General features: G+C 71.8%; 45 protein-coding genes, 1 tRNA gene and 2 pseudogenes (1 of these 48 running past the window's edge). 14 read left to right on the forward strand and 34 right to left on the reverse strand.

From position 1 onward, the window contains the following. Window positions 1–86: 86 nt before the first annotated feature. The 3 genes from AC07F0_RS23020 to AC07F0_RS23030 all read left to right on the forward strand — a co-directional run bounded on the left by AC07F0_RS23020 (window position 87) and on the right by AC07F0_RS23030 (window position 3798). Entirely contained in the window at window positions 87–560 is a 474-nt protein-coding gene (locus AC07F0_RS23020; RefSeq protein ID WP_478981435.1) for a hypothetical protein, read from the forward strand. Window positions 561–682: 122 nt separating this feature from the next. Continuing rightward, window positions 683–991 carry a hypothetical protein gene (locus tag AC07F0_RS23025; RefSeq protein WP_478981437.1) on the forward strand — a complete coding sequence of 103 codons (309 nt, stop codon included), beginning with the start codon at window positions 683–685 and terminating at the stop codon, window positions 989–991. Between the two features lie 1574 nt (window positions 992–2565). Then, on the forward strand, window positions 2566–3798 hold the full coding sequence (locus AC07F0_RS23030; RefSeq protein WP_478981439.1) for a serine hydrolase domain-containing protein: 1233 nt from the start codon (window positions 2566–2568) through the stop codon (window positions 3796–3798). A gap of 6 nt (window positions 3799–3804) precedes the next feature. Here the strand turns inward: AC07F0_RS23030 and AC07F0_RS23035 are convergent, their stop codons facing one another. From AC07F0_RS23035 to ribA, 3 genes are all read right to left on the reverse strand, one after another. Then, window positions 3805–4962, reverse strand: a complete 1158-nt coding sequence (locus AC07F0_RS23035) for a saccharopine dehydrogenase family protein (protein ID WP_478981441.1) — start codon at window positions 4960–4962, stop codon at window positions 3805–3807. Then, window positions 4952–6013, reverse strand: coding sequence for a saccharopine dehydrogenase (locus AC07F0_RS23040; RefSeq protein ID WP_478981443.1), 1062 nt, complete (start codon window positions 6011–6013; stop codon window positions 4952–4954). The genes AC07F0_RS23035 and AC07F0_RS23040 overlap by 11 nt, the downstream gene beginning before the upstream one ends. 143 nt (window positions 6014–6156) lie before the next feature. Further along, entirely contained in the window at window positions 6157–6816 is a 660-nt protein-coding gene (ribA, locus tag AC07F0_RS23045) for a GTP cyclohydrolase II (protein ID WP_059421618.1), read from the reverse strand. Window positions 6817–6857: 41 nt separating this feature from the next. Here ribA and AC07F0_RS23050 point away from each other — a divergent pair, with 41 nt between their 5' ends. Then, window positions 6858–7586: a creatininase family protein gene (locus AC07F0_RS23050; protein ID WP_436729022.1), complete on the forward strand. Its 729-nt coding sequence runs from the start codon at window positions 6858–6860 to the stop codon at window positions 7584–7586. A 158-nt stretch (window positions 7587–7744) separates the two neighbouring features. On the opposite strand, the pseudogene AC07F0_RS23055 reads toward AC07F0_RS23050, so the two are convergent. The 5 genes and pseudogenes from AC07F0_RS23055 to AC07F0_RS23075 form a co-directional block, all read right to left on the reverse strand. Next, window positions 7745–8767: pseudogene (locus AC07F0_RS23055) on the reverse strand (lysylphosphatidylglycerol synthase transmembrane domain-containing protein); the annotation flags it as partial. Continuing rightward, on the reverse strand, window positions 8764–9675 hold the full coding sequence (locus tag AC07F0_RS23060; RefSeq protein ID WP_478981854.1) for a class I SAM-dependent methyltransferase: 912 nt from the start codon (window positions 9673–9675) through the stop codon (window positions 8764–8766). The pseudogene AC07F0_RS23055 and the gene AC07F0_RS23060, both read right to left, overlap by 4 nt. A 302-nt stretch (window positions 9676–9977) precedes the next feature. After that, window positions 9978–11183, reverse strand: a complete 1206-nt coding sequence (locus AC07F0_RS23065; RefSeq protein ID WP_478981444.1) for a glycosyltransferase family 4 protein — start codon at window positions 11181–11183, stop codon at window positions 9978–9980. Beyond that, the gene (locus tag AC07F0_RS23070; protein ID WP_243378660.1) at window positions 11180–11578 is read right to left on the reverse strand and encodes a 6-pyruvoyl trahydropterin synthase family protein; all 399 of its coding nucleotides are present in this window, start codon (window positions 11576–11578) and stop codon (window positions 11180–11182) included. Before AC07F0_RS23070 ends, AC07F0_RS23065 begins: the two co-directional genes overlap by 4 nt. A gap of 138 nt (window positions 11579–11716) precedes the next feature. Continuing rightward, on the reverse strand, window positions 11717–12697 hold the full coding sequence (locus tag AC07F0_RS23075) for a zinc-dependent alcohol dehydrogenase (protein ID WP_478981446.1): 981 nt from the start codon (window positions 12695–12697) through the stop codon (window positions 11717–11719). Window positions 12698–12805: 108 nt separating this feature from the next. On the opposite strand from AC07F0_RS23075, the gene AC07F0_RS23080 reads away from it, so the two are divergent. After that, window positions 12806–13567 carry a CDP-alcohol phosphatidyltransferase family protein gene (locus AC07F0_RS23080; protein WP_478981448.1) on the forward strand — a complete coding sequence of 254 codons (762 nt, stop codon included), beginning with the start codon at window positions 12806–12808 and terminating at the stop codon, window positions 13565–13567. Window positions 13568–13579: 12 nt separating this feature from the next. Here the strand turns inward: AC07F0_RS23080 and AC07F0_RS23085 are convergent, their stop codons facing one another. Next, a complete protein-coding gene (locus AC07F0_RS23085; protein WP_478981449.1) occupies window positions 13580–13960 on the reverse strand; it encodes a winged helix-turn-helix transcriptional regulator in 381 nt (126 codons plus the stop codon). Between the two features lie 122 nt (window positions 13961–14082). On the opposite strand from AC07F0_RS23085, the gene AC07F0_RS23090 reads away from it, so the two are divergent. Continuing rightward, the gene (locus AC07F0_RS23090) at window positions 14083–14484 is read left to right on the forward strand and encodes a RidA family protein (protein ID WP_478981451.1); all 402 of its coding nucleotides are present in this window, start codon (window positions 14083–14085) and stop codon (window positions 14482–14484) included. 65 nt (window positions 14485–14549) lie between these two features. Here AC07F0_RS23090 and AC07F0_RS23095 read toward each other — a convergent pair whose 3' ends face one another. Then, a complete protein-coding gene (locus AC07F0_RS23095; RefSeq protein ID WP_478981856.1) occupies window positions 14550–16049 on the reverse strand; it encodes an ABC transporter substrate-binding protein in 1500 nt (499 codons plus the stop codon). 166 nt (window positions 16050–16215) lie between these two features. Here AC07F0_RS23095 and AC07F0_RS23100 point away from each other — a divergent pair, with 166 nt between their 5' ends. Beyond that, on the forward strand, window positions 16216–17175 hold the full coding sequence (locus tag AC07F0_RS23100; RefSeq protein ID WP_478981453.1) for an ATP-binding protein: 960 nt from the start codon (window positions 16216–16218) through the stop codon (window positions 17173–17175). Between the two features lie 44 nt (window positions 17176–17219). Next, complete coding sequence (locus AC07F0_RS23105; protein ID WP_478981455.1) at window positions 17220–17612, forward strand: SCO5389 family protein; 393 nt, start codon at window positions 17220–17222, stop codon at window positions 17610–17612. Here the strand turns inward: AC07F0_RS23105 and AC07F0_RS23110 are convergent. From AC07F0_RS23110 to AC07F0_RS23140, 7 genes are all read right to left on the reverse strand, one after another. Continuing rightward, complete coding sequence (locus AC07F0_RS23110; protein ID WP_478981457.1) at window positions 17599–18474, reverse strand: alpha/beta fold hydrolase; 876 nt, start codon at window positions 18472–18474, stop codon at window positions 17599–17601. The two genes, AC07F0_RS23105 and AC07F0_RS23110, sit on opposite strands and share 14 nt — an antisense overlap. A 144-nt stretch (window positions 18475–18618) precedes the next feature. Beyond that, the gene (gene fusA / locus AC07F0_RS23115) at window positions 18619–20661 is read right to left on the reverse strand and encodes an elongation factor G (RefSeq protein WP_478981459.1); all 2043 of its coding nucleotides are present in this window, start codon (window positions 20659–20661) and stop codon (window positions 18619–18621) included. A 341-nt stretch (window positions 20662–21002) separates the two neighbouring features. After that, on the reverse strand, window positions 21003–21917 hold the full coding sequence (locus AC07F0_RS23120; RefSeq protein ID WP_478981461.1) for a YceI family protein: 915 nt from the start codon (window positions 21915–21917) through the stop codon (window positions 21003–21005). Window positions 21918–22056: 139 nt separating this feature from the next. Next, complete coding sequence (locus AC07F0_RS23125) at window positions 22057–22899, reverse strand: SDR family oxidoreductase (protein ID WP_478981463.1); 843 nt, start codon at window positions 22897–22899, stop codon at window positions 22057–22059. A gap of 25 nt (window positions 22900–22924) precedes the next feature. Further along, window positions 22925–24043, reverse strand: a complete 1119-nt coding sequence (locus AC07F0_RS23130) for a maleylacetate reductase (RefSeq protein WP_478981465.1) — start codon at window positions 24041–24043, stop codon at window positions 22925–22927. Beyond that, window positions 24040–24909 carry an intradiol ring-cleavage dioxygenase gene (locus tag AC07F0_RS23135; protein WP_478981467.1) on the reverse strand — a complete coding sequence of 290 codons (870 nt, stop codon included), beginning with the start codon at window positions 24907–24909 and terminating at the stop codon, window positions 24040–24042. Before AC07F0_RS23135 ends, AC07F0_RS23130 begins: the two co-directional genes overlap by 4 nt. 78 nt (window positions 24910–24987) lie before the next feature. Next, on the reverse strand, window positions 24988–26727 hold the full coding sequence (locus tag AC07F0_RS23140; protein ID WP_478981469.1) for an FAD-dependent oxidoreductase: 1740 nt from the start codon (window positions 26725–26727) through the stop codon (window positions 24988–24990). 191 nt (window positions 26728–26918) lie between these two features. Between AC07F0_RS23140 and AC07F0_RS23145 the strand changes: the two genes are divergently transcribed. Next, entirely contained in the window at window positions 26919–28715 is a 1797-nt protein-coding gene (locus tag AC07F0_RS23145; RefSeq protein ID WP_478981471.1) for a helix-turn-helix domain-containing protein, read from the forward strand. A 114-nt stretch (window positions 28716–28829) separates the two neighbouring features. On the opposite strand, the gene AC07F0_RS23150 is transcribed toward AC07F0_RS23145, so the two are convergent. Further along, window positions 28830–28914: transfer RNA gene (locus tag AC07F0_RS23150), tRNA-Leu, on the reverse strand. A gap of 319 nt (window positions 28915–29233) precedes the next feature. Here AC07F0_RS23150 and AC07F0_RS23155 point away from each other — a divergent pair. Continuing rightward, window positions 29234–30033 (forward strand): annotated as a pseudogene (locus AC07F0_RS23155) (DUF2254 family protein); the annotation flags it as partial. A gap of 396 nt (window positions 30034–30429) precedes the next feature. Here the strand turns inward: AC07F0_RS23155 and AC07F0_RS23160 are convergent. The 3 genes from AC07F0_RS23160 to sucC are packed head-to-tail and all read right to left on the reverse strand — an operon-like array spanning window position 30430 to window position 34055. After that, window positions 30430–31971, reverse strand: coding sequence for an aldehyde dehydrogenase family protein (locus AC07F0_RS23160; protein WP_478981472.1), 1542 nt, complete (start codon window positions 31969–31971; stop codon window positions 30430–30432). A gap of 44 nt (window positions 31972–32015) precedes the next feature. Next, window positions 32016–32915, reverse strand: a complete 900-nt coding sequence (gene sucD / locus AC07F0_RS23165; protein ID WP_478981474.1) for a succinate--CoA ligase subunit alpha — start codon at window positions 32913–32915, stop codon at window positions 32016–32018. A gap of 9 nt (window positions 32916–32924) precedes the next feature. Further along, entirely contained in the window at window positions 32925–34055 is a 1131-nt protein-coding gene (gene sucC, locus AC07F0_RS23170) for an ADP-forming succinate--CoA ligase subunit beta (RefSeq protein ID WP_478981476.1), read from the reverse strand. A 142-nt stretch (window positions 34056–34197) separates the two neighbouring features. Here sucC and AC07F0_RS23175 point away from each other — a divergent pair, with 142 nt between their 5' ends. From AC07F0_RS23175 to AC07F0_RS23190, 4 genes are all read left to right on the forward strand, one after another. Beyond that, complete coding sequence (locus tag AC07F0_RS23175; protein ID WP_478981478.1) at window positions 34198–35880, forward strand: thiamine pyrophosphate-binding protein; 1683 nt, start codon at window positions 34198–34200, stop codon at window positions 35878–35880. Window positions 35881–35890: 10 nt separating this feature from the next. Further along, window positions 35891–37132 carry a formyl-CoA transferase gene (gene frc / locus AC07F0_RS23180; protein WP_478981480.1) on the forward strand — a complete coding sequence of 414 codons (1242 nt, stop codon included), beginning with the start codon at window positions 35891–35893 and terminating at the stop codon, window positions 37130–37132. Between the two features lie 4 nt (window positions 37133–37136). Beyond that, the gene (locus tag AC07F0_RS23185; protein WP_478981481.1) at window positions 37137–39281 is read left to right on the forward strand and encodes an acetate--CoA ligase family protein; all 2145 of its coding nucleotides are present in this window, start codon (window positions 37137–37139) and stop codon (window positions 39279–39281) included. A 122-nt stretch (window positions 39282–39403) separates the two neighbouring features. Continuing rightward, the gene (locus tag AC07F0_RS23190; protein ID WP_478981482.1) at window positions 39404–40792 is read left to right on the forward strand and encodes an OFA family MFS transporter; all 1389 of its coding nucleotides are present in this window, start codon (window positions 39404–39406) and stop codon (window positions 40790–40792) included. Window positions 40793–40934: 142 nt separating this feature from the next. Here the strand turns inward: AC07F0_RS23190 and AC07F0_RS23195 are convergent, their stop codons facing one another. The 13 genes from AC07F0_RS23195 to AC07F0_RS23255 all read right to left on the reverse strand — a co-directional run. Continuing rightward, window positions 40935–41993 carry a sugar phosphate isomerase/epimerase family protein gene (locus tag AC07F0_RS23195; protein WP_478981484.1) on the reverse strand — a complete coding sequence of 353 codons (1059 nt, stop codon included), beginning with the start codon at window positions 41991–41993 and terminating at the stop codon, window positions 40935–40937. Window positions 41994–42074: 81 nt separating this feature from the next. Continuing rightward, window positions 42075–43487, reverse strand: coding sequence for an alkaline phosphatase family protein (locus tag AC07F0_RS23200; RefSeq protein ID WP_478981486.1), 1413 nt, complete (start codon window positions 43485–43487; stop codon window positions 42075–42077). Next, entirely contained in the window at window positions 43484–44653 is a 1170-nt protein-coding gene (gene eboE / locus AC07F0_RS23205) for a metabolite traffic protein EboE (RefSeq protein WP_478981488.1), read from the reverse strand. The genes AC07F0_RS23200 and eboE overlap by 4 nt, the downstream gene beginning before the upstream one ends. Window positions 44654–44656: 3 nt before the next feature. Further along, window positions 44657–45595, reverse strand: coding sequence for a TatD family hydrolase (locus AC07F0_RS23210; RefSeq protein WP_478981490.1), 939 nt, complete (start codon window positions 45593–45595; stop codon window positions 44657–44659). After that, window positions 45595–46353, reverse strand: a complete 759-nt coding sequence (locus AC07F0_RS23215) for an EboA domain-containing protein (RefSeq protein WP_478981492.1) — start codon at window positions 46351–46353, stop codon at window positions 45595–45597. The genes AC07F0_RS23210 and AC07F0_RS23215 overlap by 1 nt, the downstream gene beginning before the upstream one ends. Further along, entirely contained in the window at window positions 46350–47321 is a 972-nt protein-coding gene (locus AC07F0_RS23220) for a sugar phosphate isomerase/epimerase family protein (RefSeq protein ID WP_478981494.1), read from the reverse strand. Before AC07F0_RS23220 ends, AC07F0_RS23215 begins: the two co-directional genes overlap by 4 nt. Next, window positions 47318–48355 (reverse strand): SCO3242 family prenyltransferase, encoded by a 1038-nt coding sequence (locus AC07F0_RS23225; protein ID WP_478981496.1) that lies wholly within the window; start codon window positions 48353–48355, stop codon window positions 47318–47320. Before AC07F0_RS23225 ends, AC07F0_RS23220 begins: the two co-directional genes overlap by 4 nt. Beyond that, window positions 48352–49671, reverse strand: a complete 1320-nt coding sequence (locus tag AC07F0_RS23230) for an inositol-3-phosphate synthase (protein ID WP_478981498.1) — start codon at window positions 49669–49671, stop codon at window positions 48352–48354. Before AC07F0_RS23230 ends, AC07F0_RS23225 begins: the two co-directional genes overlap by 4 nt. Before the next feature lie 83 nt (window positions 49672–49754). Beyond that, on the reverse strand, window positions 49755–53477 hold the full coding sequence (locus tag AC07F0_RS23235; protein ID WP_478981500.1) for a ThuA domain-containing protein: 3723 nt from the start codon (window positions 53475–53477) through the stop codon (window positions 49755–49757). Window positions 53478–53738: 261 nt separating this feature from the next. Next, window positions 53739–54737: a sugar phosphate isomerase/epimerase family protein gene (locus AC07F0_RS23240; RefSeq protein WP_478981502.1), complete on the reverse strand. Its 999-nt coding sequence runs from the start codon at window positions 54735–54737 to the stop codon at window positions 53739–53741. 14 nt (window positions 54738–54751) lie between these two features. Beyond that, on the reverse strand, window positions 54752–55963 hold the full coding sequence (locus tag AC07F0_RS23245) for a Gfo/Idh/MocA family protein (protein WP_478981857.1): 1212 nt from the start codon (window positions 55961–55963) through the stop codon (window positions 54752–54754). Between the two features lie 59 nt (window positions 55964–56022). Next, on the reverse strand, window positions 56023–57069 hold the full coding sequence (locus AC07F0_RS23250) for a substrate-binding domain-containing protein (RefSeq protein WP_478981504.1): 1047 nt from the start codon (window positions 57067–57069) through the stop codon (window positions 56023–56025). 17 nt (window positions 57070–57086) lie between these two features. Continuing rightward, window positions 57087–57671, reverse strand: the 3' portion of a protein-coding gene (locus AC07F0_RS23255; protein WP_436726261.1) for an ABC transporter permease. The gene runs 435 nt beyond the window's last position; only the last 585 of its 1020 coding nucleotides appear in the window; its start codon lies beyond the right edge, outside the window; it ends in the stop codon at window positions 57087–57089.

Here is a 57671-nt window from a genome sequence, read left to right on the forward strand (position 1 = left end):
GGTTTCCAGGCCATCAGTGCACCGGGGGGCAGCGCCCGCACCGTCTTACCCGAAGGACCACGATAGTGAATCGTCGGCATATCCGCATGAGTGCGCTCGCTGCTCTTGCTGCCCTCACTCTGGGTGTCGCTGGTACCACGGCGGCGCAGGCGACCGAGCAGCGCGAGAGGGCCGCTGCCGCCTCCGTCACCCCGGAGGTCGACCCGGAGTTCGAGTTCTTCTCGCACGAGGCGTTCGTCCGCTACCTGGACTCCGCTGAGGGCCAGCAGCTCCTGAGAGAAGAGGGCCTCACCCAGGCGGAGATCACCGCCGTCTACGCCGGCGACGACGTCGCCGCCAACGGCTTGCTGGACAAGCTGAAGAAGAAGGCCCTGAAGAAGGCCTTCAAGGCGCTGCCCGACTCCTGGCAGAAGAAGCTGACCGACTGGGCGAAGAAGGGCAAGGGCTACTTCAAGGAGAAGTGGAACTCCCTTCCGGGCTGGGTGAAGAAGGCTCTGACCCTGGGCGGCGCGATCTCCGTCAAGACGGCCATCGAGTGGCTCATCGACATCATCCTGTGATGTACCGAGTCACCTGATGCGGCCCCTCCCCGGGGGCTGTAACACCCATGTGCGCCCCACGGTTGTTCCCCCTGCCGTGGGGCGCACGTCCATGCCGACACCTACCACTTCGGAGGCATTCCATGATCGATTCCGGTAGCTCTGAGAGGGTTCGGGAGTTCAGCCCGGCTCAGTACATCGCCCCCTACCTGCTGCTCATCATCGGCAACGCCGGAGTGCAGAAGGCCTCGGTGGATGATCGGCCCGTGCTGTTCTGGGTGTTCACGGCGATCGCCGCGCTCGGTGCCCTTTCCGCCGTCGTGCGCCTCCGGCGCATGTGGAACACCCATCAGCGCCGCACCCTGCCCGCGTGGACGCGATTCCTCGGCGTGCTTCTCGCCTTGTACGGGCTGTACGTCGCCTACCGCGTCATCAACGGCATGGCCGAATAGAACGTCGAGACCCCTGTCGAGATCCTGCGAGCCGGGCATCGCCCGGGCCGAGCAGACTTCTCGCGCGTACCGCCAAGTTGATCGCCGCCAGCCGCTCTACATGATCCTCATCTGGGACGTCAGCCGCACCGGCGCACGGGGCGGCGTCCGTCTCCACTGGGACGAAGCGACCAGCTGGGCCTACGCCAAGCTCGGTCCCAGCCCTAACGCCGTCCTCATCTCCGCCCCCGTCACGCCGCTTCACCGCGTCTTCGCAGCCCGGGCGACGTCGCCCACGTGGCCGAAGGCCTGGTACGCCACTGGCGCACACCAGAAGGCGAGTACGGCGCAGAGTGGGACGGGCATCCGAGTACGGACCGCGTGCGAAGCCTTCCGCCACTACCGCGTGTGTTGAACTGGCCGGAGCTACGCCCTTCCGGCCCAGGGCCGCACTCGTCAGCCGCGCACCTTTCCCTGCATGTTCGACTGGCCTGGAAACTGGCAGCCCGTGAGGCGGAATCGGCGCTGGCCCAATACGAACTTGAACCACTGGATCCGTTCCGAAGCCCAACAGCGGCGTGGAGCGTCCGCTGCTGCCTCTGCCTCGATCTCTTCCGGGTCCGGTTCGGTGACCTGGGCACTGGTTGGGCCGGATGCCCCAACCAGTGCCCCCGTGCACTCGTGCGGTCTGCCGCCGATGCAGTGCCGAGGCAGTTCGATATCCAGCTGTGCCCCCGCTGCGACAGACAGAGCTCAAAGGATCCGGACGCCATCTCGCCGGAAGGCTGCCCCGCCTGCGGCGACGCTCGACGCCCTGAAACCAGGCCCCGACAACAGGGGCCGGGCACGGCGACAGAGCCTCCTACTGAGCCAGCCCCTGGCCGTGGTCTCATGTCCGAGACTCCGCGCATCGCTCGATGACACGTCGTAGCGGACGGTTGTCGTCCAGCCGCCCCTCATGGGAGCAACGACCAACAGGAGGGGTGGCGGCCCACGCCGCTGGCGACGCGGCACCCCCAGACGGCGCAGGAGAGTACTGCAACACTCAGTCGCCTGAGTCGCGCGGAGCGCGTCGCTTTCACCCGCCCGGCGCCGAAAGCAGCCCGAGCCCTGATGAAATTCCTTCGCACGCGCGTAAAGGGCTCCACGGCGGCCGGAGCCGAGGGCCTGGGCGTCTCCCGCCGCACCGTGGAGCGGCTACCGCTCGGGCGCCAGCAAGAGGCCGCAGAAGCGCCTCCGGGCGGCTTTGGTGGAGGAGACCGAGGCGCAGCGGCAACCGCAGGTCAGGGCACAGGCGAGGCAGCGCGCCGCCACGTCCGGAGGGCTCGTCATCTCCTGCCGGGCCTACTTCGGATTCGGCCCGGAAGGATCCTCGGACGCGGGCCCGGTGAGGGACATCAGGACCGCTGTCTCACCCGCGCATGCCGACCTGATCCTTAGGCCTTGGCGTGCACGAGCTGCATCAGGTTGCCGTTCCCACGTGATGTTGCCGTTCCCACGTGGTCACGCATGGTTCCTGCACGAGGATGGGGTCTGAGGCGGTCCGGTCGGGGTATGCCGGATCTCACCTCGACGAGCGCGACGGAGGATGAGCGATGGCACAGCTGCGGCAAGAGGTCGACCCGGGTGAGGCCGGGCTGGATCCCAAGGCGCTGAGCCGCCTGGACCGGCACTTCGCCGGTCTCGTCGAGGAGGGCCGGCTGCCGGGCTTCCTCGTGTCCGTCGCCCGCGGCGGACGCGTCGCCCACCTCACGACGCACGGCCTGCGCGACATCGCGGCCGGGCTCCCCGTCGAGCCGGACACGCTGTGGCGGGTCTACTCCATGACGAAACCGGTCACCGCGGTCGCCGCGCTGCTGCTGGTGGAGGAGGGCCGGCTGTCACTGGACGACCCGGTCGCCGACCACCTGCCGGCCTTCGCGAACCCCCGGGTCTACGTCGAGGGCTCCGGGGCCGACGTCAGAACCCGCCCGGCCACCGGCCCCATACTCGTCCGGCACCTGATGACCCACACCTCGGGCCTGACCTTCGGCTTCTACCACACCCACCCGGTGGACGCCCTGTACCGCGAGGCCGGCCTGGAGTCGTCGGTGCGGCCGGGCGCGGACCTGGCCGAGACGATCGAGTTGTACGCGAGTCTGCCGTTGCAGTTCGAGCCGGGCACGCAGTGGAACTACTCGGTGGCGAGCAACGTCCTGGGCCGGGTCGTCGAGGTCGTGTCGGGGCAGCCCCTCGACGTGTTCTGCGCCGAGCGGATCTTCGGGCCGCTCGGCATGACGGACTCGGGGTTCCACGTCACGGACGAGCAGGCGCCCCGGCTGTCCGAGATGTACGGGGAGAAGGACGGCGGCGGCATCGAGCGGATCGCCGGGCTGCCGCTGCGCGGCGGCCGGCCGCGGTTCCTGTCCGGCAGTGGCGGCATGGTGGCCTCCGCCCACGACTACCACCGCTTCATGGAGGTGCTGCGCCGCCGGGGCGAACTCGACGGCGTCCGGCTGCTCGCCCCTGAGACAGTGGACCTGATGACCCGCAACCACCTGCCCGGCAACGCCGATCTGCGGGCCTTCGGCAGCCGCCCCGCCCACGACGAGCCCGGCAACGCGGGGGTCGGTTTCGGTCTCAACGTCTCCGTGGTGATCGACCCGTCCCGCACCCAGGCGCCCTCCGGGCTCGGCGCCTACGGCTGGAGCGGCGTGGCCACCACGACGTTCTGGGTCGACCCGGGCCGCGACCTGACGGTGCAGTTCATGACACAGGTGCGGCCCAGGACCTCCCACACGGTCTTCCGCGACCTCAAGAGGTTCGTCCACGAGGCCGTGTCGGTCTGACCTGCTCTACCGGTCGACGCGGAGTGTGAACTCGACGCCGTCCCGGGCGAGTTCGCCCAGCCACTGTTCGGAACGTGCCGCCGTCCCGGCAGCCCGGTTCAGGCCCGGCGGGAGGGAGCCGTCCAGGACGTGGCGGACGCCCAGGGCGAGGGTGCCCGAGACACAGCGGGCCATCGCGCTCTCCCGCGCGTCGCCCACCAGGTCCAGGAGGCAGCCGCCCGCCCAGGTCCGCCCGGTCCCGGCCCGCACGTCCAGCGACACGGCGAGGACGACCCGGTCGCGGTCGTCGTCCGTGGTGGGGTACGTGGCGGCCAGCTCCCGGGCCAGGGCGGCGATCCGTGCGTCGTCGCCCCGCTTCAGCTCCTCGAAGACGCCGTCCCAGGCGCGCAACCAGCCCTCCAGGCGCAGGGTGCCGCGTACGAACGTGCGCGGTGTCCAGGCGTCCGGCAGTCCGTACTGCGCGACGAACGGGACGCTGTCGCGGTTGGGATAGACCTCGAAGGTCTCCCCGTCTACAACGTGCCGCCGGGTCGCCTCCCACGGGCGGTCGGCCACCGTCTCGGCGCCGCCCTCGATGTGACGGGCCGGGGAACGCAGGGCGTTGAGGACACCCGCCGGTGCCCAGCTGAACCGGTACGTGAAGTCGTTCGGGACGGCCGGGACGCCGCCGCAGTACGAGGTGAGGCTGTACGAGGCGGGCGTCTCGTCCCCGATGGCCTCCCGCGCGCGGGCGACGAGGGCGTGGGCGAAGAGATGGTCGATGCCCGGGTCGAGCCCCGCCTCGGTCAGGACGACGACCCCGGCCTTCTGCGCGGCGGGCACCTGGTCGAGGACCGCCTGGGACACATAGCTGGAGCAGGCGAAGTGCGCGCGGAGCCGGACGCACTCGGCGAGCAGCGGCGCGTGCTCCGGCGCGGGCAGCATGGACACCACGGCGTCGCCGGGCGCCAGTTCGGCGGCGAGGGCGGGCAGCGAGTACGCGCGGGGCTCGGCCCGGCCGGCGAGGCCCAGCCGGTCGAGGGCGCTGGCCGCGCGGCTCTCGGTGCGGTGCCAGAGCCGTACGCGCGCGGCGGTGTCGCACAGGGCGGCCAGACCGCTGCCCGTGGACAGGCCGGCGCCGATCCAGTGGACGGTGCCGCTCGCGGGGACCGGGTCAGTGGTCAAGGGTCTCCCCCTGGGTGATGCCCTGTTCGCGGCATGCCTGACGGAACCGGTCCAGGCAGCGTCCCCAGGGCCCGGTGACGCCGAAGTCGAGCAGGTGGGGCAGGAGGGCGGCGGAGAAGTCGGAGCTGGACTCCAGCGGCAGCAGGGAGGGCAGGTTGTCGATGGCGATCAGGTCGAGCGGCGGGTCTTCGCGCAGCCGGCGGACGGGCTCGTCCCAGTCGGTGGTCTCGTCGTACACCGGAAGGACGTTGAGCGGGGAGCCGACGTCGCACGTGACGTCGCACAGGGTGCGAAGGCGGCGGCCCGGGGTGCCGAGGTCCTGCTCGCGGAGGAAGGGCGGGACCGGGCTGGTGGCGAGCACCGCGTTCACCATCACGTCGTGCTCCAGCAGGGCGCGGCGGTCCAGGTCGCGGGTCTCGGCGAGGTCCCAGCACGTCGGGTCCGCACCGGCGGTGGCGAAGGCCATCCGGGCACCGCGGCCACTGCGTCCCAGGGCACCGATGACCAGACCGGCGAACTCGGCGTCGTCCGCGGCGGGCTTCAGCGTCTCGTCCAGGGCCTCCTTCGTCGTGGGCGTCAGGGGTGCCCGCAGCCGGCCGCGGTGCTGGAGCACCGCGAGGGCCGCGCCCAGGTAGCCGGCCCAGAACCCGAAGGCGGCCAGGCGCCGTCCGGTGTCGTCGACCAGGTACTCCAGGTCGAACAGCGCCCCGCCCCCGGCGGCGAACCGGCGCAGCAGGCCGGCCGCCCCGGGCTGGCCCTTGTAGGCGTGGCCGAAGAAGATGTGCCGGTGCCTCAGCTCGGCCGGCTCCTCGGGCAGTTCCTTCAGACCGAGCACGACGGCGTCCGGCGGGGCCGACACCCAGGACCCCGCGGGGGCGACACGGCAGCCGGCCGCCTCGTACTCCCCGGTCGGGAAGACCCGCTGCGGGGAGTCCTCGACCGTCAGTGCCACTCCGTGCTCGACGAGCCGCCGGGCGTCGTCGGGCACGACCGGCGTGCGCCGCTCGGTGGTTCGGGCCTCGTGTCGCAGCCACAGATGGAGCTCGGTCATACAGGTGGGCCTCCGTGACGTGAGGCGCCGGCCAGCTGAGGGCCGGCGCTCAAGGGGCGGACGTCCCCGCAGCGTACGCGGCCCGCCCGCGGGTCGCGTACGCATGCCGCCGAGGTCACGTCGAGGGGATCCGCCCCAGCGTCTCAGGAGGAGCTGACCACCGCGTCGAGGTGGGGCAGGTGGTGGTCGAGGCGCTCCCTCTTGGTCCGCAGGTAGGTGATGTTGTTCTCGCACGGCGGGATCAGCAGGGGCACCTGCTCGGCGACCTCGATGCCGTGGTTCACCAGCGCCTCGCGCTTGCGCGGGTTGTTGGACATCAGGCGGACGGACTTCACGCCCAGGTCGTCGAGGATCCGGGCGGCCACGCCGTAGTCACGGGCGTCCACCGGCAGACCGAGGGCGAGGTTGGCCTCGACCGTGTCCAGACCCTCCGCCTGGAGGGCCATCGCGCGCAGCTTGGCGAGCAGACCGATGCCGCGGCCTTCATGCCCTCTGAGGTAGACCACGACACCGGCGCCCTCGGCGACGACCGCGCGCAGGGCGGCGTCGAGCTGGTCTCCGCACTCGCAGTGCTGGGAGCCGAAGGCGTCGCCGGTCAGGCACTCCGAGTGCAGCCGGATGAGCACGTCGTCGGTGCCGAGGTCGCCGTAGACCAGCGCCACCTGTTCGTCACCGCGGTCGTGGTCCAGGTAGCCGACCGCCTGGAATTTCCCGTACACGGTGGGCAAGGGCGCATTCACGACGCGTTCCACGCCGGTCCGCTGCGGTGACTTCTTGCCGAGTACGCCAATTTTTTCTGTCATGATTCTCGAGTTCCTAAGCAGAGACGAAAGGCCGTGACGTTATGAGTGACTTGGTGCCGGCGGACACCACGGAAGACGTACGGACGCGGGGCTCCGGTGTCTCACGGCAGGTCGCGGTGCTTCCCGTGGGCAGCTTCGAGCAGCACGGCCCGTATCTTCCGCTGGCGACCGACACGCTCGTCGCCTGTGCCGTCGCGCGGGAGATAGCCGGCGCGTACCCGGTGCACCTCCTTCCTCCGGTGACGATCTCGTGCTCGCACGAGCACGCGGCCTGGCCGGGGACCGTGAGCATCTCCTCGGTGACCCTTCATGCGGTGGTACGGGACATAGCGGCTTCGCTCCGCCGGTCCGGCGTCGACGCCCTGGTGGTGGTCAACGGGCACGGCGGAAACTACGTACTGGGCAACGTCGTTCAGGAATCCTCCGCCCGCGGCGAGCGGATGGCGCTGTTCCCGGCCCCGGAGGACTGGGAGGCGGCGCGGGAGCGGGCGGGTGTGGTCGCCTCGCTGCTCACCGACATGCACGCGGGGGAAATAGAGACCTCCATCCTTCTGCACGCTCATCCCGAAATGCTCCGACCCGGTTATGAGACTTCCGATTTCGTCGCTGACGACCGGCGTCATCTGCTCACCCTCGGCATGTCCGGTTATACCGATTCCGGTGTCATCGGCCGTCCTTCGCTGGGTTCGGCGGAAAAGGGGAAGGAACTCCTGGCGAGCCTGGCGGATTCCTTCGGGGCGTATTTCTCGCTGCTGACCTCCGACGAGTAGTCAGGCACGGCCGCGGAGCCGGGTCCGGGGGTCGGCGAGGCGGACCGGGATCCGGCCCGCAGGCCCTCGTACCAGCGGGCGACGAGCACGATCAGGCCGGGCAGGCTCGCCACGAGGCTGAGCACCCCGTAGACGACCGCGACGGCGAGTCCCCGGCCGGCGCCCAGGCCCGCGGCGCCGAACGCCCAGGCGGTGACGCCCTCCCTCGGTCCCCAGCCGCCGACGTTCAGCGGCAGGCCCATGGCCAGCAGCGCGAGTACCGCGAGCGGCACCAGGACGGCCACGGAGGCGGCGGCTCCGGCGACGCGGGCGGCGAGGACGAACATGGCGACGTAGCCTGCGAGGACCACCACCGAGGAGACGACGACTCCTGGCCCGTTGCGGCGGGACAGCAGCCCTTCGCGGGCCTCGGCGAGCAGGGCGCGCAGCGCCCGCCCCCGGTGGGAGGGCTCCGGGCGGTTCATGCGCAGGGCGAGGACGACGGCGATCGCGCCGAGTGCGGCCAGGACCGCGAGCGGCGCGATGTGCCGGGCCTGGGCCAGCACCGGGGACGGCATGGTCAGCAGGACCACGGCTCCCAGGGCGAACAACGCGATCTGTCCGGCGGCCCGTTCGAGGACGACGGCTTTCACGCCCCGCCGCACGTCCCCCTCGCTCTGGCCGTGCCGTACCGCCCGGTGCACGTCGCCGAGCACACCGCCGGGCAGCGCCGCGTTCAGGAACAGCGCCCGGTAGTAGTCGGCGACGGCCGGCCCGAACGGCAGCCGGATCCTGAGGCTGCGGGCGACGAGCGCCCAGCGCCAGGCGCTGAACACGGTGGTGACGAGCCCGATCCCGAGCGCGAGCAGCACCGACACGGTGTCGATCCGGCCCAGCCCGTCCAGGAAGACGCCGGTGCCGAGCCGCCAGAGCAGTACGCCGAGGATGACGACCCCGGCAAGGGTGCCGAGATGCGTGCGGACTTGGGGGGAGCCGAGACGGGCGAGGGCGGTACGGATCGGGCGACGGGGCGACGAGGCGGCGCCGGCCCCGTTGCCGCAGGGGGTGGCTGACTCAGTGGACGGAGCCGATTCACCGCCGGTTTCCGGCAGCCATCGCGCATCGACGGTCGCCGGCCGCTCGCACACAGCCGTCAGCGCGCCCTGCGGCACCTGTGTCGTTCCCGTCGCCTGTGGGCTCATGACGCTCCGCCCGCCGGGCGGTTCAGAGCCAGGAGGTCGGTGTGGTGGACGGTGACGCGCAACTGGCCGGCGGCGCAGGCGGCCAGGCGTTCGGCCAGGTAGGCGTCGGCGCGGGCGCGCAGCTCGGGGCGCTGTTCGACGGCTGCGCCGACCCAGCCGCGCAGCCACTGCTCGGTGAGCGCGGCCTGCTCGGGGCCGAGCCGCCAGGGGCTGGGATGCAGCCGCACCGTCGCGCCGTGCTCGGAGAACGCCTCGGTCGCCGCCGTCACCGCGTCGGGACCGAGCAGACCGTCACGGCGCTGGTGGTCGTTGAACGCCTGGACGATCTCCGAGTCCAGCGGGTGGGACGGCGTCAGTTCCACCCGGCCTGCGACCGACAGCGTGAGCAGGGCGGGGCAGCCGGCTCCCGCGCAGGCGGCGGCGAGGGCGTCGATCTCCTCCCGGGTGAGGACGTCCAGCAGCGCGGACGCCGTCACCAGGGACGCGCCGTGCAGGGCGTCCGCGGTGAGGCGGGCGACGTCACCGCGCCGTGTCTCCACGGTGACCCGGCTGCCGTCGGCCGCGGAGCGCGGGGAGGCGACGGCGGCGAAGTGCAGCAGATAGGGGTCGCGGTCGTGCAGGATCCAGTGCTGGGCGCCGTCCAGGCAGGGGGCGAGCCAGCGGCCCATCGAGCCGGTACCGCACCCGAGGTCGTGGATGACGACCCCGCCGGACCTGCCCGGCAGGTTGGCGAGCCGGATCCGCAAGGGGTCGAGCAGATCGTGCGCCCGCGCGGCGGCATCGGCCGGCTCCCGCAACTGCAGCCACTCGGGCGCGTAACGGGGCGGATCGTCCGGGTTGGCCTCACGCAGCTTCACGGTGGGCCGCGCACCGGGATTCCCACTGGGCCCGGCACCGGGGATGACCATGTCCACGGCCTGCCCCGGCCCGGACTGGCCGCTGAGGGCCGAGCCCGCAGCCACGGCGTCCGCCGACCGGGCGGCCTGCCCACCGGAGCCCACGCCCGGCACCGCCGCCCCCGCCGACCAGGCGGACGGCCCGCCGGGGCCCACGCCTGGGAGCGCCGCATCCGCCGACCGGGCCGACGGGTCGGGCCCGGGCTTCCCGTTCGGGCCCGCACCCTGAATCACGCCGCTCATCGCCTCGGCAGCCTCCCTCGGTCCGGGCTGGGCCGGGATCGTCCCGTTCTGCTGGGTCGTCACCGGGTTCGTCATGCGGCCCTCCGGGGGTCGGTCGGGAGCCGGCGCAGTACCGCCGCCAGGCTCTGTGCGGTCGTCGCCCAGCCGCCGAGGGCGGCGCGGCGGCTGCGGGCGGCGCCCCTGAGGCGACGGCGTACGTCCGCCTCGCCGAACCAGCAGCGCAGTTCCGCGGCGATGGCGGCCGGGTTCTCCGGCGGGACGAGGATGCCGGGCACGCCGCCGTCGGGGGCGCGGCCGACCGCCTCGGGGAGTCCGCCGACGTCCGTGGCCATGACCGGGATACCGCGCGCCAGGGCCTCGGTGACGGCCATGCCGTACGTCTCGGCGTAGGAGGTGAGGACCATCAGGTCGGCGGTGGCGTAACTGGCGTCGAGTGCGGCGCCCGTCTGCGCTCCCGCCAGCTCCAGCCGGTCCTGAAGACCGTGCTCGGCGATGAGGGATCGCAGATGGGCGACGTACTCCGGGTCCTGGGTGACACTGCCGACGCACACACAGCTCCACGGCAGGTCGGCCACCGTGGCCAGCGCCTCCACCAGTCGGTGCTGTCCCTTGCGCGGGGTCACGGCGGCCACGCACAGCAGCCGTGAGACACCGTCGGTGCCGGGCGCGAGCGGCGCGATGTCGGCACCGGGGGCGGCGACGTGCACCCGCTCGGGGGGAAGGCCGTGGTGGGCGACCAGACGGCGGACCGCCCAGTCGCTGGTGGCGACCACCGCCGGCACGGCCCGCAGCACCGCCCGCTCCTTGGCGTCGAGTTCCGCGGCCACGGCCGGGGCGAGCCCGGTCTCGTCGCCGAGCGGGAGGTGGACGAGGACGACCATGCGCAACCGTTCCGCCTCCGGCACGACGATCTCCGGGACGCCGCAGGCGACCAGCCCGTCGAGCAGGACGACGGCACCGTCGGGCAGGCCGCTCAGGGTATGGGCGAGTTCCGTACGGGCCGCCGCCCTGGGCCGGGGCCAGTCACCGGCCACGGCGTGCTTGGTGACCTGCCAGCCGAAGCCGGGCAGGTCCAGGCACACGCGCCGGTCGTAGGCGTTGCCGCCGCTGGGCGTCGCCGGGTCGTCGACGCCGCCCGGCAGCACGAAGTGCACGGTGCGCAGGGACATGGGGATGATCTCGGCGTTCTTCAGGGTGGCGTGCTGCACGGGAACATAATTCAGCCGCGCGGGTGCCGGTCCGCTCTGCCCGGGCCGTTCGATCGTCGTGTCGGTCACAGCGCACGCTCGTAACTCGCCCAGGCGATGTGCGACTCGTGCAGGGTGACGGTCAGGCCCGCGATGCCCTTGGCGCCCTCGCCCAGCGCGCCCTTGTGGATGCGCTCGGCGAGCCGGTCGGCGATGACCTTGGCGAGGAACTCCGTGGAGGTGTTGACTCCGGCGAAGTCGGGCTCGTTGTCGAGGTTGCGGTAGTTCAGCTCGCTGACCACCGCCCCCAGTTCCTGGGTCGCCAGGCCGATGTCGACGACGATGTTGTCGTCGTCCAGCTGTTCGCGCCGGAACGTGGCGTCCACGAGGAACGTGGCCCCGTGCAGGCGCTGCGCCGGTCCGAAGACCTCGCCACGGAAGCTGTGGGCGATCATGATGTGATCGCGGACGGTGATGCTGAACAACGGACGACCCTCCAGGTGCGGCGCGTCTGCTCCCCCGCTCCAGCTGCCGGGGATGCCGTGTATTACGGCTCCTTCCCTTCCCCTGTTCAGCCTCCGCCACGTCTTTTCTCAGGTCAGGCGCTCCCGTCCTCTCTCAGGTCAGGCGCTCCCGTCGTAGCGGACGCGGTGGCACAGGGCGGGGATCTCGCCGGAGGCGAGCTTCGGCAGCACGTCCGGCAGGTCCTCGAAGGCGGACTCGCCGGTGACGAGGGCGTCGAGGGCCGGGTCGGCGAGCAGGTCGAGGGCGAGGGCGAGCCGGTCGGCGTAGGTGCGGCCCGGCCGGGCCGGGGAGACCGTGCCGACCTGGCTGGAGCGGATGACGAGCCGCCGGGAGTGGAAGGCCTCGCCGAGCGGCAGGCTCACCTGCCGGTCGCCGTACCAGCTCAGTTCGAGCACGGTCCCTTCGGCGGTGAGGAGTTCCAGGGACCGGGCGAGGCCCTGCTCGGTGGCGCTGGCGTGGACGACCAGGTCGCACTCGCCGAGGGCGTCCTCGGGAGAGGCGAAGCCGACGCCCAGGGCCTTGGCGGTCTCGGCCCGGCCCGGGTCGGCGTCGACCAACTGGACGCGCACGCCGGGGAACCGGGCGAGCAGGGCGGCCACCGAGGAGCCGACCATGCCCCCGCCGACCACGACGATCCGGTCGCCGACCAGGGGCGCGGCGTCCCACAGGGCGTTGACGGCGGTCTCCACGGTCCCCGCGAGCACGGCCCGTTCGGCCGGCACGGTGTCCGGCACGGGCGTGACGGCGCTCGCCGGGACGACGTAGCGGGTCTGGTGCGGGTAGAGGCAGAACACCGTACGGCCGACGAGGGCCTCGGGCCCCTCCTCCACCACGCCGACGTTGAGGTAGCCGTACTTCACCGGGCCCGGGAAGCCGCCCTCCTGGAACGGCGCCCGCATGGCCGTGTGCTGGCTTTCCGGTACGCCGCCGCGGAAGACCAGCGTCTCCGTGCCACGGCTCACGCCGGAGTACAGGGTGCGGACCAGCACCTCGCCCTCGCCGGGGTCCGGCAGACTGACGTCCCGGATGCCGCCTCGCCCAGGCGAGTCGATCCAGAACGCGCGTCCGGTGTGCTTCATCGAAGTCCTCCTGAACGATCGGGAAGCTGCTTGCGTACCGAGGGGTGCACAGGCCGCGCACAAGGTAGCGGCGTTGATCGACTCTGTCACACGGCCGGAGGGTGTTCGGTGGCCCTGAACAACACTTACGACGCGAGGCTCGTACAGCAGGAGACCGCCGTGGGGGCGGGAGCGCAGATCCTGCTGCTGGCCCTGATCGGTACGGCGATCGGGATGGGCCCGGCGGGCTGGCTGACCGGCCTCGCGTTCGCGATCGCCACCTGGGCGGTGCTCTCCCGGGCCCTGCACCGCTCCCGGCTGCGCTCGTTCGGCGCGGCGAACCGGGTCACCCTCGGCCGGGCCACCCTCGTCGGCGGGGTCACCGCGCTGGTCGCGGACTCCTTCCAGAGCTCGCCGCCCGTGTCGCTGCTCGTCGGTCTGACGGCGGTGGCGCTGATCCTCGACGGTGTCGACGGCAAGGTGGCCCGCCGCACCGGCACCTCGACCCCGCTGGGCGCGCGCTTCGACATGGAGGTCGACGCGTTCCTGATCCTGGTGCTGAGCGTGTACGTGTCGATGCAACTGGGCCTTTGGGTCCTGCTGATCGGCGGGATGCGGTACGTATTCGTCGCCGCCGCCCGCGTCTGGCCCTGGCTGACCGCCGCGCTCCCGCCGAGTACGGCCCGCAAGACGGTCGCGGCGCTCCAGGGCGTGCTTCTGCTGCTGGCTGGCGCGGGTCTGCTGCCGTACGCGGCCACCTTCGGGGTCGCGGCCCTGGCTCTGGGCCTGCTGGTGTGGTCGTTCGGACGGGATGTGCTGTGGCTGTACCGGACCTCGCGGGTCGAGAAGGCCCCGGCCCGGCGGCAGGTGCGGGAACTGGTCGCGAGCTGACGCCCCGGCCGGTCAGGCGTCGAACCGGTCGCGGGCCGACTCGATGTGCCCGAGGTACTCATGGGTCCAGCCGCAGATCAGGTCGACGGTGGCGCGCAGGGCCCGGCCCGGTTCGGTGAGCGTGTACTCGACCTTCGGCGGCACGGTGGGGTGCACCTTCCGGACGACGAGGCCGTTGCGCTCCAGCATCCGCAGGTTCTGCGTGAGCATCTTGTGGCTGACGCCCTCGACCTCGTCACGCAACTCGCTGAAGCGCAGGGTGCCGTCACCTAGGGCCTCGATGATCAGCAGCGCCCACTTGTTGGCCACGTCCGAGAAGATCTCCCGTGCCAGGGAGTCGGCGCGCCGCAGGTCCGCGTTCTCCGGCAGGTCCCTCAACTGCTTGGTCACCATCTGGTTCCCCAGTCACTGAAAAGTGCGTTCTTCCAGGTCGGCACAGACTCTCCTACGGTTTCCGAGTAACCGCAAGAGAGCGTGTGTTCGCGCTCGACCAAAGGAACGGAAGGACGGCAACCATGACCACGATCGATGTCTACGACCACGCCATCCCTGCGGAGAGCCACTTCGGCTACGCGCAGGCGATCAGGTCCGGCGATCTGATCCATGTCTCCGGACAGCTCTCGTTCGACGAGGCGGGCGGCTTCGACCCCGAGGACGACGTCGCCACTCAACTCGCGGGGACCTACGCCAACATCGACAAGGTGCTGGCCCACTACGGTGTCACGCGCAACCAGATCGTCTCCCAGACGCTCTACGTGGTGGACCTGGTGAAGAACGCCGGCGTGATCGCGGAGGGCAACCGCGCGTACTTCGGTACCCACCGCCCGGTCAGCACGGCCCTGGGCGTCACCGAACTCACCTTTCGCGGGCAGGCGGTGGAGATCAGCTGCGTGATCGACACGAAGCTGCCCGCCTGAAGCGATCTGCCTGAAGCGATCTGCCCGAACTGATCCGCCTGGACTGATCCGGCTGAACCGATGGGTCAGCGACGCGTCCCGGCGTCCACCAGGGCGCGCTCGTACGGGTCGAGGCGAACGCCCCAGACCTCGGGGGCGACGCCGGCGATGATCTGCTGATGGGCCAGCGGCACGACCGCGTCCGTGCCGAGGACCGCGGCCTCGGCGGCCATGGCGGCGCCCTGTCGCTCGCCCGTGCCGTCGGTCCCGTCGGCCTTCCGCACGGCCCGGTCGACGTCCTTGTCGCACAGCAGGGCCAGGTTGTAGCCGCCGTCGCAGGTGTAGTCACTGGCGAGGATGCCGACGGGGTCGCCGGTGTCGAGCAGACTGTTGCGGGCGCCGATGAACGCGTCGAACTCGCCGGCCAGGGCGTCGCTCTCCAGCCGTGAGTACTCGCGGACTTCCAGTTCGACCGTGAAGCCGGCCTTCTCGAGCTGCTGTTGTACGACCTGGGCGACCTCGGGGAGTTCGGGCCGGTTGTCGTAGGTGGCGAGGGTGATCCGCGTGCCGTCGGGCCGGGCGGCGTCCGCGCGCCCCGTCGGCTTCACCCGCTTGCTCCCGGCCCAGGTGACGGCGGGTCCGTAGATGCCGGCGCCCGGGTCGGCGTACCCCTCGAAGACGCCCTTGACGATGACGGATGAGTCGATCGCCTCCCGGGCGGCGGCACGCAGCTCCGGGTCCTTGAAGGGGCCGGTCCTGGTGTTGAGGTGAAGGCTGGTCGTCCGGGTGGTACCGGCTTCCTTCAGGGTCTCCTTGTCGAGGGTGGCGGCCTGGGCGACGGGGATCGCCTCGGTGATGTCGACGTCCCCGGTGCGCACGGCGTTGGCGCGCGCGGTGCCGTCCTTGACGAAGCGTGCGTCGATGCCGGAGGCGTGGGCGCGGCCGGCCCAGTAGTCGTCGAAGCGGTCGAGGGTGGCGGAGCCGCCGCTGTTGACCTTGGTGATCTCGAAGGGCCCGGTGGCGGTGCCTACGGGCGTGGCGGCGCCCTTCCCCGCGTACGCCTTCGGGGAGAGGATCGCCAGGCTCGGGCTGGACAGGCGCATGGGCAGGACGGGGTCGGCCGCGCCGGTGGTGATCCGGATGACGCGGCTGCCGTCGGCCTCGGCGTCGAGGGCGACACCGGCGAGGGCGGCGGGCACGGGCTTCGCCTTCGTGGCGTGGGTGAGCGCGTCGGCCACGGCGGTGGGGGTGACGTCCGTGCCGTCCTGGAAGGTGGCCTCGCGCAAGGTGAACCGCCAGGTGCGGTCGTCCTCGCGGCGCCAGGACTCGGCGAGCGCGGGGGTCGCGGCACCGTTGGCGTCCAGGGCCGTCAGGCCCTCGGTGACGCCGAGCCGGCTGAGGAGCGTGGCGTCGGCCCCGTAGGGCGAGAAGTTCTCGGCGGGCGGGAAGGCGAGGGCGACGCGCAGCCGCGAACCCGGCTGTCCGCCGTCCGACGGCGACTCCCCCGGCGGGGAGACGAAGCAGCCGGCCAGGCCCGGGACGAGGACGAGGGCTGCGAGGAACCGGAACGAACTCTTGATGCTCACATCACGCACTTGCACAGGATATGCATCAAGGCCGACGTCGGCCGATCGGGGCCCCGATGCTCGGACACCACCGCAAATCCCGAATGGAGCAGGCGATTTGACAGCGGCGACGATCACTCCCTAAACCTAACCACATGACATCCATTTTCAAAAAGGACGAGCGGTCGTGAGGGTCGCGTTCGTCGGCAAGGGCGGCAGCGGCAAGACCACGCTGTCGGCCCTCTTCTCCCGCCACCTGGCGCGCTCCGGCGCCCCGGTCCTCGCCATCGACGGCGACATCAACCAGCACCTGGCCGAGGCGCTCGGCGAGGAGGAGAAGTCCGCTCCGCCCCTGGGCGAGCACCTGGCCGAGATCAAGGACTTCCTGCGCGGCACGAACCCACGCATCACCTCCCGCGAGGCGATGATCAAAACGACTCCCCCGGGACGCGGCTCGCGCCTGCTGCGCCCACTCGGCGACGACGCACTGCACGCGCGGCACGTCGGCCGGGCGGGCGGCGTCCCGCTGATGGTCACGGGCGAGTTCGACGAGTCCGACCTGGGCGTGGCCTGCTACCACTCCAAGCTGGGCGCGGTCGAGCTGTACCTCGGCCACCTGGCCGACGGCCCCGGCGAATACGTCGTGGTCGACATGACGGCGGGCGCGGACGCCTTCGCCTCCGGCCTGTTCACCCGTTTCGACATCACCTTCCTGGTGGCGGAGCCCACCCGCAAGGGCATCTCCGTCTACCGCCAGTACCGCGACCACGCGGAGCAGTTCGGCATCCGCATCGCGGTCATCGGCAACAAGGTGACCGGCGAGGACGACCTCCTCTTCCTCAAGGAACAGGTGGGGGACGACCTCCTGACCCACCTGGTCCACTCCTCCTGGGTCCGCGCGGCCGAACAGGGCCGCACCGAGGGCGGCCTGGACGCGCTGGACTCCCTGGAGCCGCACAACCGCCACGCCCTCACGATCCTGCGCGAGGCCGTCGACTCCCACCCCCGCGACTGGGACCGGCTCCACCGCCACGCCGTCGAGTTCCACCTGCGCAACGCCCGAGCGTGGGCGGACGCCCGCACGGGCGAGGACCTGGCCGCCCAGGTCGACCCGGACTACGTCCCGGGCACCCCGCCCACCACCTGACACCCTCCGGCCCCCACCCCCGACCAGACAGGACGACACTCCCCATGTCTCTCGACGTCTCCCCGAAGCTCCTCGCCGAAGCCGAGCAGGGCGACATCCGCGAGGAGGACTTCGTGGACACGGTCCGCACGTCCCTCCCCTACGCCTACGACCTGATCGCCTCCCTCGCCACCGAACTCCACGACGGCAAAGCCGACTTCACCGACAACCAGACCCCTCCCCCGTCGGAACAGGAGCGCGGCCAACTCCTGCGCGCCCTCGCCAGCGACGCGATCCGCAGCAGCCTGGAACGCCACTTCGGCATCACGCTGGCCTTCCAGAACTGCCACCGCGTGGCGGCGTTCCGCCCGGAGGCGCGGACCGGGGAGAGGTACGCGCGCTTCACCTCCGCACGGTCCCAGATACTGAACCAGTCACCGGAGTTCAGGGACTGCTGACAGCGCTGCCATCCCCATCGCCATCGCCCAGAAAGGCCGCCACGGCCGTCACGAACCGCCCCCGGTCCTCCAGCCACGGAAAGTGCCCCGCCCGGCTCTGCACGACCAGTTCGGCCTTCGGGAACAGCCCCGCGTACTCCTTCATCACGCGCGCGGGCGCGGCCACGTCGTACTCCCCGGCGAGGACGAGCACCGGTGAGGCACTCGCGGCAAGAGCGTTCCGGGTGCCGTCGGGGTCGAAGGCGCCGTCGGAGGCGTACAAGGCGGCGGCTTCGTCGTTGCGCTGTCGCTGCTCCGCCGCGCGGAAGGCCCGGGCCTCGTCGTCCCACCGGCCGTACCAGAACGGGGCGACGGCGTCCCAGTCGCCGGCCGTCGCGCGGCCGGCCGTGATGGCCTCCAGGGACGCGTACGCCGGGGCGAACCACGGTTCTCCCCGGCGCAGGCGTGCCGTCTCCAGGCGGTCCTCGGCGGTGATGCCGAGGCCGACGGCGAAGACGCTGGGCGTGATCAGGGCGAGCCGGCCCACGCGGTCCGGATGACGGGCCGTGTACAGCGCGGCGAGATTCGCACCGGCGGAGTGCGCGAGCAGATCCAGCCGCTCCAGCCCCAGCTCCTCCCGCAGCGCCTCGACATCGTCGACCTGCCGGTCACACCGGTACGACGCCGTGTCCCGCGGCACCGCCGAACTGCCGGTGCCCCGGAGATCCAGCCGGATCAGGCCGCGGTGGGCGGTCAGACCGCCCAGGTCCCCGAGGTAGACCGAGTCCTGCATCGGACCACCGGGGAGACAGACCAGGGGCGGTCCGTCCCCCGTCACGTGGTAGACGAGGGTAGAGCCGTCGGGAGCGGTGAAGGTGGGCATGGGGGCGAGGTTGGCAGGGGGCGCAAGGCGGGGCAAACGAATATCCGCCGGGCGTCAGCCGCCCAGTGTGCCGTCGAGGGTGGAGTCGTACCCGTGAGCGTGTCGGGCCCCTCCTCTTCCGGGGAGGGGCCGACCGCCGTCCCGCTACCGCGCCGGCGTCGCGACCGGCGCCGGCGCGTAGCCGGTGGGCCGGGCCGTGAAGGTGCCACGGCCCTGGGTGCGGCTGCGCAACCGGGTCGCGTAGCCGAAGAGTTCGGCCAGCGGCACGGTGGCCGTGACGACCGCCGCGCCCGCGCGGGTGACCGAGCCGGTCACCCGGCCGCGCCGGGCGGCGAGGTCGCCGAGGACACCGCCCACCGCGTCCTCGGGCACGGTCACCGTGACCTCGACGACCGGCTCCAGCAAGGCCATCGCGCAGGCGCGCAGGGCCTCGCGGAGGCCGAGCCGGCCGGCCGTGCGGAACGCCGTGTCCGAGGAGTCCTTCACATGGGTCGCCCCGTCGGTGAGCGTGACGCGCAGGCCGGTCACCGGATGCCCGCCGAGCGGCCCCTCGGCGAGAGCGTCCCGGCAGCCGGCCTCGACCGCCCGGACGTACTCCTGCGGCACGCGTCCGCCGACGACGGCCGAGCGGAACACGAACCCGCCCTCCTCGTACGGCTCCACGTCGAGCACGACATGGGCGAACTGGCCCGCCCCGCCGTCCTGTTTGACGTGCCGGTAGACCAGAGCGGACACGCCCCGGGCGACGGTCTCGCGGTAACTGACCCGGGGGCGGCCGACGTTGACCTCCAGACCCAGCTCGCGCCGGAGCTTCTCCACCGCCACCTCCAGGTGCAGTTCACCCATGCCCGACAGTACGGTCTGCCCGGTCTCCGGGTCGGTCCGCACGACCAGCGAGGGATCCTCCTCGGTCAGCCGGGCCAGCCCGGACGCGAGCCGGTCGGTGTCGCCGGCCTTTCGGGACTCGACCGCCACCGACACCACCGGCTCGGGCACGCCCGGCGGTTCCAGCACGAGCGGGGCGTCCGGCGCGCACAGGGTCGAGCCGGCGCGGGCCGACTTGAGCCCGGCGACGGCGACGATGTCCCCGGCGACCGCCCGGTCCAGCGGCGTGTGCCGGTCGGCCCGGACGCGCAGGATGCGGCCGATGCGCTCGGTGCGCCGCGCGCTCGCGTCCCACAGGGTGTCTCCCTTCTCGATCGTCCCGGAGTAGATCCGCAGGTAGGTCAGCCGTCCCGTCGGGGTGGCCTGCACCTTGAACGCGAGGGCGGCCGGCGGGGCCGCCGGGTCGGCGGCCCGCTCCCGCTCCTCGCCCTCGTGGCTGCCGCGGACCGGCGGCACGTCCAGCGGCGACGGCAGATAGGCCACGACCGCGTCGAGCAGCGGCTCCACACCCCGGTTGCGGTACGCGGATCCGCACAGCACGACCACGCCGTCACCGTCCCGGGTCAGGTCCCGCAGCGCCGAGGAGAGGGTCCGCGCGCCGAGCGTGCCCGTGTCGCAGAACTCCTCCAGGGCGCCCGGATGGAGTTCCGCCACGGCCTCCTCCAGCGCCCGGCGGCGCGCGAGGGCCTCGTCCCGCAGGTCGTCCGGCACCGGCGTCTCCTCGAAGACGTCACCGTCGGCCCACCGCAGGGCGCGCAGGCGTACGAGGTCGACGACGCCGGTGAAGGCGTCCTCCGAGCCGATGGGCAGCTGCACGACCAGCGGGGCCGGGTGCAGCCGCTCCCGGATCGACGCCACGGCCGCGTCCAGGTCGGCACCGGCGCGGTCCATCTTGTTGACGAACGCGATCCTCGGTACGCCGTGCCGGTCCGCCTGCCGCCACACCGACTCGCTCTGCGGTTCCACCCCGGCCACCGCGTCGAACACGGCCACGGCACCGTCGAGCACGCGCAGGGCACGCTCCACCTCGTCGGCGAAGTCGACGTGCCCCGGAGTGTCGATCAGGTTGATCCGGTGACCGTCCCAGGCGCAGCTCACCGCTGCGGCGAAGATGGTGATGCCCCGGTCCCGCTCCTGCGGATCGAAGTCGGTGACGGTCGTGCCGTCGTGGACCTCGCCGCGCTTGTGCGTGGTTCCGGTGGCGAACAGGATCCGTTCGGTCACGGTGGTCTTGCCGGCGTCGACGTGGGCGAGGATGCCGAGATTGCGGACGACGGCGAGCGGGTTGTGGTTGATGCGCACGGCCCAGGGCCTTTCGAAGCGTTCAGGAAAGGGGCAGCGCGATTACCGGGCGAGGCGGGCCTGGCGACAAGCGTGCACAGCCTGCCGACTTCACGCCGGCAAGCTGTGCGCAGGGGCCTTTCAGACGTTCGTCCCGGTCATCCGGCGCCCGCCGCGCAGCGGGCACCGGAGCGACGAGGACACGAGGATCACCTCGTAGCGCGGCAGGGAGACGGTGGCAGCGGTGCGGTCACGCATGGCCGTCTCCCTTCGTTCGTCACGACGGTGCGCCGCAGCTCAATTCGTGGGCGGCGCCGGGTACTCGGCGAGTGTAGGGAGGATGGGATGGACCGGGCCAGGGATTATTCCGGTGGGGTCGGTGTGTCGTGGGTCCGGTACATCGCCTGGACGTCCAGCTCCAGCTGGACGGTCGGGCCGACCACGGCGATGCCCCGGGCCAGCATGGAACGCCAGTTGAGGGTGAAGTCTTCGCGGTGCAGCTCCGCCGTCGCCAGGGCGGCGCAGCGCAGTTCCTGCCCGTAGCCGCCGTTGACCGTGCCGAGGTAGGTCGTGTCCAGGGCCACCGAGCGGCTGACGCCGTGCATCGTGAGGGAGCCCTGGAGCGTCCACTTGCTGCCGCCCCGGTAGGCGAAGCGGGCGCTCGTGAAGTCGATGTGGGGGAAGCGTTCGACGTCCAGGAAGTCGGCGGACCTCAGGTGGTTGTCGCGGGTGGTGTTGCCGGTGGTGATGCTGGAGGCGTCGATACGGACGTGCACGCGGGAGTCGGTCATGTCCGGGGCGATCCGGATGCCGCCCTCGAAGCGTTCGAAGCGGCCGTGGACATGGGCCATGCCGACGTGCTTGGCGATGAACCGGATCGCGGTGTGCGGCGGGTCGAAGAGCCAGGTACCGGGCGTCGGCAGCTGGAGCGCCTCGGCGGGCTGCAGCCAGACGCGCTCGGTGGCCGTCGGGGCGCCCGGGCCCGTCTCGATCGTCTCGCGGTGCGGACGCAGGCCCTGCGCCGAGATGAGCAGGCTGTACCGGCCGGGCGGCAGCGCGGCGAGAAAGTAGCCGTACGGGTCGGTCGTGCCGCGGGCCGCGACGCGGTGGGTGTCCAGCGCGGTGACGGTGACGTCCGCGGCCGCCAGGGGCGTGCCCATCGGGTCGACGACCTCGCGGGCCACGGCGCCCGCGCCTGCGGGGAGGGGGAGGGCGAGGCCCGCCGCTGCGGCGGAGGTGTTCTTGAGCCACCGGCGCCGGAGCAGTGCGAGGGCCATGGTGGTCACCTTTCTTCGGGTGTGCGGCCGCACGGTCAGCGATTCAGCGCATGCCGACGGCCGCACCTTGCTGCGGTCACACCCCCCTTGTCGATCTTGACGGGCCGGGTTCCGGTGCGGGTGTCTCAATACGAGACAGTCAGGACTGCCCCTTGAAAACGCCCGCGTGTTCGGCGGCCCACCGGGCGAAGGGGCGCGCAGGGCGGCCGGTGACCTTCTCGACGGTGCCGGAGACGGTACGGCCCACCTCGGGGGTGTCCCCGTACGTCATGAGCAGGAAGCCGATGACGTCCTGTGCGAGACCCGCCGCCCGCCACTGCGCGACGGCCTGCTCCTCGGTCAGCTCGACCAGGGTGATCTCCCGGCCGACGGCGGCGGCGATCGTCTCCACCTTGTCACCGACGGTGAGCACTTCGGGGCCCGTGATCACGTATTCCTGGTCCGCGTGTCCCTCTTCCGTGAGCGCGACCGCGGCGACGGCGCCGATGTCGCCCTCGTGGACCATGGCACTCAGCCGGTCCACGAACGGCTCTCGCACCTCCCCCGAGGCCACGATCCCGTCCGCCCACTCCAGGGCGTTGGCCATGAACTCCACCGGCATGAGCACGGTCCAGTCCACGCCGTCGTCGGCACGCACCGCGTCCTCCAGCGGGGTGGGCCCGCCGCCGTGCAGCACGGTGACGCGGCGGACCCCGGCGGAGCGGGCGAGCTGAAGGATCCGGGGGCCGGTCTCCAGCGGGCTGAAGGCGGCACCGCCGAAGGTGATCAGATGGAGGCCGGTGACGCCCTCCAGCGCCGATGCCAGGCCGTCAGGTGCGGTCAGGTCGCCCTCGACGACCTCGACGCCGGCCGGGAAGGCGGCCTTCGACGCGTCGCGCGTCAGGGCACGCACCTCGTGCCCCCGGTCGAGCAGCTCGGCGACGACCTGACGGCCGACGGTTCCCGTGGCGCCGGTGACAAGAATCCTCTGCTTCCGAGTCATGCCCCGACCCTAGGAAGGCTTGCGGTCACCTTCTGTCCGCAAGCCCGGAGTTCGGCGGGCCCCCTTCGAACGCCGCGAGCAGTACGCCCCGCACCCCCTCCGCCGTCACCTCGCGCGGGTTGGCGTACGGCTCGCCCGCGACCCGGGCCGCCGCCGGTGCCAGGTCGGCCTCCTCGAGGCCGAGTTCGGCGAGGGAGCGCGGTGCGCCCAGGCTGCCGGCCAGGTCCCACAGGGCCCGGGGGGCGTCGTCGGCACCGAGGGCCCGTCGCAGGACGGCCAGCGCCTGCGGGGCGGCGGGGGCGTTGTGGGCGAGGGCGTGGGGCAGGACCACGGTGTGGGTCTCGGCGTGGGGCAGGCCGTACATGCCGCCGAGGACGTGGCACAGCTTGTGGTGCAGCCCCATCGTGGTCGCGCCGAGGCACGAGCCGCACAGCCATGCCGCGTACAGCGCCCGGCTGCGCGCGTCCAGGTCCTCCGGGCCGGCGGCCAGGCGTGGCAGCGCGCCGGCCATGGCCCGCACGCCCTCCTCGGCCATGACCGAGACCAGCGGCGAGGTGTCCGGGGCGTAGAGCGCCTCGACGGCGTGCGCGAGCGCGTTGACGCCGCTGGTCACGGTCAGCGGTACGGGCAGGGAGAGGGTGAGCCTGGGATCGTAGACGACGCTGCGGGGCTGGACGACCGGGTCGCGGCCGGTGCGCTTGGTGCCGTGCTCGGTCAGGCCCCACACGGGCGTCATCTCCGAGCCGGAGTAGGTCGAGGGCACGGCGATCAGCGGCAGTCCGGTGCGCAGGGCGATCGCCTTGCCGAGGCCGATCGCGGAGCCGCCGCCGACCGCGACGCAGCCGTCCGCCCCGGCCGCCCGTACCGCCGCCACGGCCCGGTCGGCGTCCTCGACGGGGACGTGCATCCGGGCCTCCGCGTGGACCCCGACGCAGGTGTCGCCGAGCGCGTCCGCGACCGCCCGGGCGACGGCTTCGCCCCGGCTGCCGCAGACCACGAGCAGCCGCCGCAGACCCAGGCGTGCGGCCTCGCCGGGGGTCGCGGTGACGGCCGCGCCGGGCCGGAAGACGACCCGCACGGGCCGGGTCTCGTACGAGAAATCGCTCTGGAAGCTCGGGAAGCTCTGGTAGCTGGGGAACGTCATGCGGCACGCTCCAGGACGAGGTCGAAGCGGGCGTGCCGGAAGGGGTTCGGTACGCCGAACTCCCGGGCCAGGGAGGGGTCGTCGGTCTCCGGGAAGTCCTGGACCAGACTCTCCTTCACGGCGAACACCGCGTCCGAGTCGAGGTAGTCGCCGCCGGCCACGAAGATGTGCGTGGTGACGGGCGTGTGCCCCTCGGCCGCGGCGATGAAGTGGATGTGCGCGGGGCGGTAGGGGTGCCGCCCGGTCGCGCGCAGCAGCCCTCCGACCGGGCCGTCGGTGGGGATCGGATACGGCGCCGGGACGCAGGTGCGGAACCAGAAGCGGCCCTCGGTGTCGGCGGTGAACAGCCCGCGTCCGTTGCCGGCGGGCTGGACCCCGGGCTGCTGGACGTCGTAGAAGCCCTTGTCGTCGGCCTGCCACACGTCGACGACGGCGCCGGGCAGCGGGGTGCCGTCCTCGGACCGCACCCGGCCGCTGACCACGCATGGTTCGCCCCCGCCCACGAGGTCGATGTCGTCGCCGAGGGTGCGCACGGGCGACTCGGTCATGTGGAAGGGGCCGAGCACGGTCGACTCGGTGGCGCCGGGCGCGCGGTGGCCGTTGACGGTCTCCACGAGCATGGACAGCCCGAGCACGTCCGACAGCAGGATGAACTCCTGCCGGGTGTCGGTGCAGGCCTGCCCGGTCGCCGTCAGAAAGGTGATCGCCCGCTCCCACTCCTCCTGGGTCAGCCGGGTCTCGCGCGCGAAGTCGTGCAGGTGGCGGACGAGGCCGGTGAGCAGCTCGCGCAGCCGCGGGTCGGCGGTTCCCCGGAGGCTGGCGAGGGCCTGCTCGGTGACGCCGGTCCCGGTCGCGTCGGTGGTCATCGCGGCTCCTCGTCGTCGAAGTTCGCTGCTGCCCTTGCTTCCATGATTGCGCGCTGCGGTGCCTCCGTGATTGCTCGCTCAGGCGCGTCCGAGGATGGTCCGCAGCGCGTCCGTGAGCAGTTCGCCGGCGTCCGGTGCGGCGGACGCGTGCCGGAAGGCGACGAACCCGTCGGGGCGCACGAGCAGGGCGCCCGCGTCGGAGATCTCGCTCAGCCGCGCCCAGTCGCCGTACGGGTCCTCGTACTCCTGCCCGGGGCCGATCACCACGGTGGCGACCGGGACGTCCTGAGCCGAGGCGGCCCGCACCCAGTCCTCTCCCCCGATGCCGGTCAGCAGGGTGAAGCGGCCCCGGCCGACCGTGTCGAGGGTGGAGAGCGTGCGGGGTCCGGAGGTGATCCAGACGTGCGGGAGCCGGGCGCCGGGGCGGGAGGACGGCTGGTGGTGCAGCTCGGGGTCGCGGGCGAAGCCCGGGTCGGGCGTGCCGTCCGGGACGATCGCGCCGGAGGTGTAGCGCTGGTTGAGGTCGACGCCGTGCGCGTTGAACTCGTATGCCTTGAAAGCGATCGCCTCCCGCAGCTCGGCGCGCTGTTTCCCGGCGGCCTCGGTGCTGTCCTTGCGGGCGGCGATGTTGGCCCACAGCTGCTCGGGGGTCTGCGGGGAGAGCCCGTCGAGGGCCTCGAAGATCGGGGCGGTCTCGCGGATGGACCGGTTGGCCCGGGTGACGATCTGCCGGCCGATGGGCGCGCGCTCGGCGGTGTAGCTGTCGAGCAGCCTGGGGTGGGCGGTGCCGTCGAGGACGAGCTTGAGCTTCCAGGCCAGGTTGTAGGCGTCCTGGATGGAGGTGTTGGAGCCGAGGCCGTTGGACGGGGGATGCCGGTGCACGGCGTCGCCGGCGCAGAAGACGCGGCCGTTCGCGTAGCTCTCCGCGTACATCTCGTTGACGGTCCAGGCGGAGGACGACCTGATGGTCACGGGGATGTCGTCGTCGCCGACGAGCTTGCGCACGACGGATTCGGCGTACTCGGTGGTCAGGTCCGGGGCGCCCGCGGTGACGTCGTAGCCCCACACGATCAGCCACTCGGTCCAGGGGCGGACGCAGCGCACCAGGCCCGCGCCGATGCCGCCGACCGTGGCGCCGGGCGCGAGGACCCAGTAGAGCGTGGCCGGGCGGTGGGCGGTGTACCGGGTGAGGTCCGCCTCGAAGACGATGTTGACGCTGCCTGCCACGCCCATCTGGCCGCCCATCGGCAGCCCGGCGTCCGCGGCGACCTTCGACCGTCCGCCGTCGGCGCCTATCAGGTACTTGGCGCGGATCTCGTATGTGTCCCCGCGCAGCCGGTCGCGGACGGTGGCCGTGACGCCGTCGGCGTCCTGGGTGTGGGAGAGGTACTCGTTCTGGAAGCGGAGCCGGGTGCCGCGGGCGACGGCCGCGTTCACGAGGACCGGCTCCATGAGGTGCTGCGGCATGTCGCACATGCGGGTGGGGCTGGCGAGTTCGTGTTCCGCCTGTACGAGCGGGTCGTTGCCCCAGGAGCGCACCCGGCCCAGTTCCTCGCCCGCCAGGCCGGTGCAGAACGTCGTGTTGCCCATCAGGTGCTGCGGGGTGGCCTGCGCGACGACGTCCTGTTCCACGCCGAGGTCGCGCAGCACCTCCATGGTGCGCTGGTTGGTGATGTGCGCGCGGGGCGTGTCGGCGAGGCTCGCGTAGCGGGTCACCACGGTGTTGGGCACGCCGTAGGTGCTCAGGGCGAGCGCGGCGGAGGCACCGGCGGGGCCGCTGCCCACGATCAGGACGTCGGTCTCGACGACGGTGGACACGGGCGCTCCTGCGGGGTGGGGGAAGACGGGGCGGACATCGAGTGTCCATGATCATGGAGCGCTTCGGCCGGTCGCGAGTGTCTCATTACGAGACACCCGGGGGTCCGTGAGGGGGCGCCGGGCACCGCGGTCACCGCCCGTCGCGGCCCGTTGTTGCCTGTTCAACCGAACCCGCTACGGTGTTGCATGCCGTGACCACGACCGAGCCTTCCGCCGCAGCCACCACCCGCCCCTCGCTGCGTCTCGCCCGCGAGCGGTTCCTGTCGGGGGGTCCGCTGCCGGGCGGTGTTCCGGAGGAGGTCGTCGCGGCGTGGCGGCGGGCACGGTTCTTCGGTGTGCCGCACGACTTGAAGGAACCGGCCGTCGCCCCATCCCGGCCGGTGGACTCGGCGCTGCTCGGTGCCGCCCGGCCGGTGCTCGACCGGATCGCCCCGGCTCTGGGCACGGACCGGTCCCTGCTCCTCCTGACCGACGAGCGGCTGCGCGTGCTGTGGAGCGCGGGGAGCGTACCCGGGCTCGATCCGTGCCCCGTCCTGTCGGAGCCGGAGGTCGGCCACAACAGTGCGGCTGTCGCCCTGCGCACCCGGCGCCGGGCCGAGGTGCACGGGCCGGAACACTTCCTCGACCGGTGGCAGGACGTGTCCGCCGTGAGCGTCCCGTTGCTCGCCCCGGAGGGCGGCCGGGTCGTCGGCACGCTGACCGTCGCGTCGCTGGCGTCGCGGCTGGGTACCGCGCGTTCGCCTCACCCGCACGCGGCACTCGCCGAGGCCGCCGCCACGGCGGTGGAGACGGAGCTGCGGGCGCGGGCGGGGCGGGCCGAGCGGGTGCTGCTGGACGCGTATGTGCGGGCGGTGGGCGGACCGGACCCGGTCGTGGACGGCCCGGACTGTGCTGTGGTCGCTCTGGACGGTCGTAACCGCCTGATCAGCGACTCCGCGCAGCGGTTGCTGACGCCCGAGGTGCTCGGGGCACTGGAGCGGACGGCGGTGAGCGCGCGGCACGCGGATGCCGCGGGTGAGGCCGGGCAGTCCGGGGAAACGGGCCCGGCCGAGCTGCCGGATGGCTCTGGATGCGTCGCACGGATCGACCCCGTACGGCTGGACGGCGTGGTCATCGGGATCGTCGCCGTCCTGGAGCCACTCGCCGGTCCCGAGCCGTCGCAGCCGGTGCCGGTGCCGGCCGTGCCGCGACCGGCCTGCTCGCTCACCGGTTCGTCGGTCCCCTGGCGACACGCCGTCGGCCGTGCCGTCGAACTGGCCCGCTCGCCGGAGCCGTTGCTGCTGGCCGGTGAACGTGGAACCGGCAAGTCCGCGCTGGCTCTGGACCTGCTCGGCACGGAGGCACGGGCGGTCGTCGAGATCGCCGACGCGGCGCTGGACGCCGGGCTCGAAAGGGTCCTGCCCACCTGGCCGGCCGATCGCCCGCTCCTGCTCCGGCACGCCGAGCGCCTCGCCCAGCCCGGCGTGGCCGCGCTCAACTCCCTGCTCGACACGCACCCCGCCGCCCGGCTGCTGGTCACCTACACGCCCGGCGCGCCGGTCGGCCCCTGCCTCCAGCGTCTGCTGGACAAGCTGTCCGCCCGCTCGGTGACCCTGCCCCCGCTGCGCGAACGTACCGAGGACATACGCGAGCTGCTCCCCGCTCTGGCGCCACGGCCGGCCGCCGGGCAGCCGCCGCTGACCTGGACACTGGACGCCCTGCGCGCGCTGGAGCGGTACCCGTGGCCCGGGAACGTCACCGAGCTGGCCCACCTCGTCCGGGCGCTCGCCGAGCACCGCCGGATGTCGGGGCCGGTCCGCCGGGCGGAGCTGCCGGACGCCGTGCGGGAAGGCCCGGCCGCGCGGCCCCTCAGCCCGATGGAGCACGCCGAGCGCGCCGCGATCCTGGAGGCCCTGCGGCTGCACGGCGGCAACAAGGCACGCGCGGCGGCGGCGCTGGGGATCGGCCGGGCGACGCTGTACCGCAAGCTGCGGGGCTACCGGGTCTGAGGGGCCGTGCCACGCAGCGCCCGCGGAGGGTCGCGGCACTCGTGGAACACGGAAAAGGTGCCGACCAGAACTGGCCAGCACCTCTCGTGCACCGAAGTCGTGCACCGAAGCGAGTGTCCGAGGGGGGACTTGAACCCCCACGCCCGATAAAGGGCACTAGCACCTCAAGCTAGCGCGTCTGCCATTCCGCCACCCGGACCAGGTGTCTGCCGCCTCGCCAGGGCGCTGCCCGGCGGCGACATGGACAACCATACCAAGGTTTCGCAGTGCCTTTCACCTGCGTTTCCTTCCCCAGGGCGGGGGTCCGGGACCTCGCACCCCCATGCACCTGGGGTCACACCGTGAGCGACTGGATGGTTACGCAAAGCTCCGGGTCGGGCCGTCGCCGCCGTGCGTTGTCGACGCCGTGCGTTGTCGCCGCTCAGAGGGCATCTGCGGGACACGTTCTGGTTCGCCCCCACCGCGGCGATGGTGGGGGTCTTCGTGGTCTGGGTGGGGGCCCAGGCGCTGGACGCGGCCTGTACGTGAACACCACCCTCAGGCTGATGCGGATCAGTCATGTGATCGCGCGGATCGCCACGGAGTCCTTCCGGGTGGCCGCCTCGATGCCCGTGCCGACGGGCGGGCAGGACGAAGCCGCCCGCCTCGGTTCCGCGACCGCGTCGGTCCCGCACGAGGGCCGGGCGGGGGTGCTGCGGGACGTGCACATCACGCGGCTGGTGCGGGAGGCGCGCAAACACCGGGTCGTGTTGCGGCTGATCCCGCGGATCGGGGACTTCGTGGTGCCCGAGGTGCCCGTGCTGGCGGTCCACGGCGGGCCGGTCCCGTCGCGCCGGGCGCTGCGTTACGCGATCTCGGTGGGGGTGGAGCGGACGTACCACCAGGATCTCGGCTTCGGACTGCGCCAGTTTCCGACATCGCGCTGCGCGCCCTGTCGTCCGCGATCAACGATCCGACGACCGCCGTCCAGGCGCTGGACCGGATCGTCCAGTTCCTGGCCGCGCTCAGCCGACGGCCGCTCGACGCCGCCCTGTACCGGGACCGGGGCGGGGCGGTGCGGCTGGTGCAGCCCGTGCCGGGCTGGACCGAGCTGGTGGATCTCGGGTTCGCCGAGGTACGGGGGTGCGCCACCAGGAGCCCACAGGTGTCGCGGCGCATGCTGGCAGGGCTGGACGACCTGCTCCTGCTCGTGCCGCCGGAGCGGCGGGAGCCGCTGCTCCGCCATCGCGAGCTGCTCCGGCAGACGGTGGACCGGTCCGGGCCCGCCCCCGCGGACCGCGCGTTCGCCCTGCGCCCGGACCGGCAGGGCATCGGCTGACCGGCGGCCCAGCGGCCCCGCGGCCCGGCAGCCCGACGGCCCAGCAGCCCGGTGGCCCAGCAGCCCAGCAGCCCAGCAACCCGATGACCCAGCAGCCCAGCAGCCCGGTGGCCCAGCAGCCCCGCGGCCCGGCAGCCCGACGGCCCAGCAGCCCGGTGGCCCGGCAGCCCAGCAGCCCAGCAACCCGATGACCCCGCGGCCCGGCAGCCCAGCAACCCAGCAACCCGATGACCCCGCGGCCCGGTGCCGCCCCGGCGGCGGCCAACGCCGATACGGGCTTCGAGACGCGCCGGTTTCGCCACCCGTCGGCGACCGACGCCCGAGCCCCGCGCGGGCGTCCGCGCGGTGGACCGGCGTCGGTCGCTCTGGGCCCCCTCCCCCCGGGGTGGTCTGCCCTCACGGCAGCAACTGGTACTCCGGGAAGTTGCCCGGCAGCCGCTCCCCCGCCGGTCCCCGTGTCACCGCGCGCACCAGCAGCTCGCCGCCGACGAACGCGCCGTGCCAGGACGCGCCGAGACCGCCGAACAGCTCGTCACGGTCGCCGCGGGAACGGGGCCGGCCGTGGCCGGTCTTGAACGCGCGGATCTGCGGGGCGAGTCGCTCGAAGGTCGCCCGGTCGTCGGTGGACAGCGTGGCCACCAGCGCGCCGTTGGAGGCGTTCATCGCGGCCAGCAGCTCCGCCTCCGTGTCGACCAGGACGATCGTGTCGACCGGGCCGAAGGGCTCCGCGTGGTGCAGCGGAGAGGACGGGGGCGGGTTGAGGAGCGTGACCGGCTGGACGTAGGCCGAGGTGTCCTGGCCGGGCAGGAAGCGGGCGTCGGACGGACTGCCGCGGTGCAGCGGTACGGCGCCGCGCTCGATCGCCTCGGCGACCTGGTCCTGGAGTTCCTTCGCCTTGGCCGCGTTGATGACCGGCCCGAAGTCCAGCTCCGGGTACGGGTCGTCCGGCTCTTCCACGGCGAGCGGGTGTCCGATCCTGAGCGTGCGGACCGCCGGGAGGTACGCCGCCAGGAACGCGTCGAACAGGTGCCGCTGGACGACGAAGCGCGGGTACGCCGTGCAGCGCTGCTTGCCGTAGTCGAAGAGCTTGGGGATGACCGCCGTGAGCGCGTCCCAGTCCGAGTAGTTCCAGATGCCCCAGGTGTTGAGTCCCTCCTGTTCGAGTACGTGTCGTTTGCCGAGGTCGGCGACGGCCGTGGCCACCGAGGCGCCGGTGTCGCGGCCGCCGACGAAGGAGACGCAGCCGATCTCGGGCGCCCGCACCAGCGCCTGGGACAGCTCGCCTCCGCTGCCGCTGACGAGGGTGACGGGGATCCCCTCACGGGCGGCGAGGGCGCAGGCCAGGGTCAGGCAGGCGACACCGCCGTCGGTCGGGGTCTTGGCGATGACCGCGTTGCCTGCCAGTGCCTGGACCAGCACTGCGTGAACGAGCACGCTCATCGGGTAGTTCCAGCTGGCGATGTTGGACACCGGGCCGTCCAGCGGGGCCCGGCCGGCGACCATCTCCTCGATGCCGTCGACGTACCAGCGGACCCCGTCGATGGCGCGGTCGACGTCGGCCAGGGCGAGCCGCCAGGGCTTGCCGATCTCCCAGACGAGCAGGAGGGCCAGCAGCCGGCGGTGTTCGGCGAGGGCGTCGAGGGTGGCGGCGACGCGGGCCCGGCGCTCCGGCAGGGAGACGTGACGCCAGGCGCGGTGCTGGTCGAGGGCGGCGCGCACGGCCCGGCGGGCGGTGGCCCCGTCCAGGCGCGGCGGTCCGGTGATCGGGCTGCCGTCGACGGGGCTGACCGCGGGCAGGACCCGGCCGTCCGCCTGCCAGGCGGCGTTCCAGAGGTTGAGGACCCGCTCGTCGCGGAAGGCCTCGGGCGCGACGGCGAGGCAGCGCTGCCACGCGTCGGGCCAGGTCGTGCCGGATTTGAGGGTGAGGGTGGGTGCCATCGGGTTGCTCCGCTCTGGATGCACGGTCGGGGGCGGGACCTGGCTCACTGCCGTGGTTCTCCGAGGCGCGCTTCGAGATGCGCCAGCACGAGCTTCGCCGTCTCGGTCGGGGTGCTGCCCACGCTCACCCCGGCCGCCTCCAGCGCCTCCTTCTTCGCCTGCGCCGTGCCGGAGGAACCGGAGACGATGGCGCCCGCGTGCCCCATGGTCTTGCCCTCGGGTGCGGTGAACCCGGCGATGTAACCGACGACCGGCTTGGTGACGTGCTCGCGGACGTAGGCCGCCGCCCGTTCCTCCGCGTCGCCGCCGATCTCGCCGATGAGGACGATGAGTTCGGTGTCGGGGTCGTCCTGGAAAGCGGCGAGGCAGTCGATGTGCGAGGTGCCTACGACCGGGTCGCCGCCGATGCCGACGCAGGTCGAGAAACCGATGTCGCGGAGCTCGTACATCAGCTGGTACGTCAGCGTGCCCGACTTGGAGACCAGGCCGATGCGGCCCGGTTTGGTGATGTCGGCCGGGATGATGCCCGCGTTGGACTGGCCGGGGGTGATGAGGCCCGGGCAGTTGGGTCCGACCACTCGTGTGCCCTTCTGGCCGGCGTACGTGGTGAAGGCGACGGAGTCGTGGACAGGGATGCCCTCGGTGATGACCACCGCGAGGCCGATACCGGCGTCGGCGGCTTCGAGGACGGCCGCCTTGGCGAAGGCCGGCGGCACGAAGACGACGGTGACGTCCGCCGCGGTCGCGCGCATCCCGGCGGCGACGCTGCCGAAGACGGGGACGGCCCGGTCGTCGAAGTCGACGGTGCGGCCCGCCTTGCGCGGGTTGACGCCGCCGACGACGTTCGTGCCGGCCGCCAGCATGCGCCGGGTGTGCTTCATGCCCTCGCTGCCGGTCATGCCCTGGACGAGTACCTTGCTCTCCTTGGTGAGGTAGATGGCCATGACGTCCCCTCAGGCAGTGGTGGCGAGTTCGGCGGCCCGGCGGGCGGCGCCGTCCATGGTGGTGACCTGCTGGACCAGCGGATGCGCGTGCCCGTCGAGGATGGCGCGGCCCCGGGGCGCGTTGTTGCCGTCGAGGCGCACGACGAGCGGCTTGGTGAGGCGGACGGTGTCCAGGGCCTGGACGATGCCGTCGGCGACCGCGTCGCACGCGGTGATCCCGCCGAAGACATTGACGAAGACGGACTTCACGTCCAGGTCGGAGAGGATGACCGACAGTCCGTCCGCCATGACGCGGGCGCTCGCTCCGCCGCCGATGTCGAGGAAGTTGGCGGGCCTGGCGCCGCAGCCCGCGACCACGTCCAGTGTCGACATGACGAGTCCGGCGCCGTTGCCGATGATGCCGACCTCGCCGTCGAGCTTGACGTAGTTGAGGCCCTTCGCGGCAGCGGCCGCCTCCAGCGCGCCGTCGTGTTCCGTGTCGTCCGCGCCCCACCGTGCCTGCCGGAAGCGGGCGTTGTCGTCGAGGGTGACCTTGCCGTCGAGGGCGAGGATGTGCCCCTGCCGGGTGCGGACGAGCGGATTCACCTCGACGAGGAGGGCGTCCTCGCGGACCAGGACCTCCCAGAGCCGCACGAGGACGTCGACGGTCTGCGGCGGCAGTCCGGCCGCCTCGGCGATCTCGCCCGCCTTCGCGGAGGTGACGCCCTCGGCGGGGTCGACGGGGACGCGGGCCACGGCGTCGGGACGGGTGGCGGCGACCTCCTCGATCTCCATGCCGCCTTCGGCCGAGGCGATCGCGAGGAAGCGGCCCGCCGCGCGGTCGAGTACGTAGGACACGTAGAACTCGGCCTCGATGTCCACGGGCTGGGCCAGCATCACCGTGCCGACCCGGTGCCCCTTGATGTCCATACCGAGGATCTGACGGGCGGTGAGCTCGGCGGCGGCCGGGTCCGCGGCGAGCTTCACCCCTCCTGCCTTGCCCCGGCCCCCGGTCTTCACCTGGGCTTTCACCACGACACGGCCACCGAGCCGGCGTGCGATCCCACGGGCCTCCTTGGGCGAGTCCGTCACCTCGGCACGCGGCACCAAGACGCCGTGTTCTTCAAAGAGTTCCCTTGCCTGATGTTCGTACAGGTCCATTCCGGCTCCTGACTGAAAGTGCCGCACGCCCCCTGGACACCACCCATCGGATGCGGGATAACAAGCTTCATACAGTATTCGTCGACTGTATGCAATGTACCGCGAGACGTTCCAACCCCCTACGAAGGGACAGGACTTCGCCATGCCCGACGACACCCAGGACGTGATCTCCGGTGGTCATCTCGTAGCCAAGGCGCTGAGGGCCGAGGGGGTCGAGCGCATCTACACCCTGTGCGGCGGCCACATCATCGACATCTACGACGGCTGCGTCGACGAGGGCATCGAGGTCGTCGACGTCCGTCACGAGCAGGTCGCCGCCCACGCCGCCGACGGTTACGCGCGCATCACCGGCAAGCCGGGCTGCGCGGTGGTCACCGCGGGACCGGGGACGACCGACGCCGTCACCGGTGTCGCCAACGCCTTCCGCGCGGAGTCCCCGATGCTGCTGATCGGCGGCCAGGGGGCCCTCACCCAGCACAAGATGGGGTCCCTCCAGGACCTGCCGCACGTCGACATGATGACGCCGATCACCAAGTTCGCGGCGGCCGTGCCGGACACGGCCCGGGCGGCGGACATGGTGTCGATGGCGTTCCGCGAGTGCTACCACGGCGCGCCCGGGCCCTCCTTCCTGGAGATCCCGCGTGACGTGCTGGACGCCAAGGTGCCGGTGTCCAAGGCGCGCGTGCCGAAGTCCGGCGCCTACCGCGCCTCGACCCGCTCGGCCGGCGACCCGGAGGCGATCGAGAAGCTCGCCGACCTGCTCGTGCACGCCGAGAAGCCGGCCATCCTGCTCGGCAGCCAGGTGTGGACGACCCGGGGCACCGCATCGGCCATCGAGCTGGTGCGCACGCTGAACATCCCGGCGTACATGAACGGCGCCGGCCGTGGCACCCTCCCGCCCGGCGACCCGCACCACTTCCAGCTCTCCCGCCGGTACGCCTTCTCAGGCGCCGACGTCATCGTCATCGTCGGCACACCCTTCGACTTCCGCATGGGCTACGGCAAGCGGCTGTCACCGGACGCGACCGTCGTGCAGATCGACCTCGACTACCGCACGGTCGGCAAGAACCGCGACATCGACCTCGGCATCGTGGGCGACGCCGGACTGGTGCTGAAGTCGGTCACCGAGGCCGCCTCCGGACGCGTCAACGGCGGTGCGTCGAAGCGCAAGGAGTGGCTGGACGAGTTGCGGGCCGCGGAGCAGACCGCCCTGGAGAAGCGGCTGCCGAGCCTGAGGTCGGACGCCTCGCCCATCCACCCGTACCGGCTGGTCAGCGAGATCAACGACTTCCTCACCGAGGACTCGATCTACATCGGCGACGGCGGCGACATCGTCACCTTCTCCGGGCAGGTCGTGCAGCCCAAGTCACCCGGGCACTGGATGGACCCGGGTCCCCTGGGCACGCTCGGCGTCGGGGTCCCCTTCGTGCTGGCGGCCAAGCAGGCACGGCCCGACAAGGAGGTCGTCGCCCTCTTCGGTGACGGCGCGTTCTCCCTGACCGGCTGGGACTTCGAGACTCTCGTCCGCTACGACCTCCCCTTCGTCGGCATCGTCGGCAACAACTCCTCCATGAACCAGATCCGCTACGGCCAGGCCGCCAAGTACGGCAAGGACCGCGAGCGGGTCGGCAACACCCTCGGCGACGTCCACTACGACAAGTTCGCCCAGATGCTGGGCGGTTACGGCGAGGAGGTCCGCGACCCCGCCGACATCGGCCCGGCCCTCAGGCGCGCCCGCGAGTCCGGCAAGCCGTCCCTGATCAACGTCTGGGTCGACCCCGACGCGTACGCCCCCGGAACCATGAACCAGACCATGTACAAGTGAGGTGCCCCCGATGACTCCTCCGTCCACCAAGGCCCTCGAAGGCATCCGCGTCCTGGACATGACCCACGTCCAGTCCGGGCCCTCCGCGACCCAGCTGCTCGCCTGGCTCGGCGCGGACGTCGTCAAGCTGGAGGCGCCGACCGGCGACATCACACGCAAGCAGCTGCGTGACCTGCCGGACGTCGACTCCCTCTACTTCACGATGCTCAACTGCAACAAGCGGAGCATCACCCTCAACACCAAGACCGAGCGCGGCAAGGAGATCCTCACCGAGCTGATCCGGCGCTCCGACGTCATGGTCGAGAACTTCGGCCCGGGCGCGGTCGACCGGATGGGCTTCACCTGGGACCGCATCCAGGAGATCAATCCACGGATCGTCTATGCCTCCATCAAGGGGTTCGGCGAGGGCCCCTACACCAACTTCAAGGCGTACGAGGTCGTCGCGCAGGCCATGGGCGGGTCGATGTCGACCACCGGTTTCGAGGACGGGCCGCCGCTGGCGACGGGGGCCCAGATCGGGGACTCGGGGACGGGCGTGCACGCCGTGGCGGGCATCCTCGCCGCGCTCTACCAACGGGAGCGCACCGGGCGCGGGCAGCGGGTCAACGTGGCCATGCAGCACGCCGTACTGAACCTGTGCCGGGTGAAGCTGCGGGACCAGCAACGCCTGGCACACGGGCCGCTCGCTGAATATCCCAACGAGGACTTCGGCGACGAGGTTCCCAGGTCCGGGAACGCGTCCGGCGGCGGCCAGCCCGGCTGGGCGGTCAAGTGCGCGCCGGGCGGCCCGAACGACTACGTGTACGTCATCGTGCAGCCCGTCGGCTGGCGGCCGATCAGTGAGCTCATCGGCCGGCCGGAGCTGGCCGACGACCCCGAGTGGGCGACGCCCGAGGCGCGGCTGCCCAAGCTCGGCAAGATGTTCCAGCTGATCGAGGAGTGGTCCTCGACGCTGCCCAAGTGGGAGGTGCTGGAGCGGCTCAACGCGCACAACATCCCGTGCGGGCCGATCCTGTCCACCAGGGAGATCATCGAGGACCGGTCGCTGGCCGCCAACGAGATGGTCGTCACCGTCCCGCACCCCGAGCGCGGTCAGTTCGTCACCGTCGGCAGCCCGCTCAAGCTGTCCGACTCCCCCGTCGAGGTGACCACCTCGCCGCTTCTCGGCGAGCACAACGAAGAGGTCTACGTCGGCGAACTCGGCCTCGGCGACGAGGAAGTGCGCCTGCTCAAGTCGAACGGAGTGATCTGACGTGATGGCCGAAGACCGGGTCCTGCGGGTGCGGGGCGTGCTGGATTCCGTGCGGGCCGAGGGGCGGACAGCGCTGACCGCGCCCGAGGGCAAGGTGATCGCCGACGCGTACGGGATCGCCGTACCGGGCGAGGAGCTGGCGACCGACGTCGACGAGGCCGTGGCGTTCGCGGCGCGCTTCGGCGGGCCCGTCGTGATGAAGATCGTCTCGCCGGACATCCTGCACAAGACCGACGCAGGCGGAGTGATCGTCGGGGTCGAGGGCGCGACCGACGTACGGGCCGCGTTCCACAGGATCATCGACAACGCGCGCGCCTACAACGCCGAGGCCCGCATCTCGGGCGTGCAGGTGCAGGAGCTGCTGGCCGAGGGGCAGGAGGTCATCGTCGGCGCGGTCACGGACCCGACGTTCGGGAAGGTGGTCGCGTTCGGGCTCGGCGGGGTGCTCGTCGAGGTCCTGAAGGACGTGACGTTCCGGCTCGCTCCGGTGGACGCCGACGAGGCGCTGTCGATGCTGGACTCGATCCGGTCGGCGGAGATCCTGCGCGGGGTGCGCGGCCAGGCGGGCGTGGACCGGTGGGCCGTCGCCGAGCAGATCCGCCGGGTGTCGGAACTCGTCGCGGACTTCCCGGAGATCGCGGAGGTCGACCTCAACCCGGTGATCGCGACAGCGGAGGGGGCCGTCGCGGCCGACATCCGGGTGATCCTCGCCGAGTCGCAGCCCGCGCCGCGCCGGAAGTACTCGAGGGACGAGATCCTCACGTCGATGCGCCGGCTGATGCAGCCGAGTTCGGTCGCCGTGATCGGTGCCTCCAACGAGCAGGGCAAGATCGGCAACTCGGTGATGCGCAACCTCGTCGACGGCGGTTTCGCCGGCGACATCCATCCGGTGAACCCCAAGGCCGATGACATTCTGGGCCGCAAGGCGTACAAGAGTGTCACGGACGTTCCCGGTGAGGTGGATGTGGCGGTCTTCGCTATTCCCGCCAAGTTCGTGGCCGCTGCCTTGGAGGAGGTGGGACGCAAGGGCATCCCGAACGCCGTACTGATCCCCTCCGGGTTCGCCGAGACCGGTGAACACGAGCTCCAGGCGGAGATCGTGGCGATCGCCGAGCGGTACGGAGTGCGGCTGCTGGGGCCGAACATCTACGGCTACTACTCGACCTGGCACGACCTGTGCGCCACGTTCTGCACGCCGTACGACGTCAAGGGCGGGGTGGCGCTGACCTCGCAGTCGGGCGGCATCGGGATGGCCATCCTGGGCTTCGCCCGCACCACCAAGACGGGCGTGTCGGCGATCGTCGGGCTGGGCAACAAGTCGGACCTGGACGAGGACGACCTGCTGACCTGGTTCGGGGAGGACCCGCACACCGAGTGCATCGCGATGCACCTGGAGGACCTCAAGGACGGGCGCGCCTTCGTGGAGGCCGCACGGGCGACCGTGCCGAAGAAGCCCGTGGTCGTGCTGAAGGCGGGGCGTACGGCGGCGGGTGCGAAAGCGGCCGGTTCGCACACCGGCGCGCTGGCGGGCGACGACGCCGTGTACGACGACATCCTGCGGCAGGCCGGGGTGATCCGGGCGCCGGGGCTGAACGACATGCTGGAGTACGCGCGGGCGTTGCCGGTGCTGCCCGCCCCCAAGGGCGACAACGTCGTGATCATCACGGGTGCCGGCGGCAGCGGTGTGCTGCTCTCGGACGCGGTCACGGACAACGGCCTGTCGCTGATGGAGATCCCGCCGGACCTGGACGAGGCGTTCCGGAAGTTCATCCCGCCCTTCGGGGCAGCGGGCAACCCGGTGGACATCACCGGGGGCGAGCCGCCGTCGACGTACGAGGCGACGATCCGGCTGGGTCTCGAGGATGAGCGTATCCACGCGCTGGTCCTCGGCTACTGGCACACCATCGTCACTCCTCCCATGGTCTTCGCGGAGCTCACCGCACGCGTGGTGGCCGAGTTCCGCGAGCGGGGGATCGAGAAGCCGGTCGTGGCGTCGCTCGCCGGGGACGTGGAGGTCGAGGAGGCCTGCCAGTACCTCTTCGAGCGCGGGGTCGTGGCGTACCCGTACACGACCGAGAAGCCGGTGGCCGTGCTCGGCGCGAAGTACCGCTGGGCGCGGGAGGCGGCGCGGCTGGGGGGCGGTACATGAGGTGAGGCAGCGGGGGGCCGGCCGACGGTGCGCGTCGGCCGGCCCCGGGACCCGCACGCGCACGAAAGGCATGGGACAGGGGGCGCTGGCCAGATCTTTCGACGCAAGGGGTGCGACACGACATGACAACGACCGATCTGCCCACCACGGTTCCCTACCGGGAGGTCACCGACGCGAACGGCCGCGTCTACCGCCTCGGTGAGACCGACATCGACATCATGGGGCGCAAGCGCAAGTGGATGGTGATCCTGCCCTGGATCGGCATGATGGGCATCTCCTCCGCCGAGTACGCGTTCGCGTCCGCGGAGGAGACCCTGCACACGGCACACGCGTGGGACAGCATGCACATCTTCTGGATGATGACCGTGTGGGTCTTCTTCCAGGCCGCGGTGGCCTTCCCCGCGGGCAAGCTGCGTGAGAGCGGCAAACTCCCGGCGCGCTGGGCGATGATGTGCGGCGCGGCGGGCACGCTGCTGGGCTACCTGTCACTGGCCTTCGCGCCGCACGTCGTCTTCGCCTACATCGGCTTCAGCATGTTCAGCGGGATGGGCGCGGGGATGGTGTACGCCACCTGCGTCAACATGGTGGGCAAGTGGTATCCGGAGCGCAAGGGCGGCAAGACCGGCTTCGTCAACGGCGGTTTCGCCTACGGCTCGGTGCCCTTCGTCTTCCTCTTCAACGGCTACATGGACCTCACCAACTTCCGTTGGGTGCTGGTCTCGGTCGGCCTGTTCCTGGCCGGGATCGTGGCGTGCTCCGGCTACTTCTTCAAGGACCCGCCGAAGAACTGGTGGCCCGCCGAGACCGACCCGCTCAACCCGCCGAAGGACCCGCGCGCGGCCCGCTCGCTGCGCATGAACCCGCCGGCGGTGCGCCAGTACTCCCCCAAGGAGGCGTGGAAGACCGGCCGGGTGGCCCTGATGTGGTTCTGCCTGGCCTGTACGTCCGGAGTGAACATCTTCGGCATCGCCTTCCAGGTGGAGATCGGCGAGGAGGCCGGATTCGCCGGCGGGATCGTCGCCACGGCCATGTCCCTGAAGGCCATCGTCAACGGCACCGGCCGCGGTGTCATCGGCTGGCTCTCCGACCTCTACGGCCGCAAGCGGTGCCTGCTCGTGGTGTGCGTCATCCTGGGCCTGGCGCAGTACGGCATCCTCTGGTCGGCGAACGCCGAGAACCTGCCGCTGTTCCTGGTCTTCTCCTCGATCTCCGGCTTCGGCGGCGGAGCCATCTTCCCGATGTTCGCCGCACTGACCGCCGATTACTTCGGCGAGAACAACAACGCGTCCAACTACGGCATGGTCTACAGCGCCAAGCTCGTCTCCGGCCTGGGAGCGGGCATGGGTGCCGTGGTCGTCGGCGCCTGGGGACACTCCGGTGCGTTCATCCTGGCCGGCTCCATCTCCCTCTTCGCCGGCTGCGTGGCACTGTTCCTGACCCCGCCGGGACGTGACAAGGAAAAGCGCCGCATCGCTCCCAACCCGCAACCGCTCGGCGAGGACACGACCTGACGCCGCAGCCGTCCCCGGCAAGCAGCCCGCACGCACCGTCCGGCGCCGCACACCGTCCCCTCCGCGAAAGCGACGGTTGACCGTCCCACACATGAGGAGGCCCCTCCCCGGCCGGGGAGGGGCCTCCTCATGTTCAGCGGTGTCAGCACTTCTCCCGCAGCGAGTGCAGGTGGGCGCTGGAGCGCCGCGCGAACGTGAAGGACTCGGCCGGGTTGTCGTGCTCGGCCTGCCAGTGGTGGGCCATGCGGTGGCCGCGCAGCCGGGTCACGGCGGAGATGAACCTCTGGTAGTCGATGTCGCCGTCGCCGACGTCGGTCATGCGGTAGCCGTACGGGTTCGACGGGTCGCTCTCGCCGTCCTTCACATGGAACAGCGGGTAGCGGTCGGGCTGCCTGAGGACGTAGTTCAGCGGTTCGAACGGGGCGGGCGTGCCGTCGGGCCGCTTGGAGAAGCGGAACTGGCCGACGTACGCCCAGTAGATGTCCATCTCCAGGTAGACGAGGTCCGGGTCGGTCTCCTTGAGCAGGACGTCGTAGAGGCGGACCTTCGGGTTGTCCGTGGCGAAGCCGAACTCCTCGGAGTGGTTGTGCTGGTAGAACTTCATGCCCCGGGCCCTCGCCGCGGCGCCGTAGGTGTTGAAGTCCTCGGCGGCGCGCTTCCAGGCGTCGACGGTCGAGCCGTAGCGGAACGGGCCGGCGGCCGTGCCGATGTGCTTGAGGCCGAGGGCCTGGGCATCGTCGAGGACCTTGGTGAGGTTCTGGGCGAAGGTGTAGGCGTTCGGGTCGTCGGAGTAGTAGCCGACGTGGCTGCCGATCGGGTTCAGGCCGTGGCTGTGGGCCAGCCGCTTGAGCTGGGCGAGCGTGATGGGGCCGGCCGAGCCCTGGGTGTAGCCGGCGAACTCGACCTCGTCGTAGCCGTACTTCTCCAGTTCGGCGAAGACGGGGCCGAAGCCGAGGGTGGAGACCTTGTCGCGGAGGCTGTAGAGCTGGATGCCGAGGCGGCCGGGCGGCAGGACGGGGCGCCCGCGGCCCTTGGCGCCGGGGGCCGTGCCGGTGGTTCCGGACGTGTTGCCGGTGGCGGCGGTCGCGGGGGCGGCGGCACCGAGCAGGGCGGCGGCGGTGGCGCCTGCGGCCACGCCGAGCATGCCGCGTCTGCTCAGGCGGTGGGTGAGCTCGGGGTCGGGCTGGGAGAAGCGGCTCATGCGTGGAACTCCTCGTGATCGCGGGGCGTTGTCAGTGGTGAGTGCTTCACTTGTGACCAGTCGGGGCTGAGGGCTGCGGCCTCAGTCGAGACCGGCGAGTCGGAGCAGCAGTGACTTCACATCGGTGGCCGCGACGCGGTCGCCGACAGCGCGGGGGGTGGAGCAGATGAGGAGCGGACCGTCGTCGTCGCTCGCCGGAAGGCGGCCGTGGCTGCCGCGAATAGGTGAAGGGTCCAGGGGCACGACCGCCATGCGGTAGCGCATGCCGAGTTTCTTGCGGGCCAGCGCGGTGGCCGCCTTGACCTTGACGTAGGGGTCGAGGGGATCCATGAAGAGCTCGGCCGGGTCGTAGCCGGGTTTGCGGTGGATCTCGACGAGCTGCGCGAAGTCGGGCGCGCGGGCGTCGTCGAGCCAGTAGTAGTACGTGAACCAGGCGTCGGGTTCCGCCACGGCGACGAGTTCGCCGGCGCGCGGATGGTCGAGGTGGTGGGCCTTCTTGCCCTCGTCGTCGAGGAGTTGCTCGATGCCGGGCAGGCCGTCGAGGGCGGCCCGGGTGGCGTCGAGGTCCTCGGGGCGCCGCACGTAGACGTGGGCGATCTGGTGGTCGGCGACAGCGAAGGCACGGGACGCCATCGGGTCGAGGTACTCCATGCCGTCCTGCGTGTGCACCTCCAGCAGGCCGGCGCGGCGCAGGGCCCGGTTGATGTCGACGGGCCGGTTCACCCGGGTGATGCCGTACTCGGACAGTGCGACGACCGTGCGGCCCTCGGCGCGGGCGTCGTCCAGGAGCGGTGCCATGGCGGCGTCCAGGTCGGCGGCCGCCTTCAGGGAGCGCGGGTCGTCGGGGCCGAAGCGCTGCAGATCGTAGTCGAGGTGAGGGAGGTAGCAGAGCGTGAGGTCCGGGTGCCGGTTGCGGTTGATGTGGCGGGTCGCGTCGATGATCCACCGGCTGGAGACGAGGTCCGCTCCGGGGCCCCAGAAGTGGAAGAGGGGGAACGTGCCGAGTTCTTCGGTGAGTTCGTCGTGCAGCGCGGCCGGCCTGGTGTAGCAGTCGGGTTCCTTGCGGCCGTCGGCGTAGTAGACCGGACGGGGGGTGACGGTGATGTCGGTGTCGGCGCCCATGGCGTACCACCAGCAGATGTTCGCGACGGTGTAGCCGGGGTGGGCGCGGCGGGCGGCGTCCCAGAGTTTGTCACCGGCCACGAGGCCGTTGTGCTGGCGCCACAGGAGGACGTCGCCGAGTTCGCGGAAGTACCAGCCGTTGCCGACGATGCCGTGCTCCGAGGGCATGGTGCCGGTGAGGAACGTGGACTGGGCGGCGCAGGTGACGGCGGGCAGGACGGTGCCCAGCGCGGCGCGGGAGCCTGACCGGCCGAGCGCCTTGAGGTGGGGCATGTGGTCGAGGAGACGGGGGGTGAGGCCGACGACGTCGAGGACGAGGAGCGGTGTGGGGCGGTCCGCGGTGGCCGGGGCCGGGTGCTCATGGGTGCTCATGGCAGCTCCTTCAGGCCGAGGTCCGTCAACAGGTCGCGGGCGAGGGTGAGTTCGGCGGCGATGCCCTCGGCGAGCTGGCTGCGGCTCCGGGGGCGCAGCTCGGGCGGGAGGGCCTGCCAGGTGTAGGTCTCGACCTCCAGGTGGCGGGTGAGCGGGACAGGGCCGCCGACGAGCCGGGTGAGCGCGGTCTTCAGGACCGGGAGTGTGGAGGTGAGGGGTGCGGCGGGGGCCGCGTGCAGGGGGACGTGGAAGTGGGCGCGCCAGGGTGCGCCGTCGGGCAGGGCGTGGCCGGCGACGGCCTCGTCGAGGTCGTCGGTGGCGCGCAGGCCGGCGGCGGTGGCCGTGCGGGTCTGGTGCAGGAAGCGGGGTTCGGCGAAGGCGGCGAGGGCCTCGCGGACCTCGGGCAGATGGGGGTGTTCGGCGTGCAGGGCGGCGGAGAGCTGGGATTTGACGACGGGGACGCGGGCCTCTGTGAGGGCGTCCAGGGCGGTGTGCGGGTCTTCGAAGGAGGTGGCGAGGTGGCAGGTGTCGACGCAGATGCCGATGCGGTCGTGGGCGATCGCGGTGAGCGGGGCGATGGCGTCGTGAGTGGTCTCCACGACGCAGCCGGGTTCCGGTTCCAGCCCGACGCGGAGGGAGCGGCCGGTCAGCTCCTCGATGGCGTCGAGGCGTTCGGCGAGGGTGCGCAGGGCGGTGCGGGCGGTCTGTGCGCGTTCGTCGTCGTACGCGGTGCGCCAGGCGAGGGGCAGGGTGGAGATGGTGCCGTCGCGGACGTCGTCGGGGAGGAGCCCGGCGAGGACGCGGGCCAGGGCGGTGGTGTGGTCGAGGCGTGCGGGGTCGGCCCAGTCCGGCTTGTAGACGCGGTACTTGACCTCTTCGGCGCCGAAGCCCTCGTACGGGAAGCCGTTGAGGGTGACGACCTCGAGGCCGCGCCGGTCGAGCTCGGCGCGCAGACCGCGCAGCGCGGACGGGTCGGTGTCGAGGGCGTGGGCGGCGTCCCTGGCGAGCCACAGCCCGATGCCGAGCCGGTCGCGGCCCAGGCGGCGACGGACGGGTTCGCAGTGGTCGCGGAGCTGCGCGAGGACGCCGTCGAGGGTCTCGGCGGGGTGGACGTTGGTGCAGTAGGCGAGGTGGACCGTGGAGCCGTCGGGGTGGCGGAAGCGCATGGTTCACGCCCCCGCGGCGGGGACGCGGGCCGGCTCGCCGCCGTCTTCCGGGCCGAGGTCCGGCTCCCCCGGCCCTCCCGGCTCCCCCGGCTCCTTCGGTACGCCGCGGAGGATGGAGTTGCCCTCGTGGGTGGCCTCCGTGCCGGTGACGTCGAGGGTCAGGCGGCCGCTGAGCCCGTAGAAGGCGACGGGGTTGCGCCACAGCACCTGGTCGACGTCGTCCTCGCCGAAGCCCTCGGCCAGCATCAGGTCGCCGACCTTGCGGGTCTTCAGAGGGTCGCTCTTTCCCCAGTCGGCGGCGGAGTTGACCAGGACCTGCTCGGTGCCGTAGGCGCGCAGGATCGCGATCATCCGCTCCTCGTCCATCTTGGTGTCCGGATAGACGGAGAAGCCCAGCCAGCAGCCGCTGTCCTTCGCCTCCTTGACGGTGGTCTCGTTGAGGTGGTCGACCAGGACGCGTTCCGGGGGCAGCGCGGACTCCCGGACGACGTCGAGGGTGCGGCGCAGACCGGCGAGCTTGTCGCGGTGCGGGGTGTGTACGAGGGCGGGCAGTCCGTGGTCGGCGGCGAGCTGGAGCTGGGCGGCGAGGGCGGTGTCCTCGGCGGGGGTCATGGAGTCGTAGCCGATCTCGCCGACGGCCACGACGTTGTCCTTGACGAGATACCGGGGCAGTGCGTCGAGGACGGGCACACAGCGCGGGTCGTTCGCCTCCTTGGGGTTGAGCGCCAGCGTGCAGTGGTGGGCGATGCCGTACTGAGCGGCGCGGAACGGCTCCCAGCCGAGGAGGGAGTCGAAGTAGTCGAGGAAGGAGGCGGGCGAGGTGCGGGGCTGGCCGAGCCAGAAGGAGGGCTCGACGACGGCGCGGACTCCGGCGGCGTGCATGGCCTCGTAGTCGTCCGTGGTCCGGGACGTCATGTGAATGTGGGGGTCGAAGATGCGCATCAGGACTCCTTGCCGTGGGGGTGGTCCGTGCCGGGGGCCGGGGTCACGGACTCGGTCAGGTCCAGGACGCGGTACAGGTCCTCGGGGACGGCGCGGCCGGCGGCGGTGCGTTCGGCGGCGTAGTCGCCCAGCATGCGGGCGAGTTCGCCGTCGCCGCGGGCACGCCGGGGCAGGTCCGCCACGTGGTCGACGGGGACACCGGTGAACAGGCACTTCAGCACTGCGTGGCGCCAGTCGTGCGGGCCGAGATGCCGGGCGGCGTACGGGCCCAGGGCGGCGCTGAGGAGCCGCGTGTCGTTGGTGCGCAGGGCGTCCTCGACGAGTGGGAGGGCGCCGGGGCCGGACACGAGGTGGGGCAGGGCCTGCAGCACGGCGCGGCGCTCGTCGGCGGTGCCCTGGAAGTACACCCGGGTGAGGGCGTCGGTGTCGGCACGGGCCGCTTCGAGGATGAGGACGCGTGCGGCATCGGCGTAGCCGGCACCGCAGCGCCGGCCGGCCTCCGCGAGGCGCAGTTCCCACGCGGAGATGGGCCCGTGCATGCCGGGGTGGGCGGCGGCTTCGGCGAGGGCGTGCTCGAGCCAGGTGCGGGCGGCGGGATCGAGATGGCCGGTGAGGTGGCGGCGGAGGTCGTCCAGGGAGGAGGTGAGAGCGGTGTCGAGGGTGGCCTGGGGGGTGCGGGTGCTGTGGGCCTGGGTGTCGTCCTGGGTGTCCTGGGAGCCGTCGGTTCTCGCCGCCGGCGTGGTGCGGTGGTGGGTCATGGGGTGCTGCTCCCTTCAGGGGCGGTGGAGGGAGCGCCGTGGGGTGGCGCGGCCTGCTGGAGGGCCGGAGCGGGGTGCGGCGACGTGGTGGCCGCGATCTGCTCGGCATGGCGGAGGAACGGGAGGGAGTGTCCGGCGTGGTGAGGGCCGGCGTGGGAGTGGCGGGGCAGTTCGACGACGGTCAGGCCCTGATAGCCGGTGGTGGCGAGGGCCGCCAGGACCGGCGGGAAGTCGATCTCCCCGTCCCCGAAGGGGAGGTGCTCGTGGACGCCACGCCGCATGTCCTCGATCTGTACGTGCCGCAGCCAGGGGGCGGCTGCGCGCACGCAGTCGGCGGGAGAGAGGGGTTCGAGGCACTGGCAGTGGCCGATGTCGAGAGTGAGCCCGAGAGGTTCGGGATCGCCGAGGATGCGGCGGAGGTGGTGGAAGTCGGCCAGGGTGGCGAGGAGGTGACCCGGTTCGGGCTCGACGGCGAGCGGAACGCCGGCGGACGCGGCGGCGTCCAGGACGGGCGTGAGGGTCTCGGCGAGGCGCTTCCACGCGGTGTCCGTGTCGGTGCCCTCCGGGAGGATCCCGCTGAAGCAATGGACCGCGTGGGCGCCGAGGTCGGCCGCGACGCGCACGGCCCGCAGGAGGAGGTCGGCACGGCGGGCCCGGTCGCCGGGGTCCGGGTCCAGCAGGGAGGGGCCGTGTTTGCGGCGCGGGTCGAGCACATAGCGGGCGCCCGTCTCCACGGTGACACCGAGCCCGAGCGCGTCCAGCCGGTGGGCGACGCGGCGGGTGCGGGCGGCCAGGTCGGGGGCGAGCGGGTCGAGATGCATGTGGTCGAGGGTCAGCCCCACGCCGTCGTATCCGAGGTCGGCGAGAAGGCACAGCGCGTCGTCCAGCCGGAGATCGGCGAGGCCGTTGGTGCCGTAGCCGAAGCGGAGGGGCCGGCGGGCGTCGAGGGGAGAGGTCCCTGGATTCACGTCACACTCACCTTCTTCGCGAACCGCGCTCCCAGCGGGGCCAGGGCCGCGACGAGGAGGGCCGTGGCCGTGCCCTTGGAGCGGGCGGTCAGGGTGGCCTGGAGGGGGATCGTGGCGCGGATGCCGGCACCGACTGCTCGTTGGGTGAGCGGAGGTGAGGGGTTGAGCGCGGCGTGGAAGTAGGGGCGGGCGGTCGCCGCGGCGTAAGCGGCCGCGAGGACGGTGGTGAGGTGTGCCGTGGGTTTACGGCCGAGCGCAGCTCCGGGGGGCGGAGTCGCTCGTGACCCGGGAAGGCCATGAGCGGTTGCCCCTCGGTGGTCCGACGGGCGGTGCGTCACCACATGGGTCAGCAGGGCGGTCGTCGCGAGGGCCGACAGGGGGGCCAGCGGTGAGCCGCCCTGGGCCTCCTGGCGGGAGACCGTCGTGACGGCCAGGGTGTGGGTGCCGAGGAGGGCGGCGGAGGGCAGGGCCTCGCGGGTACGGCCGGTGGTGGCCGCTGCGCCCAGGAGCAGGTCCAGTCCGCGGGCCGCGCCCATGGCCACGGGTCCGGCGGGCGTGTGCTTCAGACCGAGGTCGTACGCCCAGACGGTCGCCGCCAGGGGTGCCGCGACGGCCAGGGCCGGGCGGCCGGCGCGGGCGGCCAGGGCCAGTCCGGCTCCGGTGAGGGCACAGGCCGCGGTGAGCGCGGCGGCGGGGCGGATGCGGCCGGAGGGCAGGGGGCGGTGGGGGCGTTCGACGGCGTCGACGTCGCGGTCCGCCCAGTCGTTGAGGGCCATGCCGGCCTCGTACAGGCAGAGGGAGGAGCCGATGGCGAGCAGGGTGCGGGCGTTGGGTGGTGCGCCGGCGGCGGCCGTGCCGGCGAGTGCGTCGCCGGGCACGCTGAACAGGGCCGGGAGACGCAGGAGTTCCGCCCAGGCGCGTGCGCGTGTGGGGCGCCCGGTGCTGCCGCAGGGCGCCGTGCCGTCGGCGTCCCCTCCGAGGGAGGTGCCATCCGTACGGCCTGAGGCTCCGCAAAGGCGTTCTCGCCGCCTCACCGGAGGCCCTCCATCCCCTGGGCCTGCTCCGCCCGACCGATCTCGCGGCCTTCTCCGGCGCCGTGCCGGAGGCCGGGGCCCTCATCCGCGCTCTGCCGGAGTCCCGCACCCTGCCGGAGGTCCGCGCCCTGCCGAAGACCCGCGCCCTCCCCCGGCCCCGCCGGGCCTGCCAGCCCTGCCGGTCCCATCGCCCCCGCTTCCCGCAGGCTCCCGGCGAAGCCGATCAGTGCCTCGTACTGCTCGGACAGCGCCGACGGCGCGTCCCCCACCGGGTCCTTGAAGTAGAAGGCGAGGGCGTCCAGCGGGCCGGACAGGCCCGCCTCGTGGGCTCGGGCGGTCAGGCGGGCGAGGTCGAGGACGAGGGGTGCCGCCAGGGCGGAGTCGCAGCCCTGCCAGGTGGTCTGGAGGATCATGCGGGTGCCGAGGAAGCCGTCGAAGGCGATGTGGTCCCAGGCGGTCTTCCAGTCGCCGAGGGCGGGGACGTCGTCGATGTGGGTCTCGCCCTGGGGCGTGGTGCCGAGGGTGTCGGTGAGGACCCGTTCCTTGCCCGCATTCTTGGCCGCCGCGGCGGCCGGGTCGGCCAGGGCTGCGCCGTCGCCGCCGCCGAGGAGGTTCGTGCCGGACCAGGCGCGGACGGTCAGGGCCCGCTGGGCGAACATGGGGCCGAGCACCGAGCGCAGGAGGGTCTGGCCGGTCTTGCCGTCGCGGCCGGCGTACGGCAGGCCGCTGCGTTCGGCCTCGCGGGCGGCGACGGGGTGGTGCATGCCTTCGGAGGGGGTGAAGTTGACGTAGGGGCAGCCCGCGCGCAGGGCAGCCAGCGCGTACAGGGTGCTGGCCGGCGGCGGGGCGTCGGGCCCCTGGCAGGCGGGTTCGGTGGAGGCGACGTTCACCACCACGGCCCGCTCCAGTTCATGGCGGTGGACGAAGTCGTGGATGTCGTCGGCGAAGGCCGTGATCAGTTCGGCCTCGCTCCTGGTGTCCCCCGGAGTGGGGCCGCCGGGCCTGATCTCCCGGTCGGCGGCGGTGAGTTCGGCGGCGACCGCGGTGCCGATGCCCGGCGGGAGGACGCCGCCGGCGGTCAGGGTCTCGGCGCGTTTGGGCAGGGGGCAGTCGACGGTGTCGTGACCCCCGAAGACGAGGTCGGACAGCGCGGGCAGACCACTGTCGGTGAACGCCAGTGTCTCGGTCACCATGCCGGTGGGCGGGTGCAGACCCGCGGCGACGGCGGCGCACCCCGTGACGACGGTGGTGGCGACGGAGCCGCGAGCTCCGATCAGCCACACCCCCACACGCGGTCGGGAGAGGGACGCGGACATGTGCAGCCTCCTGATCGTGCGCGAACCCGGGGGGGACGGGAGACGACGGGCGGGGGTCCGGCGTCCCCCGCCCGCCGCCGCTCTCAGCCGCCCGTGACGGGCAGTTCCTTCAACTGGATGTTGCGGAAGGAGACCTGGTCGTCGGCTCCATGGTTCTGGAGGCCGATGTAGCCGTCGGTCAGGCTCCGCTGGGGGTCCTTGTTGGTGAAGTCGTTGATCTTGACTCCGTTGAGGAACACCTGGAGGCGTTCGCCCTGGACCTTGATCTCGTAGGAGTTCCACTGGCCGGGCGGCCGCAGAACCTGGTCACGGGCCTTGATGTTCGCCGACTTGAACGAGTAGACGGAGCCCGTGGTCCGGTCGGCCGCGTCCGTGGCGTCGATCTGGATCTCGTAGCCCTTGTTCACCGCGGACCAGGGGTCGTCGGAGGCCGGGAAGCCCACGAAGATCCCGGAGTTGTCGTCTCCCCGCATCTTCCAGTCGAGCTTGAGGGAGTACGACTTCAGCTCCTTGGCCTGGTACCAGAGCAGGCCCATGCCGCCCTCGGTCTCCAGGGTGCCGTCCTTGACGTTGAACCTGCCGGGGCCGGCCTGCTTCCAGCCGTCCAGGGTCTGGCCGTTGAAGATCTTCCGGTAGTCCTTGCTGGGCTTGCAGTCCGCCTTCACCTGGCCGGTGGCGTACTTCAGGCCGCCGAGCAGATGGGCGCGGAAGGCCTCGTCGGCGTAGGACTCCTTGGTGTGGCCGCCGCCGGTGTAGAAGGACCGGCCGCCGCCGTAGCTCTGGCACCAGGCGATCGGGTGGTCGCCCTTCATGTTCCCGCCCTGGTAGGTGGTCTCGTCCAGGGTGGCGAGGACCTTGGCCTGCTCGCGCGGGTTGGTGCGGTAGTTGTACCACTCGTCCGTGCGCTCCCAGGCGTCGCCCAGGTGCGCGGTCGACGGGTGGTCGTGGTCCTCGACGCGGACGGTGGCCTTCTGGATGGCCGGGTGCGAGTCGAAGTAGGCGCCGACGAGGCCGCCGTAGAACTCCCAGTCGTACTCGGTGTCGGCGGCGGCGTGGATGCCCATGTAGCCGCCGCCGTTCTTCACGTAGTTCTCGAACGCCTTCTGCTGCTCGGCGTCGAGCACGTCACCGGTGGTGGACAGGAAGGCGACCGCGTCGTACTTGGCGAGGTTGGCGGTGGTGAACTGCTTCGCCTCCTCGGTGGCGTCGACCGTGATGCCGGCCGGACCGCCGAGTTCCTTCAGCGCGGCGATGCCGGCCGGGATGGAGTCGTGGCGGAAGCCGGCGGTCTTGGAGAAGACCAGGACCTTCTTGCCGCCCTTGAACGGCTCCTTGGAGAACTCGAAGTCGTCCACGTCGTACAGCGCGCCCTCGCCGCCCTTGAAGACCAGGTAGATGTCCGTGGTCTTCTTGGGCAGCGACCGCAGCGGCACGTCGACGTTCTGGAACGTCTCCCAGCCGCCGGTCGGCGGGATGTACGCCGATCCGTGCAGCGGACCGTCGGGCGAGCCGGTGCGCAGTTCGATGAAGCCGCCCGCGCCGCCGGAGGAGGCCCGCACGGTCATCTTCTTCTGCCCGTCGAACCGGTAGGGGCTGAAGGAGATCCAGTCGCCGTCGTCGATGTCGCCGACGGTCTTGCCGCCGTTGGCGCCGGTCTTCTCGATCACGGACACGCCCGACTGGGTGGTGAAGTGCTCGCCCTGGCGGTGCAGCGGCTGGAGCACGGTGCGGGCGGTCCCGGTCAGGGCCTCCTGGCCGTTCGCCCCGCCGTCGGTGTAGCTGGCGCCGACGACGCCGTAGATGTCGGCGTTGGGGTCGTGGCCGCCGTCACCGGCGGGCGGCTTCAGGGTTCCCTCGCAGCCCATCTCGCTGGTCAGCTCGTGGGCGTGGGAGTCGTGACCGAGGCTGTAGACGACCTTGACCTTGGAGCAGTCGATGGTCTCCTCGGGGTCGGTGACGGTCACCTTGAACGGGACGGGCTTGCCGAATTCGGCCAGGGTGCCGTTGCCGGGGACGTCGATCCTCACCTTGGGCTCGGTGTTGCCGACCACGATCCGGACGCTGGCGTTGCCGGTGTTGCCCTCGGGGTCCCTGGCGGTGAAGGTGGCGCTGTAGGTGCCGACCTTCTTGTACTTGTGGGTGGGGTTGAGGCCCTCGCCCTTGGTGCCGTCGCCGAAGTCCCAGCTGTAGGTGAGGTTCGGGGAGTCGGCGTCCTTGGCCGAGCCGGTGAACGTGACCTTCAGGCCGGCCGCCCCGGACGTCTTGTCGGCGCTCACCTCGGCGATCGGTGAGAAGCCGTCCTCGGCGTTCTCGATCCGGTAGAGGGCGGAGTTCTCGTCGCCCTGGAACCAGGAGACGCCGTAGTCCAGGACGTAGAGCGCGCCGTCGGGGCCGAACTCCATGTCCATGATCTGGGTGCCGGTCCACGGGAAGTCGTTGATCTTCGCGACGGAGCCGTCCCCGTTCTGCTCGATCCGCTTGATCCACCGGCGGCCGAACTCGCCCGCGAAGAAGTCACCGTCGTACGCCTCGGGGAACTTCACGCTGGAGTCGAGCTCGGGGTCGTAGCGGTAGACCGGGCCGGCCATCGGGGACTCGGAGCCGTCGCCGAACTCGGGCACGGAGCCGCCGTCGTACGGGATCCAGGCGGCCTGCGCGGGTGGCAGGTCGACCAGGCCCGTGTTGTACGGCGAGGTGTTCTTCGGGGCGTCGCAGTCGAACTTCTCGCCGGACTGCTTGGTGGCGAAGTCGTAGTCGACGTAGGCGTCGTTGGCGCCGGTGCAGAAGGGCCAGCCGAAGTTGGCCGCCTTGGTCACCTTGGCGAACTCGACCTGTCCTGCCGGGCCGCGCTTGGGGTCGGCGGCGCCCGCGTCGGGGCCGTAGTCGCCGACGTACACGATGCCGGTCTTGTCGTCGACGCTCATCCGGAACGGGTTGCGGAAGCCCATCGCGTAGATCTCGGGACGGGTCTTCTCCGTGCCCGGGGCGAAGAGATTGCCCTCCGGGATCGTGTACGAGCCGTCCTCGGCGACCTTGATGCGCAGGATCTTGCCGCGCAGGTCGTTGGTGTTGGCGGAGCTGCGGCGGGCGTCGAAGGCGGGGTTGCGCCCCTCGCGGTCGTCGATCGGCGTGTAGCCGTCGGAGGCGAAGGGGTTGGTGTCGTCGCCGGTCGACAGGTAGAGGTTGCCGTCCGCGTCGAAGTCGATGTCGCCGCCGACGTGGCAGCAGGTGCCGCGGGAGGCCGCGACGTCGAGGACCTTCTTCTCGCTGGCCAGGTCCAGCGTGCCGTTGGCCTTGAGGACGAAGCGGGAGAGGCGGTTGACGCCGTCGAACTTCTTGAAGTCCTCGGCAGTACCGGTCTCCGGGGCGTCGCCCGCGGGCGTGTCGAGCGGCGGGGCGTAGTAGAGGTAGATCGCCCGGTTGTTCTTGAAGTCCGGGTCGATGCCGACGCCTTGGAGGCCTTCCTCGTCGTGGCTGTAGACGGGGATCTTGCCGGCGACCTTGGTGACACCGCCCTGGTCGGTGAGGCGTAGCGTGCCGTCGCGCGAGGTGTGCAGGACGCTGCGGTCCGGGAGCACGGCGAGCGACATCGGCTCGCCCGTCTCGGGTTCGCCCTTGGCGAGCGGCACCTGCTGGAACTGGCCCTCGGCGGCCGCCGGTTCGCCCTGCTCCGCTTGGCCGGGGTGGGCTCCGGCGACGGTGGCCGGGGTGCCCACGGCGAGGAGCAGGCCGGTGACCAAGGCGACGGTGGTGCGCAGCCTGGGCCGCCTGGGGGTGCGGGTGCTTCTGGGTCTGGTTCTGTGCACGAAGTCCCTCCGGGAACGGGGTGGGCCGTACGGAATGGGTGCGAAGGGTGCGGTGCGGGCGCCGGGGTGCGCCGTCACCCCGGAGGTACGTGTGTCCTGAACGCTTCAAGGAAGGTAACCGTGTCCGTCCGGGGCCAACACCCCTTGGATCAGGATCGGTTGAGCTCTCCGAGCCCAGGACGAAGCAGGATCCGGGCAGGTCGGAGGGGGGACCGGCCGGTGGAACCGGTCCCCGTCCCCGACCAGCGAGGAGTGCGTGGCTCAGCTGTTGAACGCGGCGTCGAAGGACGCGCTGGGCGGCTCGAAGTCGAACGCCTTGAGGCGGGTCAGGGCCTCGGGGGCGCCCTGCAGCCGGTCCATGCCGGCGTCCTCCCACTCGACCGAGACCGGGCCCTGGTAGCCGATGGAGCGCAGCATCCGGAAGACGTCCTCCCAGGGGACGTCGCCGTGCCCGGCGGAGACGAAGTCCCAGCCGCGCCGGGGGTCGCCCCAGGGCAGGTGGGAGCCGAGCCGGCCGTTGCGCCCGTCGAGGCGCTTGCGGGCCTCCTTGCAGTCGACGTGGTAGATCCGGTCGCGGAAGTCCCAGAGGAAGCCGACCGGGTCGAGGTCCTGCCACACGAAGTGCGAAGGGTCGAAGTTCAGGCCGAACGCGGGGCGGTTCCCGACGGCGTCCAGGGCCCGCTGCGTGGTCCAGTAGTCGTAGGCGATCTCGCTGGGGTGGACCTCGTGCGCGAACCGCACGCCCTCCGCGTCGAAGACGTCCAGGATCGGGTTCCAGCGGTCGGCGAAGTCCTGGTAGCCCCGCTCGATCATCGTGTCGGGGGCGGGCGGGAACATGGCGACCAGGTGCCAGATGGCGGAGCCGGTGAAGCCGATGACGGTGTCGACGCCGAAGGCGGCCGCGGCGCGCGCGGTGTCCCTCATGCGGTCCGCGGCCCGCTGCCGGACCCCTTCCGGGTCGCCGTCGCCCCAGACTTCTCCCGGCAGGATCGCCTGGTGGCGTTCGTCGATGATGGCGTCGCAGACGGCCTGGCCGACCAGGTGGTTGGAGATGGCCCAGCACTTGAGGCCGTACTTGTCGAGGAGCGCCCGGCGGCCGTCGAGGTACCCGGGGTCGGACAGGGCCTTGTCGACTTCGAAGTGGTCGCCCCAGCAGGCCAGTTCGAGCCCGTCGTAGCCGAAGTCGCGGGCGAGCCGGCAGACCTCCTCCAGCGGCAGGTCGGCCCACTGGCCGGTGAACAGCGTGAATGTGCGCGGCATGCGCGTCAGCCTCCTCAGACCGCGATCGGCGTGTAGACGGAGTTCTTCTCGGCGCTCTCCTCCACGGCCGCGAGCACGCGCTGCACCTGGAGCCCGTCGGCGAAGGAGGGTTCGGGGCGGCGGCCCTCGGCGATGGCGTGGACGAGGTCGCGGGCCTGGTGGACGAAGGTGTGTTCGTAGCCGAGGCCGTGGCCCGGCGGCCACCAGGCGTCCAGGTAGGGGTGGTCGGGTTCGGTGACGAGGATGCGGCGGAAACCGGCCTCCGCCCCGGGTGCGGTGCCGTCGTGGAAGGACAGCTCGTTGAGCCGCTCCAGGTCGAAGGCGAGCGAGCCGCGCTCCCCGTTGAGTTCGATGCGCAGGGCGTTCTTGCGGCCGGTGGCGTAGCGGGTGGCCTCGAAGGAGGCGAGAGCGCCGGAGGGGAAGCGGGCCGTGAACAGGGCGGCGTCGTCCACGGTGACCTCCCCCGTGCCGGCGGCCGAGACGGCGGACAGGCCGCTGGTGGCGCCGGTGGGCAGGGGCCGCTGACGTACGAAGGTCTCCGTCAGCGCGGAGACGCCCGCCAGCCGCTCCCCCACGAGGTACTGCGCGAGGTCGATGATGTGCGCGCCGAGGTCGCCGAGCGAGCCCGAGCCGGCCTGTTCCTTGCGCAGCCGCCAGGTCAGCGGGAACTGCGGGTCGACCAGCCAGTCCTGGAGGTACGTCACGCGCACGTGCCGCAGTGCGCCGAGGCGGCCCTCGGCGACCATCCGGCGGGCCAGGGCGGTGGCCGGGACCCGGCGGTAGTTGAAGCCGACCATCGCCACCTGCCCGCGCCGGTGGGCCTCTTCGGCGGCCCGCACCATCGTGGTGGCTTCGTCGACGGTGTTGGCGAGGGGCTTCTCGCACAGGACGTGCTTGCCGGCCGCGAGGGCGGCCAGCGCGATCTCGGCGTGGCTGTCGCCGGGGGTGCAGATGTCGACGAGGTCGATGTCGTCGCGTTCGACGAGGGCACGCCAGTCGGTCTCGGTGGACGCCCAGCCGTGGCGGTCGGCCGCCGCCCGCACGGCGGTGGCGTCCCGGCCGCAGATCGCTGCCTGCACGGGGTTCAGCGGCAGGTCGAAGACACGGCCCGCGGTGCGCCAGCCCTGGGAGTGGGCGGCGCCCATGAAGGCGTAGCCCACCATCCCCACGCGCAGGGGTGGCTTGCCTGCCTCGGTCCCATCTGACTGCTGCTGCGGCTGTCCCATACGGGTGTCCTCCTCGTCCTGGTCGGGGTGGCGCACGTGGGGGGTGCGGGCGGAACCGGTCACCGGAAGCCGGTGGGCATGTACTGGTCGACGTTGGTCTTGTCGACGACGGCCGAGTAGAGGGTGATCGACGCGGGGATCTCGAACTCGGCCATGCCGCCGATGCCCTTGCCCTGGCCGAGGGCGCGGGCGAGGTCGATCGCGGAGGCGGCCATGGTCGGCGGGTAGAGGACGGTCGCCTTGAGCGGGCCGTCATCCTGCTTGATGGCCTGGAAGGCGGACAGGGCGCCCGCGCCGCCGACCATCAGGAAGTCGTCGCGCCCGGCCTGCTCGATGGCGCGCAGCGCGCCCACGCCCTGGTCGTCGTCGTGGTTCCACAGGGCGTCGAACTTGGACTGGGCCTGGAGCAGTTGGGCCATCTTGGCCTGCCCGGACTCGACGGTGAACTCGGCGGCCTGGCGGGCGACCTTCTTGATGTTGGGGTAGTTCTTCAGGGCGTCGTCGAAGCCCTGGGTGCGCTGCTTGGTCAGCTCCAGGTTGTCCAGGCCGGCCAGTTCGATGACACGGGCGCCCGACTTCCCCTTGAGCTTCTCGCCGATGTAGTGGCCCGCGTTGAGGCCCATGCCGTAGTTGTCGCCGCCGATCCAGCAGCGGTAGGCCTGCGGGGTGTTGAAGATCCGGTCGAGGTTCACGACCGGGATGCCCGCGCGCATGGCCTTCAGCCCGACCTGGGTGAGGGCCTTGCCGTCGGCGGGGAGCACGACCAGGACGTCGACCTTCTTGTTGATGAGGGTCTCGATCTGGCCGATCTGCTGGGCGGTGTCGTTGGAGCCCTCGGTGATCTCCAGGGTGACGTCGGAGTACTTCTCGGCCCGCTTCTTGGCGTTGTCGTTGATGGCGTTGAGCCAGCCGTGGTCCGCCTGCGGTCCGGCGAAGCCGATGGTGACCTGCTTGCCGGGCTTGTCGTCGGCGGCGGGCTGGTTGTTCCCGGCCGGCTCGTCGTTGGAGTCGGAGGGCTCGTTGCTCGTGCACCCCGTGAGGAGGGCACCGGCGGAGACGGCGGCGGCTCCGAAGAGCAGTCCTCTGCGGCTCGTGATCTCTGTCATGGCGGTGAACCCTTTCCTCAGGTCGTGCTCGCGGTACGGCGCTGGACCAGCACGGCGGCGACGATGATCGCGCCCTTGGCGATCTGCTGGACGTCGCTCTGCAGGTTGTTCAGGGCGAAGATGTTGGTGATCGTGGTGAAGATCAGGACGCCGAGGACGGAGCCGGTGATGGTGCCGCGGCCGCCGGTGAGGAGGGTGCCGCCGATGATCGCGGCGGCGATGGCGTCGAGTTCGTAGAGGTTGCCGTTGGTGTTCTGTCCGGAGCCGGACAGGACGATCAGCAGGAAGGCGGCGATGCCGCAGCACAGCCCGGACAGCAGGTAGAGGTAGAGCCGCTGACGGCGGACGTCGATGCCGGCGAGCCGGGCGGCCTCCGGGTTGCCGCCGACGGCGACCGTGCGGCGGCCGAAGGTGGTGCGGTTGAGCACCAGCCAGCCGATGACGGTCACGACCGCGAAGACGAGCACGAGGGGCGGGATGCCGAGGACGTAGGCGTCGCGTTCGCCTAGGTCGAGGACGGAGGGCACCGTCACGATCTGAGTCTTGCCGTCGGTGATCTGCAGGGCGAGGCCGCGGGCGGAGGCCAGCATGGCGAGGGTGGC

It is taken from the genome of Streptomyces sp. NPDC045955 (assembly GCF_056430805.1).

What these genes read in the sequence shown, in the direction of transcription:
- AC07F0_RS23020 (WP_478981435.1), top strand. Translation starts at nt 87, where the DNA reads ATGAGTGCGCTCGCTGCTCTTGCTGCCCTCACTCTGGGTGTCGCTGGT.
- AC07F0_RS23025 (WP_478981437.1), top strand. Translation starts at nt 683, where the DNA reads ATGATCGATTCCGGTAGCTCTGAGAGGGTTCGGGAGTTCAGCCCGGCT.
- AC07F0_RS23030 (WP_478981439.1), top strand. Translation starts at nt 2,566, where the DNA reads ATGGCACAGCTGCGGCAAGAGGTCGACCCGGGTGAGGCCGGGCTGGAT.
- AC07F0_RS23040 (WP_478981443.1), bottom strand. Translation starts at nt 6,013, where the DNA reads ATGACCGAGCTCCATCTGTGGCTGCGACACGAGGCCCGAACCACCGAG.
- ribA (WP_059421618.1), bottom strand. Translation starts at nt 6,816, where the DNA reads ATGACAGAAAAAATTGGCGTACTCGGCAAGAAGTCACCGCAGCGGACC.
- AC07F0_RS23050 (WP_436729022.1), top strand. Translation starts at nt 6,858, where the DNA reads ATGAGTGACTTGGTGCCGGCGGACACCACGGAAGACGTACGGACGCGG.
- AC07F0_RS23060 (WP_478981854.1), bottom strand. Translation starts at nt 9,675, where the DNA reads ATGGTCATCCCCGGTGCCGGGCCCAGTGGGAATCCCGGTGCGCGGCCC.
- AC07F0_RS23075 (WP_478981446.1), bottom strand. Translation starts at nt 12,697, where the DNA reads ATGAAGCACACCGGACGCGCGTTCTGGATCGACTCGCCTGGGCGAGGC.
- AC07F0_RS23085 (WP_478981449.1), bottom strand. Translation starts at nt 13,960, where the DNA reads ATGGTGACCAAGCAGTTGAGGGACCTGCCGGAGAACGCGGACCTGCGG.
- AC07F0_RS23090 (WP_478981451.1), top strand. Translation starts at nt 14,083, where the DNA reads ATGACCACGATCGATGTCTACGACCACGCCATCCCTGCGGAGAGCCAC.
- AC07F0_RS23105 (WP_478981455.1), top strand. Translation starts at nt 17,220, where the DNA reads ATGTCTCTCGACGTCTCCCCGAAGCTCCTCGCCGAAGCCGAGCAGGGC.
- AC07F0_RS23110 (WP_478981457.1), bottom strand. Translation starts at nt 18,474, where the DNA reads ATGCCCACCTTCACCGCTCCCGACGGCTCTACCCTCGTCTACCACGTG.
- AC07F0_RS23120 (WP_478981461.1), bottom strand. Translation starts at nt 21,917, where the DNA reads ATGGCCCTCGCACTGCTCCGGCGCCGGTGGCTCAAGAACACCTCCGCC.
- AC07F0_RS23125 (WP_478981463.1), bottom strand. Translation starts at nt 22,899, where the DNA reads ATGACTCGGAAGCAGAGGATTCTTGTCACCGGCGCCACGGGAACCGTC.
- AC07F0_RS23130 (WP_478981465.1), bottom strand. Translation starts at nt 24,043, where the DNA reads ATGACGTTCCCCAGCTACCAGAGCTTCCCGAGCTTCCAGAGCGATTTC.
- AC07F0_RS23135 (WP_478981467.1), bottom strand. Translation starts at nt 24,909, where the DNA reads ATGACCACCGACGCGACCGGGACCGGCGTCACCGAGCAGGCCCTCGCC.
- AC07F0_RS23160 (WP_478981472.1), bottom strand. Translation starts at nt 31,971, where the DNA reads ATGGCACCCACCCTCACCCTCAAATCCGGCACGACCTGGCCCGACGCG.
- sucD (WP_478981474.1), bottom strand. Translation starts at nt 32,915, where the DNA reads ATGGCCATCTACCTCACCAAGGAGAGCAAGGTACTCGTCCAGGGCATG.
- sucC (WP_478981476.1), bottom strand. Translation starts at nt 34,055, where the DNA reads ATGGACCTGTACGAACATCAGGCAAGGGAACTCTTTGAAGAACACGGC.
- AC07F0_RS23175 (WP_478981478.1), top strand. Translation starts at nt 34,198, where the DNA reads ATGCCCGACGACACCCAGGACGTGATCTCCGGTGGTCATCTCGTAGCC.
- frc (WP_478981480.1), top strand. Translation starts at nt 35,891, where the DNA reads ATGACTCCTCCGTCCACCAAGGCCCTCGAAGGCATCCGCGTCCTGGAC.
- AC07F0_RS23185 (WP_478981481.1), top strand. Translation starts at nt 37,137, where the DNA reads ATGGCCGAAGACCGGGTCCTGCGGGTGCGGGGCGTGCTGGATTCCGTG.
- AC07F0_RS23190 (WP_478981482.1), top strand. Translation starts at nt 39,404, where the DNA reads ATGACAACGACCGATCTGCCCACCACGGTTCCCTACCGGGAGGTCACC.
- AC07F0_RS23195 (WP_478981484.1), bottom strand. Translation starts at nt 41,993, where the DNA reads ATGAGCCGCTTCTCCCAGCCCGACCCCGAGCTCACCCACCGCCTGAGC.
- AC07F0_RS23200 (WP_478981486.1), bottom strand. Translation starts at nt 43,487, where the DNA reads ATGAGCACCCATGAGCACCCGGCCCCGGCCACCGCGGACCGCCCCACA.
- eboE (WP_478981488.1), bottom strand. Translation starts at nt 44,653, where the DNA reads ATGCGCTTCCGCCACCCCGACGGCTCCACGGTCCACCTCGCCTACTGC.
- AC07F0_RS23210 (WP_478981490.1), bottom strand. Translation starts at nt 45,595, where the DNA reads ATGCGCATCTTCGACCCCCACATTCACATGACGTCCCGGACCACGGAC.
- AC07F0_RS23215 (WP_478981492.1), bottom strand. Translation starts at nt 46,353, where the DNA reads ATGACCCACCACCGCACCACGCCGGCGGCGAGAACCGACGGCTCCCAG.
- AC07F0_RS23230 (WP_478981498.1), bottom strand. Translation starts at nt 49,671, where the DNA reads ATGTCCGCGTCCCTCTCCCGACCGCGTGTGGGGGTGTGGCTGATCGGA.
- AC07F0_RS23240 (WP_478981502.1), bottom strand. Translation starts at nt 54,737, where the DNA reads ATGCCGCGCACATTCACGCTGTTCACCGGCCAGTGGGCCGACCTGCCG.
- AC07F0_RS23245 (WP_478981857.1), bottom strand. Translation starts at nt 55,963, where the DNA reads ATGGGACAGCCGCAGCAGCAGTCAGATGGGACCGAGGCAGGCAAGCCA.
- AC07F0_RS23250 (WP_478981504.1), bottom strand. Translation starts at nt 57,069, where the DNA reads ATGACAGAGATCACGAGCCGCAGAGGACTGCTCTTCGGAGCCGCCGCC.